Genomic DNA, 57,671 nt, shown 5'->3' with positions numbered 1-57,671 from the left:
TACCCGCAGACGATTGCTGACCCGCGGCGCCGCCTTCACCACAGTGCTGGCCGCGCCGAATATCGCCCGCGCTTCCGGCAGGAGGATGCGCTTTGCCCATGCCGCGAACGAGGTCCACCCCGGCCACATCATGGCCACCAGCTTTGCCGCCGCGCTCGAGGAACTGCGCCCGGGCGGCTTTGATGTGCGGATCTTCCCCAACCGCCAGCTTGGCGATGACAAGCAGCTGCTTGAAGGCGCGGTGGCAGGGACGATGGATGTCGTGAGCGTCTCGGGGGTGCTGGTGCCCCTGGTCACCGGGCGGCAGGCGATGAACGCCTGGCAGATGCCGTTCCTGATCCGCGACTACGATCATTTCGGCAAGCTCGCGCATGGCCCTGTCGGACAGCAGATCCTCGATGATTTGCGTCCCGCCGGCCTGGTCGGCCTCTCGATCGCCAATACCGGCCAGCGGCATTTCCTGTCGATCGACCGAAATGTCGCCAGTATCGAGGATTTCGCCGGGCTCAAGACGCGCATCGTGCCGGTGCCGCTGCACCAGCAGATCTGGAAAACGGTGGGCACCGCGCCTGCCGGTCTGCCCTATGGCGAGGTTTACGGCGCGCTTGAAACCGGCGTTATCGACGCCGTCGAAATCAACGTCTCGTCGATGCTGGGGGAGAACCTGTGGGAGGTGGGCAAGCATTTCACCCTTACCGGGCATTATCCCTGGCACATGACAACGCTGATGTCGGAGCGCTTCTTCGAAGGGCTGGATGAAGAAGAGCGGGACGTCGTCGTGGAAGCAGGGAAGATGTCCACCGCCGCGACGATTGAATACGCCAAACAGCAGGACCTCGAGGGCCGCGAAGAACTGGCCGCCAGGGACGTCGAGATCGCGGAGCTGACCGATCTGTCGGAGATGCGTGCCCGTGTCGAAGGCCTGACGGCCGACTGGTCGTCGAAGGACCCGCTCATCGCGGCGATGGTGGAAGCCGCGGCCAAATCCGCATGATTCAGACCTGAACACGCTGCGAGGGCCGAGCCCCGCGCGTGCCGGACATACCTAAGGACGAAAACATGCAGTACAGGAGCGGGCCGCTCGCCCGTCTCGTTGCGGGCTACTTGTGCCTTATTCGGGGCCTTGCAGGGCTGAGCATGGCGGCCATAGTTGCGATCATGCTGGCACAGGTGTTCTGGCGCTATGTGCTCGGCGGAAGCCTGATCTGGGCCGAGGAGCTGTGTCGCTACCTGCTGATCTGGCAAACCTTCCTCGTGCTGGGACTGGCCTTCAGCAAGGGCGAATTCGTGTCCCTGGACTTCGTGCCCTCGCTGCTGTCGGCACGCCTGAGATGGGGGCTGCGCGCCGTGATGGCGGTGCCGATCCTGGCCTTCCTCGCGGTGATGACCTGGTATGGCTGGGATTTCGCCGAACGCATGGGAACCCAGACGATCCCTGCCCTCGATTTCATATGGTCCGCAGTGACAGGCGAGGCTCTCGGGCTGTCAATCCGCTGGGTTTATATCAGCGTTTCGGTCGGGATGGTGCTGCTTGCCGGACACATCCTCACCGGGCTCGTCGTCGATTTCCATCGGCAGGTGATCCTGAACCTCGGCGAGGAAGACGCAGCTCTCGCCCAAACCTCCGAGATGACATGAGCAGCTTCTTTCTTCTTTTCGCAGCCTTTCTGGCAACCGGTGTGCCGATTGCCCTGACGCTCGGCATCGCGGGGACCGCATATCTTTACCTGTCGGGCAATGGTGCGATGGCGCTGATGCTTCCGCAACGGATGATCGCGGGCATCGACCAATTCGTGCTTCTGACCATCCCGCTGTTCCTGCTGGCCGGGGCACTTATGAACGTGGGCGGCGTGACCACACGCATCGTGACCTTCGCACGCGCCATGGTCGGGCACCGGCCCGGAGGCATGTCTTCGGTATCGATCCTGTCGTCAGGGTTTTTCGCCGGAATCTCGGGAAGCGCGACCGCCGAAGCGTCGGCATTGGGGTCGATCCTGATCCCCTCGATGTCGAAACAGGGGATGCCGCCCGCCTATGCGGCGGCGCTCATCGCGGTAAGCTCCGTGATGGGGCCGATCATCCCGCCGTCGATCACCATGATCATCTACGGCGTCCTGTCAGGAGCCTCCATCGGGCAGCTTTTCCTGGCGGGGATCATGCCCGGCATCCTGATCGCCACCGGGCTTCTGATCTATGCGACCTGGCGGGCCAGGCGCGATGGCTTTCCGGTGATCCCCAGGATGACCGCGCGCGAGCGCTTTGCATCCACCCGGCGCACCCTCCCGGCACTGATCCTGCCCTTGATCATCCTCGTGGGGATCAAGGCGGGCATCTTCACCCCGACCGAGGCCGCTGCAGTGGCTGTGGGCTATGCGCTGATCATCGGCTTCATTTACCGTGAGCTGACGCCGAGCCGTGTCTGGGAGGCGCTGATCGCCACCGCGCTGGTCTCGACATCCATCCTCTTCATTACCTCGATGGCCAGCATCGTTTCCTTCGTCTTCACGCTGGAACAGGTGCCGCAGCTCATTGCCGACGGAATGCTCTCGCTGACCGAGAACCCACTGCTGATCCTTTTGCTGCTCAACATCTTTCTGCTGGTCCTCGGCATGTTCCTCGAGCCGATCTCGATTCTCATCCTGACCATGCCGATCCTGTTGAAGTTCCAGGATCTCATCGGAATGGATTCCGTGCAGTTCGGGACTGTCGTGGTGCTCAATGTCGTGATCGGCATGGCCACGCCGCCGGTCGGCATCCTCCTGTTCATCGGCGCCGCGATATCCGGACAGCCGGTGACCCGCGTCATCCGCGAGGCGCTGCCACTGATCGCCATCTGCCTGCTGGTGCTGGCGATCATTGCACTGGTGCCGCAAGTCGCCCTTTTCATTCCCCGTTTCATGGTCTGACACATGACACATGTCCTGATCGCCATCGCTCATCCCGATCCGGCCTCGTTCAACCATGCGCTCGCCTTCGCCACCGCCGAGGCCCTGCGCGCCGCGGGTCACGAGGTCACCATCTCGGACCTTGCCGCCGAGGGTTTCCGCGCCGACCTTTCCCCGGCGGACATGACCGAGCGCGCCGATCCGGCCCGCTTTCACGTCCAGGCCGAACAGGCGAACGCCGCCCGGGCCGGAACCTATGCGCCTGACATTGCGCGCGAACAGGCACGGGTGGCGCAAGCGGACGCGGTCATTCTGCAATTTCCGATCTGGTGGGGAGGACCGCCCGCATTGCTGAAAGGCTGGATTGACCGCGTGCTGAGCTACGGTTTCGGCTACGTTGACGGTCGGCGGTTTGACACCGACATATTCAAGGGGCGGCGGGCGATGATTTCGGTCACCACCGGAGGCACGCCCGAGCGGTTCTCGGAGCAAGGCGTTTATGGCCCGATTGACCCGCTTCTGATGCCGATCCGCAAGCTCGCGCTGGAATACATGGGATTTGAGGTCGAGCCGCTTCAGGTTGCCTACGCTGTCTCGCGGATAAGCGAGCCCGAGCGGAAAAAGCACATCGACCGTCTCATCGCCGCCGCCTGCGCCATGTCCAGCCGCCCGAGCCATCGCAGCGACGCCTGGAAAACCGCCCTTGATGACGTCCCCGAAGGCGCCTGGGCCCGCAGGGGCTGACATGAGCGGTTCGGGCTGAAAACACCCGTCATCTTCAGCGCGTGACGCCCAGTTGCGCGCGGCGATCCTTCCGCCAGCTGATCAACGCAACGAAGGGCTCAGCTGGTCAGCCGCGCAAGGACCGCCTCGACGTCGTCGAGAAAGCCGCGCCAGTCCCCGTCCTCGTCGATCCCGTTCATGTGCATGAGGAAAAGCCCCTCGACCGCGAGGAAGGCGACCCGCGCCGCGCGGGCGTCGGCCGAACCGCCGCCGAGCCGGTGGAAGACCCCGCAATACCAGTCGCGTGTCTCCTGTCGGTTGGCCGGGTCTTCGAGGTAGGTGACCATGAGCCCCGCCATCTTGGCATCCATGGCCTGCTGCGAGGCCCGGGTCGCCGCGATGTAGCGTCGGACGAAGGCCAGCGGGTCGTCACCGGTCTCGCCTTCCATCATGGCGTCGAATTGGCTGGTCCATCGCTCGATGAGAGCCCGCACGAGGTCGTCCTTGCTGGCGAAGGAATACTGCACCCCGCCTTTGGAGACGCCCGCCGCCCGGGCCAGCGCGCCGATGGTCAGAGCCGCCCCGCCCCCCTTGCGCACTATCTCTTCGGCGACGTCGAGCAATCGGTCGCGGGTGATCGTCGGAGTTCTGCCCATGAGCCTCCTCGGTGCGGTCGTCGGAACGTTGAAATCCATACGTATGTATTTATATGCCGGATGCAACGCGATTTCAGGTGATGCATGCCCCTTCCCCGACCCGATCCGAACCGCTGGCTGGTGTTGCTGGCGGTGATGCTGGCCTTTCTGCCGGTGGTGCTGGACATGACGATCCTGCATGTGGCGGTGCCGACACTGACCCAGGCGCTGGGGGCGAGCAACACCGAGGTCTTGTGGATCATCGACATCTATCCGCTGCTGATGGCGGGGCTTCTGGTGCCGATGGGCACCCTGGCGGACCGTGTCGGCACCCGGCGCATCCTTCTGACCGGGCTGGCAGTCTTTGGCCTTGCCTCGGCCCTGGCGGCCTATGCGCCGAGCCCGGCCCTGCTGATCGCCGCGCGGATGCTGCTGGCGGTTGGCGGGGCGATGATCACGCCCTGCGTGCTGGGGGTCATCCGCCGCACCTTCGAAGACCCGGCCGAGCGCGGTCTCGCGCTGGGTCTCTGGGGCACGGTGGGCGCGGCCGGTGCGGCGGTGGGGCCGCTGATCGGCGGCGCGCTGCTGGGGCATTTCTGGTGGGGCTCGGTCTTCCTGATCAACCTGCCGGTGATGCTGTTCGTTCTGCCGGTCTGCTGGCTCTTGCTGCCGCGCCACGAGGAGCTCAGCCCCGGCCGTTGGGCCATCGGCCAGGCGCTGCTGCTGATCCTCGGAATGATCGCCACCGTCTATGCCATCAAGGCGGGGTTCGGCGCGAAACAGCCGGTCGCGGTCGTGCTGCCGGTTCTGGTCCTGGGCGTGGCTCTGCTGTCGGTCTTTGCCCGCCTGCAGCTGCTGAGCGCCGAGCCGATGCTGGATCTGTCGCTGTTTGCGCGCCCGGCGATCCTGGCGGGGATCATCATGGCCATCGTGGCCAGCGGCGCTCTGGCGGGGGTCGAACTGACGCTGGCGCAGGAGCTGCAATATGTCCTGGGCAAGACCCCGCTGCAGGCCGGGGTTTTCATGATCCCGATCATGGTGGCCGCGGGGCTTGGCGGACCCGTCGCGGGCTGGTTGTCCGAGCGCTTCGGTCTGCGGCCGGTGGCCTGCCTGTCGCTGGCGATCTCAGCGGGCGCGCTTGCAGGCCTTGCCGTCACGGATTTCCACCATCCCGGGCTGGTCGTGCCAGTGCTGCTGGTGCTCCTCGGGCTGGCGCTGAGCATCGGGCTTACCGCCTCGTCGATCGCGATCATGGGCGCGGCCGATGCGCGTGAGGCCGGGGCCGCGGGCTCGCTCGAGGCGACGGGATACGAGCTGGGAAGCGGTCTCGGGATCACGCTGTTCGGGGTCTTCATGTCGGTGGTGTTCGGACGCCATCTTGTCCTGCCCGAGGGCGTACCGGAGCCGCTGGCCGACCAGGCGGCACGCTCGATCGGCGATGTCTACATTGCCGCCCGGCAGCTTGACGCCGACCAGGGGGCGGCGGTGATCGCCGCCGGCAAGGCCGCGTTTTCCGCGACCCATTCGGTGCTGCTGACGACAGCGGCCCTGCTGATGGGCCTTCTGGCGGTCCTGGTGTTCTTCCTGCTGGCCCAGGGGCGTCGGGCCGTGGCCTTCCAGCACTGATCCCCGGCACGGATCAAGGCGCGCCCGGGGGTCACGCGCCGGCCAGAAGCCCGGCATAGACACCGCCTTTCGCCGCCAGCGCCGCGTGGATGCCGGTCTCGACCATCCGTCCGTGCTGCATGACCACGATCATGTCGGCATCGCGGACGGTCGAGAGCCGATGCGCGATGGTGATGGTCGTGCGGCCCTTCGCCAGCGCATCCAGGGCCTGCGACATCGCGCGTTCGGTGCGGGTATCGAGCGCGCTCGTCGCCTCGTCCAGCAGCAGGATCGGCGGGTCGCGCAGAATGGTGCGGGCCAGCGCCAGGCGCTGCTTCTCGCCGCCCGAGAACCGGAAGCCTCCCTCGCCGACCAGGGTGTCATAGCCCTCGGGCAAGGCCGCGATATGGTCATGGATCTGCGCCACCTTCGCGGCCGCGATCATCTGGGCCCCGGTCGCCTCGGGGCAGGCAAAGCGCAGGTTCTCGGCCACCGAGGCATTGAGCAGATAGGGCTCCTGCGACACGACCCCCAGCATCTGCGACAGCGTCGCAAAGCCGAGATCGCGCAGATCCACCCCGTCGAAGCGGATCGCGCCAGCTTCGACATCGTAAAGCCGCGCCAGAAGGTAGCCGAGCGTGGTCTTGCCCGAGCCCGTCGGCCCGACGATGGCGACATGGCTGCCCGCCGGGATGATCAGGGTCACATCATCGATCGCCCGGAGGGACTGCCCCCCATAGGCAAAGCTGACATGGTCCAGCTGCACCGCACCGCGCATGTCGGACCGGTGGATGGTCACCGGATCGGCGCGCTCGGTGATCTCGACCGGCTTGTCGAGATATTCGAAGACGCGGGCAAAGAGGGCACGGGTCTTGCGGGCATCGCGAGCGACCTCGAGCAATTGCTCGAAGGGCCACAGAAGCTGTTCCTGAAGCGCGATCATCGCGACGAGCGTGCCGATGCTGGCAGGCTTACCGGTCTGCATCAACAGCCCGCCCGCAAGCAGCGTCAGCGCGGGCAGCGTCGCCAGGGCAAGGCGATGTCGATGATCGCGCGCAGAAGGAACGGCCCGGCCAGACCGATGGCCGATGCAAGGATCATCAACGCCACCACGGCCCCGATCCGCGCCCGATAGGGGGCGAACAGCCGCAGGACGCGCCGTATCGACACATGCCGCGCGGCCAGGTCGTCGTAATGCCCGGGATCGTCAGTCATCGGTCTGTCCGGCAGGCAAGGCGCTTTTCGGCAGGCGGAGCTCCACGGTCAGCCCCGGAGGCGGCTGCGGGATGATCCGCGCCTCGCCGCCATGGGCGCGGGCGATGGCGCGCACGATGGGCAGGCCGAGGCCCGAGCCGCCCAGACTGCGCCCGCGCGAGGCATCGGCCCGCCAGAACCGGTCAAAGGCGCGCGCCCGATCTTCGGCGGAAAGCCCGGGCCCGGTATCCGAACAGCGAAAGACCACCTCGTCGCCATCGGCGCGGGTCTCGACATGGACATGGCTTTGAGGCGCATAGCGGCGGCAGTTTTCCAGCACCGCGACGCAGGCCTGGCGCAGCCGGGTCCGGTCCGCCTCGATCCGGGCCGGGGCAAGCGCGCGGGTCAGCGTGATGCCCGCCGCGGTCAGGTCCGCCTCCAGCCCGTTCAGCGCGGCGCCGACCTCCCCGGCCAGATCGAACCGGTCCCGGTTCAGCTCGAGCTGGCCCGCATTGCTCAAGGCCAGCGTGCGCAACTCCTCCACAAGGGCCGAGAGGTGATCCACATGCTCGATCAGGCGCGTATAGAGCTGCGGCGTCGGATCGAAGACGCCATCCGACATGCCCTGCAGGCGGCCGCGCAGGATCGTCAGCGGGGTGCGCAGCTCATGCGCGATGGCCGAGTTGGAATAGGCCAGCTCGGCCTCGGCGCGTTCGAGGCGCTCGGCCATGGCGTTGAAATCCGCAAGCAGGTCCGCGGCCTCGCGGAAACTGCCCGACGGCAGGTCGGCCCGTGCCGAGAAATCGCCGGTCGCGATCCGCCGCGCCGCCGCCGCCACCGATTTCAGCGGCTCGACGATGCGCCGCGCCAGCCGCCAGCCGATCCCCGAGGCGGTCAGCAACCCGAAGGCCAACAGCAGCAGAACCATGACGGTGTCGGCGGTCCGCCACCCCGCGAGGTCATCGCTGTCGGGATAGATCCAGTCGTAGATGAACAGGAAATAGGCCATCAGCCCCAGAGAGACGACGAGCGTCGCGATCAGCGTCAGCGCGACCATCGTCTTGGTGATCCGGGCGTTCAGGTTACCGGACATGGGGCATATCCAGACGGTAGCCGACCCCGCGCACGGCTTCGAGCATGCCATCCGCCTCCGTCGCCGCGAGCTTGCGGCGCAGGTTGCTGACATGGCTGTCGACGGTGCGATCCAGCGCGGCCCCTTCGGGCAGGCAGGCATCGACCAGTTCGGCCCGGCCGAAGGCCCGCCCCGGAAAGCGCGCCATATGGGCGAGGATGCGGAATTCGGTCGGGGTCAGCTCCAGCGGGAGCGGCCCGGCAGCCACATCGATGACGGCGCGGTAAGCTTGTGGGTCGACCGTCAGCGGCCCCAGCCGCAACAGGTGATCCGGCCCCCGTCCCATCGTGCGGCGCAGCACGGCACGGGCGCGGGCCACCACTTCAAGCGGGTTGAAGGGTTTGACCACGTAATCGTCGGCCCCGATCCGCAGCGCCTGCAACTTGTCGAGATCCTCGGCCAGGGCCGTCACCATGATGACCGGCGTCTCGCCCCGGCGCCGGATCGCGGCCAGCACCTCGTAGCCGTCCTGTCCGGGCAGCTTGATGTCCAGCACCACCAGATCGGGGCGCAGGCGCTGATGATGGGCCAGCCCGGTCGAGCCATCGCGGGCGCAGATCACGCGAAAGCCCTCGCGCGCGAAATAGGTCTCGAGGATCTCGGCGATCTCGGGCTCATCCTCGACGATCAGGATCAGGGCATCGGTCATGGCGCGGTCTTTCGCAGCTTCTCCCGGGCCAGTCCGCGAGTCAGGCGGCTGACAGTGACATAAAGCACCGGCACGAAGAAGACGGCCAGCATCGTGGCCGAGACCATGCCGCCGAAGACGCCGGTCCCGATCACATTCTGGATCTCGGATGCGGCGCCTTGTGCCAGCATCAGCGGCACGACGCCCAGGATGAAGGCCATCGAGGTCATGAGGATCGGCCGGAGACGCAGCCGCGCGGCCTGCAGGATCGCCCGGTTCAGCCCCCTGCCCCCGGCCCGCAGGTGGCGGGCATATTCGACCATCAGGATCGCGTTCTTGGCAGACAGGCCGATGATGGTGACGAGTCCCACCTTGAAGAACACGTCATTGTCCGCACCGCGCAGCAGAACCGCGGCCACCGCCCCCAGAAGCCCCAGGGGCACGACCAGCATCACCGCGAAGGGCACCGACCAGCTTTCGTAAAGCGCCGCCAGCACCAGGAACACCACCAGCATCGAGGCCGCCAGCAGCATCGGCGCCTGACTAGCCGATTGCCGTTCCTGCAGCGATTGTCCGCTCCATTCGACGGCAAAGCCCTGCGGCAGCGCCCCGGCCAGCCGCTCCATCTCGTCCATGGCCGCACCGCTGGACACGCCGCCGGCCGCCTCGCCAGAGATCTGCGCGGCCGGATAGCCGTTATAGCGGTCCAGTTGCAGCGCCGTGCTTTCCCAGACCGGGGTCGCCACCTCGGACAGGGGCACCATGCCGCCCTCGAGGTTGCGCATCTCCAGCCGCAGCACGTCCTCGACATGCATCCGGGCCGGGGCATCCGCCTGCACGATCACCTGTTGCATCCGCCCCTGATTGGGGAAGTCGTTCACATAGGTCGAGCCGATGGCGGTCCCGATCGTCTCGCTGATCGTGTCGAAGCGCAGCCCGAGGGCCTGGGCCTTTTCCCGGTCGATCTTCAGCGCGATGCTCATGCCGTCGGGCAGGCCCTCGCTCATCACCCCGCTCAGCAGCGGGCTGGCCTGCGCGAGGGCGATCAACCGGTCCTCTGCCGCCTTCAGCGCGGCGGGTCCGGCATTGGCCCGATCCTCCAGCCGCAACGAAAAGCCCGAGGTGGTGCCCAGGGATTCGATGGCCGGAGGCTTCATGATCATGGCCATCCCCTCGGGAATATCGGCCATGGCGGCCTCGGCGGCGGCGATTTCCTCGTCGACGCTGGTCTTGCGCGCGCTCCAGTCCTTCATGCTGGTGAAGGCCTGCGCCGCATTCGGCCCCGATCCCGAGAAGCCGAACCCGAGGATCACGGTATTCTCGGTGATGTCGGGACGGGTAGCGGTATGGGCCTCGTAGGCGGCGATCACGGCGCGGGTGCGCTCGGCGGTGGCGCCGGCGGGCAGTTCGAACATGGCCATGAAGCTGCCCTGGTCCTCGTCCGGAACGAAGGAGGTCGGGAGGCGCATGTAGCCCGCCGCCATGACGCCGATCAGCACGGCATAAAGCACCAGCATCCGCCCGCCGCGCCTCAGCGTCCAGCCGACCCAGCCGGTATAGCGCCGGGTCATCCTGTCGAAGCCGCGGTTGAACCGGCCGAAGAAACCGCGCGCCTCGCCATGCCCTGTCACCGGTCGCAGGAGCGTGGCGCAAAGCGCCGGTGTCAGCGTCAGCGCAAGAAAGGCCGAGAACAGGATCGACACCGCCATCGACAGCGTGAACTGGCGGTAGATTGCGCCGACCGATCCGCCCGCCAGGCCCATCGGAATGAAGACCGCGGACAGAACCAGCGTGATGCCGATGATGGCGCCCGAGATCTCGCGCATCGCCTGCTGGGTCGCGGCCCGGGGCGAGAGCCCCTGCCGCGCCATGATGCGCTCGACATTCTCGACCACGACGATGGCATCGTCGACGATGATGCCGATGGCCAGGACCATGCCGAACATCGTCAGCACGTTGATCGAATAGCCCGCAAGCGCCATCACCGCGAAGGTACCCAGAAGCGCGACAGGTGCGACGATGGTCGGGATCAGCGTATAGCGGACCTTCTGCAGGAACAGCAGGATCACGAGGAAGACCAGCACCATGGCCTCGATCAGCGTGTGGATCACCTTGGTGATCGAGACCTTCACGAATGGCGCGGTATTGTAGGAGATCGAGACCTCCATGTCCTCGGGCATGGCAAGGCGCAGCTCGGCCAGCCGCTTCTCGATCGCGGCAGAGGTGCTGACGGCATTGGCGCCGGGCGACATCTGGATGGCGGCGGCGGCGGCCCCTTTGCCGTTGCTGCTGACGCTGAAGGCCATGGTCTGCGCGCCAAGCTCCAGCCGGGCGACATCACCCAGCACGAGGCGCGCGCCGTCGGTATTGGCGCGCAGCGTGATCCCGGCAAAGGCCTCGGGCGTGGTCAGCTGGCCCCGGATGGTGAGCGGGGTCGAAACCCGGGTGCCCGGTACCGTGGGTTCATCGCCGACCCGGCCGGGCGTGGCCTGCGCGTTTTCGCGCGCGATCGCCCCGGTCACATCGGCCATGCTCAGGCCATATGCGGAGAGCTTCGCCGGATCGACCCAGACCCGCATCGCGCGTTCCGAGCCGAATTGCTGCACGCGCCCGACACCGGGGACCCGCTTGAGTTCCTCGGCCAGATTGCGGGACAGGTAATCGCCCAGGCTCAGCTCATCCGTCGCCCCGCTGAGCGACCTGAGCGTGATGACCATCAGGAAGCCCGACTCCGCCGCCTCGACCCCGAGACCTTCGCGCCGCACGGGGGCGGGCAGCAGGGCCTCGGCATTCTTCAGCCGGTTCTGCACCTCCACCTGCGCCATCTCGGGGTCGGTGCCGGGTTTGAACGTCACCGTGATGCTTGCGCCGCCGGTCGAGTCGATGCTGCTCTCGTAATAGAGCACGTTCTTGACGCTGGAGAGTTCCTTCTCGATCGGACGGACCACGCTGTTGCTGACCGTCTGCGCGTCGGCCCCGGCATAGGTCGTGAAGATGCTCACGCTGGGCGGCGCTATGTCGGGGAACCGCGCCACCGGCAGGCGCGGGATCGCGACGATCCCGGCAAGCATGATGAAGATCGCGATCACCCAGGCAAATACCGGGCGCAGGATGAAGAACTGGGACATTGCCTCTGCCTTTCGGGATCAGGTTTCGGCCGGGCGGGCCTCGACCGATACCGCGACCCCCTCGGGCACGCGGTTCTGCCCGCGGATCGCCACGACCTCACCGGGGGTCAGGCCCGAGGCGATGATGATGCGGTTGCCGATGCGCGCGCCCGGAACAACGTCGCGGCGCCGGGCCTTGCCCTCCGGCGAGACGACGACAAGCTGCGTCCCGCCGCCTGCGGTGTGCAGGACGGCGTCCTCCGGCACCAGCAGCGCATCGGGAACGGCGCCGCGAGGAAGCTTCGCGCGCACGAACATGCCCGGCAGCAGCGCAAGCTTCGGGTTCGCGGTCTCGATACGGACGCTGACATAGCCCGTGCCCGGATCGACGATGACATCCGAGGATTTCAGCACGCCGGTCAGGGGCGCCGCCCCGTCACGGTCCCTGACGATCCGGACCGGTCCCAGCCCCTCTTCGGCCGCCATCATGACCGCGTCCAGGTCGTCTGCCGGCAAACGCAGGTCGACATAGACCTTGTCCAGGTCCTGCACCACCGCCAGGGCCTTCTCGCCGCCGACCGTGACCAGCCCGCCGACATCGGCCAGCCCCGCCGCGACATAGCCGCCGATCGGAGAGCGCAGCGTCGCGAAATCTAGGTCGAGGCGTTTGTGTTCCACCGCGGCGCGCGCTTCCGCAATACCGGCCATCGCAAGCCGCAGATCGGTATGGGCAGTATCGTTGCTCTGCTGGCTGATGGCCTTCCTGGCAAGCAGGGCATCCGAGCGTTCGACGGTGCGACGGGCATGGGCCTCGGTGGCTTCGGCACGCATCAGCGCGGCTTCCGCGAGGGCCAGATCGGCTTTCAAGGGCGCCGGATCGATGCGGAACAGGACCTCGCCGGCCGAGATCCGCGTTCCTTCCTCGACGCGCCTTTCCAGGATCAGACCGCCGATCTGCGGCCGGATCTCGACCTGCCGAGCGGCCGAGACCCGGCCGGAATACTCGGTCGCAAGCACGATCGGCTCGGGCCGGATCGTCTCGACGGTCACCTGGACTGCCATCTCGGTTCCGCTCTCTTCTGCCGGGGCCGCATCGGGGCGATCGGCAAGCTGGAACAGCGCAAGCGTCCCGGCCATCAGGCCGAGGAACGATAGGATCAGGATATTTCGGCGTGCCATGTTGCGTCCCGTCGGTTTCACACTGCAACCAACTGGCATCGGCCGGTGGACTAACCGCCGAGGTTTCGTGGAGATATCGTGGAGATATTCCCTCTGCCGGTCCGTCGGGCCACTGCGCGACGGACCGGAGGCGCGGGACGCCAGTGCGGCAGTCGCCAGCCAACCGGAAAAGGTGGACCGCCCACTTAAAAGCACGACGCTTTCCGCCGACACGGCGGATTATGGACGACGGTACGCGGCAGGGGCCTTGCCGCGCCTGAGTGGACTGCCCTGATAGGCTTTCGAGCCAAGACATGAGTGTTGTATTGAAAGCAAGAAACGCCGTCATCTCCCCGCTGCGTTCAAGCGCGAGGTGGTGGATCGGGACCACAACAGTGGCCTGACGATCATCGAAGTGGCCGACGGACACCGGCTGCGTGAAACAGTTCTGCGGCGCTGAATGTGCCGGTTCGCGCCGCTGGAAACGGACCGTGCGCGGCGCTCCATTCCGCGAGCGCAGGGTCCGTCTGGCCGCGATCCCTCGTCGCGTTCGCACAACGGACAGCCGCAACGATTACTCACCCCTCGTGAAAACGTTTCCCCGGACCATTTTGTGATCCTCATGGGTGCCGAACAGGCTGCGTGGAAGCTTCACGACAACCGCGCCTGCCCCCGTCTGGCTGGCCGATCCGACCTGCATTCGGACCGGAGAAGACTGGCTTTTCCTTGCCGCGTCTATCAATATGCATACGCGCAAGGTCGTTGGCCGGAGCATGCGCGAGACCTTGCATGCCCCGATCGCGCGCGAAGCGCTCCACATGGCCCTCAGACGTCCGCGCCCGGCATCCGGTTCGATCCAATACGCGGTTCGCGGGGGCCGATACGCATCGGACGAGGATCGCCAATCCTATGCCGCAGCGAAGATAACGTCCTCGATGAGACGAAAGGGGAATTGCCTCTAGTTCAAGCCGGTCCGCTAAAGCGGATCGGAAGATCCAGGGGATCGGCCGAAGACGCAGAACGCGCCGATGGAGAGCTTCTTTCACATGTACAAAATCGAGCGCGTCCACCACCGCGTCTACGCCATCAGGGATGAAGCGTACCGCGATCTTCTTGCCTACATCGAGGGCTTCTGCCATTCACGGCGACTGCATTCCGCAACAGGTTACGGATAACCGGCCGAGATGGAGCGCATGGCGGCATGACCCCGTCCACGTCTTCGGGGCAGGATCATTATTCCCTGAGAGGCCTGTAACTCCAAGTCCGGGATCCGGGAGCAACTCCATCGCACCTCAGGGCGCGCCCCAAGACCCGCGGCGGCGCAGGATCGCGCCTCCGTCGCCCGCCGCGAGGATCGCGGGGCCGGTGGCGCTGACGGCCCTCAGCCCGCCGTCGAACCCGGTCGGCTCGCTCCGCCAGGCCTTGCCGTCATGGCGCAGCGCCGCGCCCGCCGTGCCCACGGCGACGGCCTCGGCCCCTTTGCCCGAGATCGCCAGAAGGTCGTTTCGCATCCGCGTCGGCGCCGCCTGCCAGCCCTGTCCGTCGAAGTGACGGATCGTGCCGGAAAGGCCGGTGACGAAGATGTTGTCGAGCCCCGTGCCCCAGACACCGAAGAGGAAGGCCTCGCTGCCGCAGGTGAATTCCTGCCAGTTCCGGCCGTTCCAACGCAGCACCAACCCGGAATCGCCCACCGCCAGAAGATGCTCGGGATCGGGCCCCCAGAGCGCGTAGAGCGCCGATTGGGTACCGCTGACCATCCGGGTCCAGCTCTCGCCCGTCCAGCGCAGGACCAACCCCTCGTCGCCCGCGGCGATCATCGTCCCGGCCCCGTCGCTCCAGAGCGCCAGGATCGTCACGTCGAGCTTCAGATCGAAATGCCTGCGCCAGCGTGTTCCGTCGAAATGATGGATCTCGCCCATCTGCCCGGCGGCTAGAACACCGCCATCCTCGCTTGCAGCCAGCGCATGCAGGCCGAGCGTACCGACCGGCGGCAGGGCCTCCCAGCCATCGCCCTCCCGCCGAAGCACGAGACCCTCCTCGCCGCAGGCATAGGCGGTGCCCGTTTCGGGATGCTGCCAGACGGCCCAGATCTGCCGATCCGTCCCGGTCGTCATCCGGTCCCAGCAGGGCGCGGGCCGCGTCCGGACGACGGGAGCAGGCGCCGTGGCGCCGTCGCCCGCCAGCAGCGTGCCGAAATCGCCCGCCGCGACGGCCGCGCCCGAAGCGGTGACCGCCAGGCCCAGCAGGTCGTGCGACGTGCCGTCGGCCAGGCGCGTGACGCGCTCGCCCGCGATGCGAAAGCTCTGCCCGCGATCGCCCACCGCCAGCGCCCCGCCCGAAAGCGCGGCCAGCGCGCGCAGACGTGTCACTCCCGGGCCGGGATCGAGCTTGCGAAAACCCTTTCCATCCCAGCGCAGCAGATCGCCGCGGAACCCGCCCGCATCCAGGAAATAGCGCCCGCCCGCCAGCAGCACGTCGTCCGGAGCCAGCGCCAGCGCCGAGTGGATCGTCGTGGCGACGGGGCAATCCCCGGCCGACCACGCGCCGTCATGGCCCCGGATCAGCACCGTGCCATTCGCGCCGGCCGCCAGCACCCGTCCATCGCCCAGCATCGTGACGGCGCGCAGGTGAAACCGTGTGCCCGAGGCCTCAGCATGCCAGCCTTCGCCGTCGAAATGCAGGATCGTGCCCTCGTCGCCCACCGCCCAGAACCGCCCCTCGCCGTCGGCGGCGAGACCGAAAAGCGGCGTATTCTCTGCGCAAGCAGCATATTTGCCATCCGCGCCGACCTCGCAGCCGCGCTCGAGCCGCCAGTCCGTGCCGTCGAACCGCCAGACCGCGCCCATCCAGCCCACGGCCAGCAGCCCCGTTTCGGGATCGCCCGCGATGGCATGGACCGGAACGCGGGCCGAAAGCCGGCTCCGCCTCCAGAGGGCCCCGTCGAATTGCAGGATCGTGCCCTCGTCGCCGCCGACGAAAAGCGTCTCGCCACAGGCATGCACCGCCCAGAGCACATCGCCCGGCACCGTCGGCGCCCCGGCCATGTCCTGCCAACCGGCGACGGCCGGACCCCCGTCCAGCTTGCCGCGCAGCAGGTTGCGTCGGCTGAGGGCGGCCTCTGCGGGGACCGCGCCGCTCATGCCTTGCCCCCCGGGACCGAGGCCGCGCCGTGAAAGCGACCGCTCTCCTCCGTCAGGGCCTCGGCCAGCGCGCGGCCTATCTGTTCACGCTCGGCCTCGGGCAACGCGGCCAGCGCGCGCGCCAGATCCTCGTCCTCGAGGTTCTCTGCGAAAGCGGCGTCGAGGCTGCGCAGCGCCGCATCCTGGAACCCGGCGCTGCCGAGTGCGGCGCAGGCCCCGACGATCGCGGCCAGCGCCTCGGCGACGGGCGGTGCCGCATCCGGGTCAAGCGCGACGGGGCGCCCGTCATCCGAGCCCGCGGCGATGGCCGGGTCGAGCGGCAGCCGCGCGAGCCGCCGGATCCCGAGCGCCGTCAGCTTTTCGCCCAGCCCCGCCTCGGGAAAGAGGTGGAAGGCACCGGCGCAATGCGGGCAGACCACGCCGGCCATGTTCTCGACGCAGCCGATGACCGGCAGCCCGCGTTCGAGGCAGAACCGCGCCGCCTTCAGGCTGTCCATCTGGGCGACCGCCTGCGGCGTGGTGACGAGCAGCGCGCCGACATCGCAGCCTTCGAGCAGGTCGGTGAGCGTGATCAGCTCGTTGCCGGTACCAGGCGGCATGTCGACGATCAGGAAGTCGAGCGCGCCCCAGTCGAACGAGCCCATCAGGTGATGGACGAAATCGTGCTTGTAGGCGTCGCGCCAGACCACCGGCGCATCATCGTCCTGCAGCATGAAGGCAAGCGAGCCGACCTTGAGCCCGTGCCGCAGCGCCGGGTCCGTGAAATGCTTGGGGGCAAGGCCGCGCGCATCCACCCGGATATGTTCGCCCGCAAAGCCGAAATAGCGGCTCTGGTTCGGGCCGTGGATATCGGCATCGGCCATGCCGACGCGAAAGCCGCGCGCTGCCAGCCCGGCCGCGAGATTGGCCGAGACGGTGCTTTTGCCGACGCCGCCCTTGTTGCCCAGCACCAGCACGATCTGGCCGATCTCGCCCAGCCGCGCCTCGACCAGCGTCTTGTTATGGGCGCGCTTGTCGAGTGTGCAGGTCTGTTCCTGCGGGCAGAAGCCGCAGGCATGGCCCCGCCCGCATTCTTCTCCGCTGCCATCGGGGATCTTCAGGTTCGGATGTGCCATTGTCTCAGTTCCCCGGCGCGGGCGCGGCATCGGGTGTCATCCGCGCGAATATCCAGTTCAGCGAGACGAGCTTCAGCCCGTCGCGCTGCGCGTCGGCCCCCTGCCAGAGCGCGAAGGCCACCGGGATCGTGTCGCGCTCGAAGCTGACCTGATGATCGCCCTCGCTGGCAAGCGGCCGCGACATGACCACGATCCACTGACTGTCGTCGGGACCGTGCCCGGCGCGATATTCGCTTGCCCCGGTCACCGGCTGCCGGTCCAGCCGGGTCAGGCTGCCCGGGCTGCCGGCCGCAAGCGATTCCACGCGATCGCCGTCGGGGTGCCAATACCAGATATTCACCGGGCTCTCGGCATCCGTCCCCATCATGTAGGACACGCTGTCATCGGACTCCGAGAATTCGATGGCCGCGCCATCGCGGAACCTGTCCCGCAGGGTCGACATGTCCCGGGTCGGATCGACCCAGCGGAGGCGCACGTAAAAGCGCTCCGAGGTCCGCGCGAGCTGTACCACCAGATCCTGTTCCGGATACTCGTCGCGATAGCGCAGCCCGACCGAAGGATGGACCGGCGGCGCCATCACCATCTCGACCCGAAACTCGGGCACCCGCGCCCAGATGATGTCATCGGGGTCGTTGGGCGTGCGCAGATAGATGCCGTCGGGGATCTTTATGACAGGCACTGTCTCTCCGGGTTCGATCAGCCGGATATTCCCCGCATTCAGGCTATCGGCAGAAAGCGGCAGCGCCGGGGAGGTCGCCAGAAATGCCGCCGTCGCGGCAAGGAAGAACCGAAATCCGGGCATGCTCACCTCCTATCCCCAGAGATTTTGATGTGCGGCCGCATCGGGCGCGGCATCGGACCGCGCCTCGGCCGAGCGGTAAGGTCCCACCTGCGCGGCGAGCTCGGCGATCCGGCTTTCGGCAAAGCCGTGCAGATCCCGGGTCAGCCGGACCAGCGTCGCATCGAGCGGCGGCTCGGACGGTCTTCGGAGCGCTGTCGCGATGAGTGCCAGCATCGGCTCGACATAGCGCACCAGGAAATCGCGCGCGGCGCGGCGGACCGGGCCCGGGTCCCTGCCGCCGGTGATCGCGGCGGCCTCGAGATGGGACAGGACCGCCATGAATTCGAGCAGACAGGCAAGATGGTCGGGCTCGTCCACGCGGCCCTCGTCGGCCGTCGCCTGCCTCAGTCCGAAATGGCGATAGAAGGCGGCGACGTTCAACATGAAGGCGGGGCGGGCCTGCCCGGCCAGCAAGTCCTTGTGCTCGCCGGCCAGAAGCGAGGCCAGCCGCTTGCCGCCCCGGCCATGCTCGAAGGCGGCGATATAGCCCGCCTCGAGATCGGCAAAGCGCGGCGGGGGCGCCTCGCGCGGCCAGGGCCGGCCGGTCAGCGCCGACCAGGCGGCATCGACGGCCTCGTGGAAGCTGCCGTCGAGCAGCGCCCGGTGGAATTCCTCGACCGGATGGCCGAAGGCCAGCGCGCCGAGGCGCCAGAGGCTTTCCCCGGCGCGGGCGCGCGCCAGGGCATCGTCATGGGTCGGGGGGCGGCGGGTCTGTGCGGTCATGATGGGCCCGTCAGCTCAGCTTGAACATTTCGGGGTGGCGATAGCCGATGAGCGTGTCCATCAGCTCGCTTTCGGCGCCCGACTGCTTCTTGGCGCGCTCGGTCTTCAGCGTCGCAAGCGCGGGCACGACCGCCTCGCCGAACAGCTCCTTGAGATAGGCGAGAGGCACCCGCGTCTCCTCGGTCGGTTCGCCGTCATCGCCGATCCGGGGCGGCGCCAGCGGCGGCACGTAGAAGACACTGGGTTTGGTGCCCCATTCGGGATGCAGCGGGATCGCCACCTTGTAGCGCTCGACCAGCAGGTGCACGGGCCCCGCCTCGTCGTCGAGATAGCCGATGAAGCGGATGCGGCCGACGCATTGCTTGGCGCAGGCGGTGGGCAGGCCCTTCTCGATCCGCGGATAGCAGAAGATGCATTTCTCCGCCTTCGAGATCTGCTCGTTGAAATAGACCTTCTTGTAGGGGCAGGCGGTGATGCAGTAGCGATAGCCGCGGCAGCGCTCCTGGTCGACCAGAACGATGCCGTCCTCCTGCCGCTTGTAGATGGCGTTGCGCGCGCAGGCCGCCAGACAGCCCGGATTGGCGCAGTGGTTGCAGATCCGGGGCAGGTAGAAATAGTAGGAATTGGGGTATTCACCCCGGCCCTCGTCCTCGTTCCAGTTGGCGCCCCAGGTGGGCTTGACGTTCGGGCGCAGCCAGGGATCGGTCCCGGTCATCAGCGCCTCTTCGTAATTGTATTCCCAGGGGATGCCGTAATCCTCGGCCGAGGGCGTGATGCCGATCTTCAGCGCGCCCTCCTCGTCGAAGCCGCCGCCCGAATGTTCGTAGTTGCGCGGATAGCCGGGCCCCGGATGGGTCTCGACATTGTTCCAGTACATGTATTCGCGGCCGTTTCGGTTGGTCCATTGCAGCTTGCAGGCCGAAGTGCAGGTCTGGCAGCCGATGCACTTGTTGAGGTCGAGGACCATGCTGATTTGACGTTTTACCATATCGGTTCACTCAGTCCCGTAGGTTGCGCGCGCCTGGATCAGGCGGGTTCGATGTCGACGCTGCTTTCATGGGCAAGCTGGTTGGCGTTCCAGTGCCAGAGCGAGAAGTTCAGGTGTCCCCAGCCCCCCACCAGCTCCAGCGGCTGCAACAGCGTCGCCATGCAGACATTCATCGGGCGCCAGTTCGGAAACTGGTGCGGCTCCCAGCCATGCTCCATCATGATCGTATCGGGCGGCAGGCTGGGGTAGAACTTGGCCTGCGCGAAGAAGAAGCTCAGCTCGTTGAAGACGCGGACCTGTGCGCCGTCGGCGATGCCCTTGGCCGCGGCAAGCTGCGGGCTGATATAGATGTTCGGCTCCCCCCGCTGCAGGCGCAGCATGAACTTGTTGCTCCGCCAGTTCGAATGGATGCCCCAGCGGGTATGCGGGGAGAAGAAGTTCAGCGGATAGTTCGAGGCGTCGCGTCCGGCGTGATGGCGGGCCGTCGGCACCGTCGCGCCGAGCCTCACGAAGCGGGGATGATCGACGAAGAAGGTGATCCGCCCCGTCATCGTCTTGTAGGGCTCCTTGCCCTCGGTCTGCTGCAGGAAGGCGTGATAGGGCTCGCTTGGGCGCAGCTTCTGCGTCGGGCCCGCATCCTCGCCCATCACGAAGAACCCGCGCTCGACCCCTTCCTCCAGCGTCGCGCCGGCGAATTCGGGGCCGTTCTCGACCAGCCAGCTGACGACGTCATGGTCGGTCATCAGCGTGCCGTCCATCGTGTAATCGTCGTGGATGGTGGCAAAGTCGCGGGTGACATCGCCATCCTCGTATCCGGTGATGCCGCGGGCGATGGCGCGCTCCTGGATCTTCCGGGTCAGGATCTCCATGATCTCCCAGTCCGACTTCGCCTCGCCGATCGGCGGCACCGGCCGGGAAAAGACGTTGACGAAGCGGTGGAAGGCGATCGAGCGCAGATCCCAGGCCTCGTAATGCGCGGCGGCGGGCAGCAGGTAATCGGCCCATTGCGCGGTCGAATCCATCCGCACATTGATATCGACGAACAATTCCTCGACCTCTTCGAGGATGCGCTCGCGATAGGCCTCGGCATTCTTGTTGCGGCGGAACTTGTTGTCGGCGATCGAGATCAGCCCCTTCATGTCGCCGTAATAGGGCATCCAGCCGGCATCGATCGACTCGTCGATCATCTCCTGCAACTCGTCGAGATCGAAGCCGGTGCGCGCCTTGAGCTTGTCGTTGTCGTAGTGCTGGCGCGAATGCTCCATCATGCCGCCGCGCACGAATTCGCCCAGCCCCCCGGCCTCCAGCCGCGGCAGCTTCTTGAAGTCGAAAAACGCAAGCTCAAGCAAGGCGGGCTGGTTCCATGCGATCCAGGAGGTGTCCAGCCCGCCGGTCCGGCCGCCATGGCCGGTCAGCGCCAGCATCAGCGTCAGCGCCCAGCTCGTATAGATGCCGTTCGAATAGCGCCCGATATTGAAGCCGGTCATCAGCAGCGCCTTCTTGGCCCGGGCAAAGGTCTCGGCCTCGGCGCGCACCACCCCGGGACCGATCCCGGTGATCGCAGCGGTCTCTTCGGGCGGGTATTTGGCGGCCTCGGCCCGGACCTTCTCGAACACCGTCGTGACCGGGATTCCGCCCACCTCGAAGCTGCCCTCGAGCGCCGGATCGACATCGCCCAGAACGAGGGTCTTTTCCTCCGAACCCATCGAGCCCTTGACCTTGACCGCCGCGCCGGTCCGGCTGTCCCAGTGATAGAACACCTGGTCCGAGCCGCCTTCCTCCAGATCGGCCTCGCGCAGGAGCATCCCGTTATCGCTGCGCACCAGGATCGGCAGGTCGGTCTGCTCCTTCATGAAGGCTTCGTTGTAGAGCTTGCCCTCGATGATGACATTGACCATCGACATCGCCAGGAACGGGTCGGCGCCCTGCTTGATCGGCATCCACAGATCGGAATGGATCGAGGACGGGTTGTAGTCGGGCGCGACCGACACGACGCGGGCGCCGTTCCACTTCGCCTCCCACAGGAAATGGGCGTCCGGGATCCGGGTGGCGACCGGATTGAACAGCAGGAACATGATATAGTCGGCGCCGAACCAGGCATCCGAGGTAAAGCTTTCGAGCGCGTTGCCATAGGCCAGATGCGCGCCCGTGTTGAGGTCGCCCACATCGGTGAAGATGTCGAGCTGCACGCCCCCGACCAGTGAGGCAAAGCGGTAGGGCGCGGCCATGCGCATCATCGACATGTTGCCCGAGCCGGTATGGGTCATCAGCTTGCCGGGGCCGTATTTCTCGTAGATGTCGATGATCTTGTCGGCGATCTCCTCGGTCGCCTGGTCCCAGCTGATGCGCTGCCACTTGCCCTCGCCGCGCGCGCCGACCCGCTTCATCGGATAGCGCAGCCGGTCGGCCTCGTACATCGAGGTGGAATGGATCGCGCCCTTCTGGCAGCCGCGCGGGTTGGCGTCGGGAATGTCCGGGCTGATCTGGGGATATTTGGCAAGCTGCTCTTCGCGGATGACGATGCCGTCCTTGACGTAGATGTCGAAGGCGCAATTGCCGAGGCAGTTGATGCAATGGGCCGCCTTGCCGACGTAATCCCAGGTGAACTCGTTGCGGTAGAGATCCTCCCAGTCGCGGTAGGGATATTCCTCGGCCAGCGTGTCGTCGATGGGTTCAAGCCGGTTCAGCGCCCAGCCGCGGCCTGCCGCGAAAAGCCCGGCGCCCACAAGGGACGCTCCCTGCATCAAGGTGCGGCGCGTGGTACGAAGCATCGATCCCCTCCCTTGCTGCTCCGCGCCGGTCCGGCCTCAGGGCCGGTTTCTTGTTCATGGCGCGGGGCTTATGTCGTTTCGGCTTCGCATCGAGCCTAGAGCGGGGACGGGGCCGCGGTGTTTGAGGAGATGTAGAAATTCGTGGGTGACTTGTAACAGTTTTCGATTGCGTGCTTGCCGCATCGCCAGACCTCGGCCTATCCTCGACGCGGGAGGAGAACGGGGCCGCGTTCCGAGGAGGGAAAGTGCCGCAATCGGCCCCGGATGGTGCCATGCCGCGGGAAATCGGACCGACGCCGCGCACGGATCAATTGTGTGCGGATTTTGCGCAGATCAGCGAGAGCCTTGTCGATGCCGCGATCAGGCGGGCCAGGGCGAAAGGCTATGCGCGCTTCACCACGACCATCCGCGCCGCCTGGGAGGAGGCCGTGGCCGCGGTAAGCGAGAGCCTCGGCGCCTACCTGCCCGAGGGCCAGGCCGCCTCGGACGGTCCGCATGCCCGGATCGACTATGCGGCTGATCCCCGCTTCGCACGGCTGCGCGAGGTGGCGATCCGGCATCGCGCCCACGGCGTGTCGCTGCAGCATTACCTGGGGTTCCTCAAGCATTTCCGCGAGATCTATCTGGAGGTTCTGGGCGCGGACGCGAATACGGCCGGGGCGGCCGAACTCGCCGACCGGGTGCGCGGCTTCTTCGATCTGGCGGAACTCGGCATCGCGGCGCATTGGGCGGATTGCGGGGACGACACGCGGCTGCGCGACATGCAATCCCGCAACCGCGCCGTCACGCTTGAAAAGGACCGCTACTTCGCGGTGTTCGAAAGCCTGCGCGATCCGGCCTTCCTGCTCGACCGGGAACGGCGGCTGATCACTGGCAACCAGGCGGCGGCCGAGCTTTTCGTGGGCGAGGCCGGCGCGGGCGAGATCGTCTATCTCAGCACCATGCGGGCGCGAAAGGCGCCGCTGGAACGGGCGCTGCGCGACCTCGATCTCTGGAACTGCGAAAACCCCGAAGGCTGCGACGCGCTCTGGATCGACACGCGCATGGGGCGGCTCTGCTTCGACGTGCGGGTGCGTCAGATCCACGACGCGGTGCAGAACCTGCGGCTCGGCTATGTCGCGATCCTGCACGACGTGACCGAACACCGCCGCGCGACCGACGAGTCGATGCGGGCGCAGCGTGCCATGTCGCAATTCCTCGCCACGATGAGCCACGAGATCCGCACACCGCTGCATGGCGTTCTGGGCGCGGCCGAGCTGTTGCGCGATTCCGATCCCGAACGGATCGGGATCTATCGCGATGCGATCCAGGTCACCGGCCGGCATCTGTTGCAGACCCTGAACAAGGTGCTGGATTATTCGCGCCTCGAAGCCCGGCCGCCCGCGCCCAAGCCGCGTGTCGTCGACCTGCGCGCCGTGCTTGACGATTATGCCCGCTTCGCGACGACGCTGGCGCGCAATGCCGGCGTCGACTTCCGCATCGAGACCACGACCCGCCTGCCTGCCTGGATCGACATCGACTGGGAGATGGCACAGCAGGTCCTGACCAACCTCATCTCGAACGCCGTCCGCCACACCCGCACCGACATCACCCTTGCCATAAGGTGCCGCGCCGCCACGGGGCGAAGGCCGGGGCTGCGGTTCGAGGTGCGCGATGGCGGCGCCGGTATCGCGCCCGACGTGGCCCAGACCCTGTTCGAGCCGTTCGGCGCGACCACGCCCGGCCAGGGCGAGACCTCGGGCTCGGGCCTCGGGCTTGCGATCTGCCGGCGGCTGGTCACCGCGATGGAGGGCGAGATCGGGTTCTGCAACCGCCGGACCGGCGCGACCTTCTGGTTCGAGATCCCGCTGGTCGCGGCCCGGCGCCCGTCCGTGCCCGCGGCCCTCGCCTCCGACGACCCGGCCGACGCGATCACGGGCCTGCGCTGTCTGATCGTGGATGACGATGCCATCAGCCGCTTCGTCACGGTCGAGCATCTGCGCCGCCTCGGCGCCGAGCCCGCCGAGGCGGCCTCGATCCGGACGGCGCTGGATCGCGTCGCCGATCGGGAGTTCGACGTCTTCCTCATCGACTACCACCTGCCCGACGGCGACGGCATCGACCTTCTGGCCAAGCTCGCGCAGCGCGGCAGGATGGGGGCCGGTCGCCGGGCGGTCGCGCTGACCGCCAATGCCGAGCTGATTTCCGGGGGCCGCAGCGCCTTCGACGCGGTGGTGGCGAAACCCGCCACATCCGATGCGCTGCGCAAGGCGCTGACCGGCGCGGGACAGGACAGCGGCCCCCCAAGGCAGGCGGCGCATGATCTCGACGGCGTCTCTCCGGGCATCCTGCGGACCATGGTAAGCGCCTTCGAAACCCAATGGGGCAGCGACCGCGCGGCGCTCCTGCGCGCCTTCGACACCGCCAACGGCCAGGAGGCGGCCGAGATCGCGCACCGCATGGCCAGCAGCTGCACGACGCTCGGCTTCGTCGACCTGGCCGAAGAGCTGGCGGCCTGCGAGACACGCTGCCGCCGCCATCCCCCGGCCGCCGATCTGGGCCTGTGGCGCCGCCGTCTCATGCCGCTGCTCGACACGGCACCGGCGCGCGCCTCCGGACTGGCGAAGGCGCACCCATGCTGATGACGCCCGCGCGCAGCCGGATCCTGATCGTCGACGACGATGCCGTCACGCGCGCCATGCTGCGCGGGATCCTGGGCGAGGCCGGCCACCATGTCGGCGAGGCACGGACCTCGGACGAGGCGCGGGCCGCGATCCGCAACGCGGCCTGGGATCTGGTGCTTCTGGACCGGCGCCTGCCGGACGGCGACGGTCTGCTGCTGATCCGGCGGGTCCAGGAAAGCTGCCGCTGCCCGATCATCGTGCTCTCGGTGATGCGCGACGAGCAGGACCGCATGCTGGGGATCGGCCTCGGCGCCGTCGACTACATCTCGAAACCCTTCAACGCCAACGAGATCCGGTTGCGCATCCGCAACCTCCTCGCCTCGGGACGGCGCTCGCTCGACGTGGCGATGGACGGCCCGATCACGCGCGGCCCGTTCCGCCTGCATCCGGCGACGCGCACGCTGTCGCTCGGCAACCGGACCTTGCGCCTGAGCCCGTCCGAGACGCGCCTGCTCGCCATATTCCTGACCCATGCCGGCGAAGTCCTGGAGCGCGAGCGCCTGACGCCACGCATCTGCGGCCGCGACTGGAGCTATGAAGATCGCGCCATAGACGTGCTGGTCGCGCGGCTGAGAAAGCGCATCGAGGACGACCCGAAGAACCCGCGCTGGATCGTCACTGTGCATGGCGACGGTTATTGCTTCTGCGATGCGGACGAGGAAACCGGCGGCCAGACGGCCTCGACACGGTCGTCCTGAGCGCGCCCGCCCCCGAAGCCAGGGACGGCGCGCCCCCTCCGCGTGCGGTTGCAATCAGGTGAAAATATCCTCCGGCCTGCCACGCGGATATGCCGCTGTGAGGCACTGACGGAAGCGGCCTGAGAGAGCGAAGGCCTCGGATATCGCAGTCATGGGGGCCGGTAGTCCAAGGCCGAATGCGGGCGTTCGGTGTTGTAGTCCGTTGCCCAGGCGGCGATCACAACCCGCGCATGTGCCACTTGGTTTCGTTGAAACACTCGTCGCGCATCCGCCCATTGAGACTCTCGACGGTGAGCGTCGCAGCGCCGTCAGTTCACGCGACCCCCGGCGCCCCGAGATCGAGGATCGACCCATGCGGTCGACGGATCGCTACGAAGCATTCACGAGTGACGTCGTCGACCACGTTGAGCACTCCGAAGCGCTGACCGTTGACGAACTGGTCATGGACAAAATCCAGCGACCGGCGCGCGTTCGCACGCGCCTTGACCAGGATTGGCGCCGGTGTCCCGACGGCCTTGCGCTGCACCTTTCTCTTGCGCACCGTCAGGCCTTCCTCGCGGTAGAGCCGGTGGATTCGATTGATGCCAGAAGGCGCGCCCTCGCGGCGCAGCAGCACGAACAGACGCCGCTAGCCGAATCGCAGACGTTCATTGGCCGACTCACGAATACGATATCGCAGCTCCGTGTCCGGAGCACGTTGCGCCTGATAGCGGAGCATCTTGCGATCCGCGCCAACGATCCGACAGGCCCGCTGCTCCGACAGAACGTGACTGGCCCGAAGGTATGCGACCGCTTCGCGCTTCACGGCGGACTCTATCACTTTTTTGCAACCAGGTCCTTCATCGCAGCCAGATCCAGCATCTGCTTCAGCTTCGCGTTCTCATCCTCGAGCACCTTCAGCCGCTTGGCCTCCGATACCGTCATGCTGCCGAACTTGGCCTTCCAGTTGTAGTAAGGTGCCCTCCGACATGCTGTTCGACGCTACAAACGGTCCTCCGGACGGTTTGCTCGACGCTTGAACTGCGGCACAGGTCGGTACACTTCGCGCCTGCCTCGTGCTCGGCCAGGATGCCGATGACCTGCTCGTCCGTGAATCTCGTTCGCTTCATTGTCCGTCCTCAAGTTGAGCCAGTCTCTAATCGACGATGGAGGAAAAATCCCGTGGCAGGTCAATCGGACCAATGGCGCGACATGGCTCATTCATGAACCGCTTCTCGGCCCTCGGAAGGGCCGAGATTGAGGCTATCACCTGAAGCGCCACGCGAAAGCGGACCCTTAGCCCGTACGCTGATTTGCGCAACAACGCCCTGTCGGGTTCAGTTTTGCACGATCATTTTCGCTACGAGCTCGGCTGCATTCTGCACGCCCAGCTTTTTCATCACCGAGCCGCGATGCACTTCGACCGTCCGTGGCGAGATGCCCATGGCAAGGCCTGTTTCCTTGCTGGTGTAGCCATTCACGATGTAGCGCGCGACCTCGCGTTCGCGGGGGGTCAGCGTGGCCGAATTCGGCGGACGGTTCTCGAGATGTTCGAAGGTCCAGACCATGAGCCGAAAGGGATCCCCCGGGGTCAGGGTCCGCCCGGACGCCCGCGTCCAGATGATCTCTCCGCTGCGGCACTGCATGAAGCGCTCGTCGGTATAGCGTGGACGCTCGTCAAGCCAGCGCCGCCAGCGTGAGCCGGTCTTCTCGTAATCCACGCTCGAGGGGTAGAGCGCCCGGATCGACCGGCCCTCCAGCTCGTCGCGGGTCCAGCCGAAGATCCGTTCGATCTCGGTATTGATTCGCTGGATCACCCGGTTCGACAACACCATCAGACCGATGGGCGCATCCATGAAGCCGGTAAGGTTGAGATCTGCGTCGGATATCTGGTCGTAAGCCATCGGTCGCCCCCTTCGCTGCATCTGCATCTACGTAAGTGATACGTATATTTCTACGTAGTTTCACCAATATCTGCCATGCGTTTTTCACATCACTGTCGGGGCTGGAGGACGACACATGACGCAGGACATCTTTATCACCGGCTCCGGCCACACCCGTTTCGGACGGCTCGAAGACACGCTTGAGGGTATGATCGTAGAGGCGGCGCGCGAGGCGCTGGAAGAGGCTCGGATCCCGCCGGCGGACATCGATGCCGTCTTCCTCGGCCATTTCAATTCCGGGTTGGTGCCGGACGGCTTTGCCTCCTCGCTGATCTTGCAGGCGCATCCCGAGCTGCGGTTCAAACCGGCGACGCGCTGCGAGAACGCCTGCGCCTCTGGTGCCGCCGCGCTTCATGCCGGGCTGAATGCCATTACCGCCGGACGCGCCCGCAACGTCCTCGTCGTCGGCGCCGAGAAGATGACCCATCGCCCGACCGCCGATGTCACCGCCGCGCTGGCCGGAGCCGGGTATCAGAACGACGCAGCGGAAGCGGCGCTGAGCTTTCCGCAGGTCTTCGCCATCGCCGCCGGGCAATATGCCGACCGCTACGGCGATCCGATGGACGCCATGGCGCGGATCGCGGCGAAGAACCATGAAAACGCGATGAAGAACCCTCTGGCGCATATGCACAAGCCGCTGAGCCACGAGTTCTGTCGCGAGGTGAGCGACAAGAACCCGCTGATCGCGCCCCCCTTGCGGCTGAGCGATTGCTCGCTGGTGACGGATGGTGCCGCCGCCATCGTCCTGAGTGCGGCGGACGCCCATGCCCGGGACGCCACCGCCCGCGTGCGGATCGCCGCCGCCGAACATGTTTCCGATTACCTGCCCATGAGCCGCCGGGATTTCGTCGCTTTCGAGGGGCCGGAACGCGCCATTCGCCGCGCCTATGAAACCGCGGGCATCACTGTCGACGATCTCGATTTCGCGGAGGTCCATGACTGCTTCACCCCGGCGGAACTGCTCATCTACGAGGCCATGGGGCTTGCACCGAAAGGCCAGGGCGCGCGCGCTCTCGATGACGGCAGGGTCCATGCCGATGGCCGTACCCCCGTGAACCTCTCTGGCGGGCTCAAGGCCAAGGGGCACCCGGTGGGCGCGACCGGCGTGTCGATGAATGCCCTGGCGTTCCGGCAACTGACCGGACGCGCCGGCGACATGCAGCGCAAGGGCGCGGAATGGGGGCTGACCTTCAACATGGGCGGTGCCGCCGTCGCCAATTACGCCACGATCCTGCAGGCCGACCGCGCCTGACACCAGACGTTCCAAGGATTTCGAAGACGATGAACATCGCGAACTGGCTATATCAGACAGCCTTGTCATGGCCTTCCCGCCCGGCGCTCTATGAGGGCGACAGCCTGCGCCAGACCTATCACGCATTGCTGCAGGCGACCTGCGACCGGGCCGCCTGGATGCAGGCGGTGCACGGGATCGAAAAGGGCGACCGGGTTGCGATCTTTGCCAAGAACACCCCGGAATATATCGAACTGCTGCATGCCTGCTGGTGGCTCGGAGCCGTCGTCGTGCCGGTCAATTGCAAACTGCATCCGCGCGAGGCCGAGTGGATTATTCGCGATTCCGGCGCGGCCCTGACCCTGACCGAAAGCGGCAGGGTCTTCGCCGATCGACAGGACATCCGCGAGGTCGCGCTCGGCAGCCACGTCGCCGGCACAAAGGAGATCGTGCCGCCCGCCAGGGTCGGAGATCGCGACCTGGCCTGGCTGTTCTACACCTCGGGCACGACGGGCACCCCCAAGGGCGTCATGCTCAGCCATGACAATCTGCGGCACATGACCCTGTGCTATGCGCTCGATGTCGATACCGCCCGGCCCGAGGATCACATGCTTTACGCCGCTCCGATGTCTCACGGCGCGGGGCTCTACATGTTCGCGCAAATCCGTGCCGGAGGCGCACATCTCGTGCCCGCCTCCCATGGCTTCGACAGCGACGAGATCATCGCGCTTGCCAAGACCCGCGGCAATCTCGTGTTCTTTGCCGCTCCGACCATGGTCAAGCGCCTGATCGCCACGGCGAAACAGCAGGGCCATGACGGCACCGGCTTCCGCACGATCATCTATGGCGGCGGGCCGATGTATGCCCATGACATCGACGAGGCGCTTGCCTGTTTCGGACCGCGTTTCGTGCAGATCTACGGCCAGGGCGAGACGCCGATGACAATCTCCGTGCTGCCGCGTGATCTGGTGGCCGATCAGTCCCACCCGCGCTGGCGTGCGCGGCGCGCCTCGGTCGGCATTGCGCAGGGGGCGGTGACACTTGCCGTTCTTGGCCCCGACGGAACCGCCTTGCCCCCCGGTCATACCGGAGAAATCTGTGTGCAGGGGCCGACGGTGATGACGGGCTATTGGCGCAACGAAGCGGCCAGCGCACAGGCGCTGCAGGATGGCTGGCTTCGCACCGGCGATCTCGGCCATCTCGACGAGGACGGCTTTCTTTACCTGACCGACCGCTCCAAGGACGTGATCATCTCCGGCGGCACCAATATCTACCCGCGTGAGGTCGAGGAGGCGCTGCTGGCCCATCCGGCAGTGTTCGAAATTGCCGTGATCGGCGAGCCGGAGCCCGACTGGGGAGAGCAGGTCGTGGCCTATATCGTCTTCGAACCCGGCAAGAGCGCCAGCGTGCCCGAGCTTGACAGCTGGTGCCGCCAGCAGATCGCGGCCTTCAAGCGGCCGAAGCGCTACCTGTTCGTCGAGGAACTTCCGAAGAACAGCTACGGCAAGGTTCTGAAATCCGATCTGAGGTCCGGCAAAGGCGCCGCGACCGCCACGGCATAGGCCGAGAAACGATACCGGGCAGGAGGAGCCCGGCCCAAAGGGAGGAGACACCCATGAAAAGACGTGACTTTCTGAAATCGACGGGGGCTTTCGCAGGGGCGGGGCTGATCTCGGGCCTGCCCGGGCTTGCCAATGCCGCGACCTCGCTGAAATTCGACAGCTATGTCAGCGAGACGGCCGGCCCGTCCTGGGTCGACCGCTGGTTCCTCGAGGAACTCGCCAAGCGCAGCGATGGCGACATCGGCATCAAGTATTACTGGGCCGGCAGCCTCAACAGGGTCGGCGAGCATCTGGGCGCGGTGCGCGACGGCACCAGCGAAATGACACTGATCGCGCCGGGCTATTACCAGGCCGAGCTGCCGGTCACGCGCGGCCTCGAGTGGTATTTCCGCATGGACCGCGCCGATGAGCTGCAACTCGTCTGCCGCGATGTCTACGAGAATTTCGCGCCGCTGCGGCAGGAATGGGAAGAGCGCCACCGCAGCAAGGTGCTTTACTGGACCAACTGGAATTACGCGCCCCTGGTGATGCGCGATCCGATCAGCTCCATCGCCGATATCAAGGGCAAGAAGATCCGCGGCTACGGCGTCGCCACGGATGTGATCGAAAGCCTCGGCGGCATTGCCGTGCCGATGGCGGCGGGCGAGGTCTATCAGGCGCTCGAACGCGGGGTTCTGGACGGGGTCTACGGCTTCGATTTCGTCACCGCCGTCGCCTACAAGCTGCATGAGATCGCGCCGAATTTCTACGATATCGGCGACGGCCCGCACGCCCCCGCCGTCACCATCATGAACCGCCGCGTCTGGGAGGGCCTGCCCGCCGAACAGCAACAGATCTGCACCGATCTGGCCGATGAGCTGTATGGCGGGAAATTTGCCGAAATCTACAACAAGGTGCTGGCCGATTACGTTCGCAAGGCGGTTGCCGAAGGCGTGGTGTTCGCCTCCCTGTCGGACGAGGAAAAGGCGCAGACCAAGGCGCTTGTCCAGCCCGCACAGGTCGACAAGTGGATCGAGACCGTGGCCAGGCCCAACGGGATCGACGGTGCGGCCATGCAGGCGGTGGTCGAAGAGGCGATCGCCCGTCACGCCGGCACCGGAACGATGAAGCGCCCGATCGAAATCGCGGCAGACCTGTAAGTCGATGCTGGCACGCCTGAACCGCCTGTTCGACGGACTTGCCCGGATCACATCATGGGTGGCGCTGGGGTTCCTCGCCTTCATGATGGTGGCCATCACAGTGGATGTGGTGGCCCGCGCCACCTTCGGCCGTGCCGTGCCGGGGCTTTTCGAGATGACGGAAATGTCCATGGTGATGGTGGTCTTCATGGGGCTGGGGGCGACCCTGCTCGATGACGGTCACATCCGGGTCACCATGATGACCGATGCCCTGCCCGGGCCGTTTTCGCGCGGATGCACGGCACTGGCCTGGCTGTTTGCCGCCCTGACCTTCCTGATGCTGGCCTGGCCCGCAACACAGGAGGCGGCTTACTCCTTCTCGATCAGGGAGTTCCGCTGGGGGTATTTCCAGGTGCCGATCTGGTGGGCAAAGATCGCGGTGGCCGGGGGGCTCTGGTTTGCGGCGCTGCAAGCTGCCCTTCACAGCCTGCGCATCGCGCTGAAGCAGATCGAGCTGCCGCATATCGACAGCTTGCGCTCCGGCCCGGGAGACAAGCCCCTGCAATGAGCAGGACGCGGCCCGAGAGATCCCGGAGGCATGTCACCGGGATCGCGACCCAGCATTTCACAGGACATCGACAATGGATGTGACGCTCATCACCCTGCTCGCCGTCGGGCTGATCTTCTTCCTCATGGCCCTGGGCGCTCCGGTCTTCGCCGCATTGGCGCTCTCGGGGGCCTTCGGCATCGTCATGGTGGAAAACCTGGGCTTCCTGCTTGCGCGGCTGAAATCCTTCTCCTTCAGCCATACCGCCAACTACGCGCTCACGGTCATCCCGCTTTTCATCCTCATGGGGGCCTTCGCGCATCATGCGCAGGTCGGCAAACGCCTGTTCCATGTCGCCAATAAATGGGTCGGGCATCTGAGCGGCGGGCTGGCAATGGCGAGCATCCTGACCTCTGCCGGTTTTGCCGCGACCTCGGGCTCGTCGGTGGCGACGGCGGCCACGGTGGGGGCGGTCGCCATCCCCGAAATGAAGGAAAAGGGCTACGATCCGCGCCTTTCGGCCGGGGCGGTGGCGGCTGGTGGCGTGCTGGGCGTCCTGATCCCGCCCTCTGTCCTGTTGATCTTCTACGCCGCCCTGACCGAAGTCTCTGCCGGCAAGATGCTGATCGCCGGGTTCATCCCCGGCCTCATCACCACGGCCGCCTTCATGATCGGCGTCGCCCTGATCGGCCGCCGGGTGCAGCACCATTCCACCCGCGCGCCCAAGGCCTCCTGGGGGGAGAGGCTGTCATCGACGACGCAGGCCTGGCAGGTGGTCGTCCTGTTCGCGATCGTGCTGGGCGGGATTTACCTTGGCCTCGTCACCCCGACCGAAGCCGGTGCCATAGGTGCGCTGGCCGCCCTGTTCATGCTGGTCTTCGCGAAATCGGCGCGCGGGCATCTCGGTCACTACCTGTCCGAGAGCTTCCGCTCGACGGCCACCACCACGGTGATGATCCTCTTCACCATGATCGGCGCGGGTATCTTCAGCTTTTTCCTGACCCTCGTTCAGGTGCCGCAGATGATCGCCGAGACCATCACCGAAAGCGGCATCCCGCCCCATCTGATCGTCGCCGTGCTGTTGTTGCTCTATATCCCGCTCGGAATGTTCCTCGATGCCTTCTCGATGATGGTCATAACCCTGCCCATCGTGTTTCCAACGGTCTCGGGGCTTGGCTTCGATCCGATCTGGTTCGGCATTCTCTGCGTGAAAATGTGCGAGATCGGGCTGATCACGCCGCCTGTCGGCCTCAATTGTTTCGTGATCGCGGGCATCGACCGCGAAACGCCCCTGCCGGATGTGTTCCGGGGCGCACTCTGGTTCGTTGCGATCGAGATGGTGACCATCGTCCTGCTGTTCGCCTTCCCCGCGCTCATCACCTGGCTGCCCGACACGATGATGGCCCGATAAGACAGGAGATCCCCATGACACAGCGCACAGATTACGGCACCGCCTTCATCACCGGCGGCGGCTCCGGCATCGGGCGTGCCAGCGCCCTGCGGCTGGCGGCCCTCGGGGCCCGCGTGGCCGTGGCCGACCTGAGGTTCGAGGCGGCCGAAGAGGTCGCGCAGGCGATCCGGTCGCAAGGGGGGGAGGCAATCGCGCTTGCCCATGATGTCGCGGATGCCGGCGTTCTGCCAGGCGTCGTTGCACAGGCCGAAGAGCAGCTTGGTCCCATCGACATTCTGGTGAACAGCGCCGGGCTCATCCTGGTCGAGCCGCTTCTGGATTTCGCCCCCGAGAGCTGGAACAGGATCATGGATGTCAATGTCACCGGCACCTTTCGGGTGAGCCAGCATATCGCCCGCGGCATGGCAGAGCGCGGTTATGGCCGGATCATAAACATCGCCTCCATCTCCGGTCTGCGCGCCGGTGTCGGACGGACCGCCTATGGGACGTCGAAGGCCGCGATCATCGGTCTCACACGGCAATTTGCCTTGGAACTGGGCTCCAGAAGCATCACGGCAAATGCCATCGCGCCGGGAATTATCGAAACCCCGATGACGCTGGCGGCCTATAGCGAAGATACCTGGAAGCGCGTTCTGGAGATGATCCCGGCGCGCCGTCGTGGCCAGCCAGAGGATATCGCCGAAGCGGTCGCTTTTCTTGCAAGCCCCGCAGCGTCATATGTAAACGGCGAAGTCCTAACCGTCGATGGCGGCTATGTTGCATCTGGCATGACGCAGACCGGTAACCTAGAAACTTGAATGGCGCAGTTTCGATAGCGCGTTGCCGTGGCTGGGGCATCGTCGGCTTTGTCGCCGAGCTGCACCAGACGGCGTTCACACTGCCTGTCGCACAGAAGTCTCGCCACTCCCCAATCGATGGCAGAACCAGCCGGCACCCAGACTATGCGAAATCTGAGAGGCGCCGGAAGAAGTTCGAGGACCCCTTCGGCTTGGCCGAAGCCATCGGCGGCATGGCGCAGACCATGTATCGCGGCATCGAGCGCGTACGGGACCGATTCACGCTTTCGATGACGACCTGCAATCTCGCGAGGATTGCCGAAACTGCTCGCTGCCTGAAGCCGAAAAGAGAGCATTCGGGCCGAACCCGAGACCCCAATTCGCAAACAAATCGACAATTCCGTGGAAAGTGTTTCTCTAACGGATCCTTTTCAACGACCTGCTAGGCAGAATGTTAATCGCAAGGTAATTACACGACCCTATCTCTAAGAGACCGAGTGATTCTTTTGGGAAGGTCGTGATGCGCGTCGTCGCAATGATATGTTTGATCCTGGGGCCCTTGGTCGCGGCGCCCGTATTGGCGTTAACTGGTCGTCCCATTCAAACAGCGACCACACTTCTTGTTGTCGGCCCCATGAACGGCTTGCCTGACATCCTGCGGCGTGCGGGCGGACGCCCCATCGGCCCGACGCGCGCGCCGTTCGCCCTGCTCGCCGTTGCAGACGACCATCCAGAGGACTTTCCCGAGCGTCTGAAAACCGAAGGTGCATGGTTGGTCCTCGACGGCGCGATCGCAGCGCAACTTTGTGGAGTTTAAAATGGCCGATTCCACCTCTTCCCTGGAAATTGCGCAGGCAAAAGGTCTACGCCTGATTGGCTATCTCAACGTTCTGCTAACGCCCGTTCCGGCGATCGGTGCTTGGTTGGCGGGCTTGTCTCCGTGGCCGTTTCTGGCGATGTCTCTCGCGATTGCCGCGGTGACCATCGGCCTTCAGCGCCGTGGCGGGAGTATGGCGCGGATCGCAGTGTCGCTTGGTGCGATGGGTCAATTGCCTCTGCTGACTGCGGCACTGGCCGGAAACCCTTGGCAACTTGACTCCCACCTGATCTATTTTGCCGTGCTGGCGGTACTGGTTATCCTGCAGGACCAGCGGGCGCTTCTCTCCGCTTCAGGAATCGTCATTGTTCATCACGCACTGCTGACGTTTTTTCTGCCGACGCTGATTTATCCGAGTAGCGGCTTGCTGGTTGATTTGGGGCGCCTGGCGCTACACGGCACCGTGTGGGTAGCCGAAACCGGAGGTCTGCTTTACCTTTTGCGCATGCAGCTCAGTCAGCGTGACCAGATCGAGCAAGAGGCAGCAAGGCTATCCGATGCGTTGGCAAGCTCTCAAGAGCTGCAACTGAATTTGACCCAAAAGGAAGCCGAGCAGCTCAATGTCATGGAGCGGTTCAGCGCGGCTTTGACCAAATTGGCCAAAGGGGACCTTGCGACACGCATAGAGACGATCTTTCCGGATCAGTTCGAACCGCTGCGGAACGAATTCAACAGCGCTGTCAACTCGTTGTCGGCCGCCATGTTCAGCGTCCAGGAAAACGCGGATTCAATCAAGTCGGATACAAGAAACATTGCCTCGGCATCCGAGAAACTTGCCAAACGGACAGAGGATCAGGCGCACGCTCTGGGAAGTGTGACCTCGCGTATTGATGCAATCAGTGAGGTCATGTCCTCCGCATCAGAAGACGCCCGGCAGGTCGCGATGACGACGGCCGAGATGAGAGCCGATGCGGAAAACGGCATGAAAGTAGTCGACGGTGCGTTGGACGCAATGGGTCAAATCAGGAGCAGCTCAGGCCAGATCCTGTCAGTTGTCGATTTGATTGAAGACGTAGCGTTTCAGACCAACCTCCTTGCGCTCAATGCCGGGGTCGAGGCCGCGCGTGCGGGGTCGGCCGGTCAAGGCTTCGCTGTTGTCGCATCGGAAGTTCGTGCGCTTGCTGGCCGTTCTTCGGATGCGGCCCGCGAAATCAGTGCTCTCATAAACGATAGCGCCCGGCAGGTTCAAAACGGTGTGGAACTCGTCGACAACGCCGGCACCGTCCTTCGTGGTGTTCTAGAAGCGGTGCGCAAGGCATCTGACTCCATGCAGAACATTGCATCGACGGTCGGGACCCACTCACAAGGAATCGCCGATTTGAAACATACCATGGGTGAGCTTGATCAGCTTACACAGCAGAATGCAGCAATGTTTGAAGAAACGTCTGCTGCAACGACAGCTTTGACCGCCGCAACAAATTTGCTTAGCGAGATTGTGGCGGAATTTCAAAATGCCGCCGAGAATGAGAATTCAGCGCCACTTCTCTGCCAGATCTCCTAACAGGCTGCTGAAAAACTCCGGCCTCGACGCCCTTCGTGGAACATGGTTCATCGCCACCACGGCAGGGTCGGAGACGGCGATGCACGGATCGGACAAGGTGACGGGATCGCTATTCAGTTACGTCGATCTCGAGGAGCACAATACCGCAAGGCATCTGCTGCGCAAGATCAGGTCCGTCGTCAACGATGCGCTGCGCTCGTTGGATGCTGAGTTCGACCGGCTGTACGCCGGCGAGGAGCGCCTCGACGGACTAGTAAAGGACCGCGCACATCTTCACGCGGGAGACCTCCTCCAACACCGTGCGCCCGAACTGTCTACTTAGCCTTCTTTCCATGCTATCTTGGGAAAGGAGTACCCCGCCATGCCGCGCTGACAGCAGCCCTCGACAGCCTGCCTCCGCTCGCGGGGGTGAACGACCTTATAACATACCAAACCTTGGGGATCAGGGACATCGTTGCCCACCGGGCGGCGGCCATCGCCCGAGATGAAAAACGCGGCGCCCGGGCGGGCGCCGCGCTGCAAGGCGAAACCAGCGCGCGGACCGGACCACCCGGCCTGCGCGCAGGCGTTCAGAACGTCACCCGGAGGCCGAGGCCCAATTCGCGCGGCTGGGCGATTTCCGCCGCGTCGTTCGTGCTGACCGACAGCGCGGCGCGGTTGTCGAAAACGTTATTCACATAGGCGAAATACTCGACCCCGTCGCGCGGGCGGTAGCTCAGGCGCATATTGGCAAGCGCATAGCCATCGACCTCGGCAGCGGGCTCATTGGTGTCGTCGCTGTAATAGCCGTCGACATAGCGCATGTCGCCCTGAAGCGTCACATCCGGCGTGATGTCCCAGGCCGCGCCAAGTCCGACAGAATAGCCCGGAGAGCGCGCGAACTCGTTGCCTTCGTATTTGGTGCCGTCATGATCGCTGAACTCGGTCACCTCGGTCTGCAACGCCCCGATATCGCCCGACAGGCGCAAGGTCGAACTCGCCTGATAATCGGCGCTCAACTCGAAGCCATAGGCATGGGCGCGCTCGCCGTTCACGATCATCGAGCCCTGCGTCACGCTGCAATCGGCGTTCAGGCAGTTGATCACCGACCGCTGGATATCCCTGTATTTGGTGTAAAACAGGTTGGCTGAGACATCGAGCGCCCCGTCAAGCGCGCTCCCCCGGAGGAAGATCTCGGAATTCAAAGCCGTCTCGGGGTCGAACTCGTAATACTCCTTGCCATGGAAATTGGTGCCCGAGCCGCCGGGCAGATAGCCCTTGCTGACCGTGGCGCCCAGCGTCCAGTCGGAATTGAGGTCATGCGAAAGCGTCAGCGCCGGCAGGATTTCGGTAAAGGTCTCGTCATAATCGAGCCTCTCGTCCACGACATAGCTGGTCTTGCCCTCGATTTCGATCCTGTCCTGTTGCAGGCGCAGCCCGCCGGTCAGCGCCCAGTCGGAGGCAAAGCGCCAGGTCGCCTCGCCGAACAGCGCGAGGCTGCGGGTCCGGTAGGACAGATCGGCGCTGCCCAACGGGACCCCCTCATAGCTGTTGGCGAAATCCGCATCGGCATCCTCATCGGAGAAATAGACCCCCAGAACACCGCTCCAGATATCCTCGCCCTGGCCCAGGGTCAGCTTCAGCTCGTTGCTGAGCGTTGCGGAATCGCGCGCGGCGGTGCCGGAATAGGGGGCGGCAAAGGTAAAATCATAGTCGGCTTCGGAATACTGAAGCTGGTTCGACAGCCGTATCCCGTTGTCGAAGTCGTACTGGGTATCCAGCACCACCCCGTCCGCGATCACATCCATGTAGTCCTGGTAATCACTCGCATTATCGAGGTCGCGATAGGGCTTGGTCACCTGCTCGTTGCTGGGACGGTGCAGATCGGTATGCGAATAGGTCAGCTTGACCCGCAGCCCCGGCATATCCGCCGGTTCCCACAAAAGCTTCAGGCGGCCGTTCAGCGAGGCGAAATCATAGTCGAAATCCGGCTCGGTGAAATCCGGGTGGGTGTAATCGACGAAGGTGTCGCGACCGGTGTAATCCAGCGCAAGCCGCGCCGCGAAATCCTGGCTGAGCGGGCCGGAGGCCGCGAAGGACAGCCTGCGCTTGTTCCGGCTGCCATAGACCGCCTGAGCGGAATATTCCGGCTCGAAGGTCGGATCCTTGGTGGTCACCACCACCGCGCCCGCGATCGCGTTGGCCCCCTGCGAGGTTGTCTGCGGCCCGCGGAACACCTCGATCGACTCGACATCCCAGGTCGTGCCGCCGCCGGCGCCAAGCTCCACCGAAGAGACATAGCGCCCGTCGATACTCATCGTCGCGCGTGGCAGCGGCTTGGCCAGATAGGCGTTGCCGCCGATCAGCGGGCCGTCGGTGTCGACCCCCCGGATGATGGGCGCGCTGGTAGAGCCGGGAATGAGCACGTTCGGCGTGTCGGCGATGACCTCGTTGACCGTCCCCGATGCGGACTTTTCCTCGATCTCCTCATCCCCCAGAACGCTGACCGAACTGGAGGTATCCTTCAGGGACCGCTCCGCGATATTGCCGCGGATGATGATATCCCCCAGGTAATAGCCCGTGTCGGGGCCCTGCTGGGCAAGGGCTGTCCCCGGCGCAATGCAGACCGGGGCAACAAGCGCGCTGGCCATGAGCGCCGCGCGGCTGGAAAGACGTATTTGCATCATGTTCGTCCCGAATATTGACTGTTTCTTGGGATGTCGTGTCTCTCCGGGACAAACAGAGCCAACCGGCGCGCGGCCGGATCTGCCGCGCGATGCCTGCCGCCACATCACGATGGCGGTCACGACCGGCGAAACCCGCTCCGGGGTCGCGCGGCATCTTCCGATATTCGCTGGATTTCCGGCCTGTCGAGAATCCCGTTCACACCCTGTGGCAACCAGAAGCTGGCTATCGGAAGCTGGCTATCGGACGAAGGGAGGCTTCAACGCATCGGTGGCGGGCGGCGCCCATGGCTCTCGGAATTGCAGTCTGGCACGTAACCTTCGTCGACCTGACGGCATGGATGCACTGGGGCACCGATCCATACGCGTCAGATGCTCCGTAGATGCCGTCTGAAATCCTACCTGTCAATTAGTTTATTAAGATAAACTAAATTGGAGGGCCGAGCCGGTCGCAGCTCTCATTCCGGCGGAGACAGGCGCCACCGACACGCCCCTTCCGGCCGGGCTCACCCGTCATCCCCGCTCAGCGCGATCGCTCCGGCAATCAGCGCCTTCAGGCCGAACTCGTGCAACGGTTCGATCTTCTCCCCGTCCGGTGCCTCCGAGGGCGCCTCCGACCGGGACGTATCGGCGATGGCGCAGCAATGATAGGCAACGGTAAAGACCAGCCGACTGGACTGCGCCGCTGTCAGCCCGAAGCACTCGGCCACCCGCGCCTGGTGTTCTTGCGTGTGGCACAGCATCGCATCGGTGATCCAGTCGCGGCGCAGAAGGTAGGGCGCAATCCCCGCATGCCGGTGCACCAGACGCCAGAGGCTGAGGCTGAAACGGTGCAGATAGGCCTCGAGATCCGCATCCTCTTCAGGGTCCGGCAGGGGCCAGCGCAGGAAGGCCTCCTCGGCGACCAGGCTGCGCAGCTCTTCGAGGCCGCCGACACGCTTGTAAAGCGCCATCTGCGTGACCCCCAAAGCGGCCGCGACGCCCACGACGGACAACTGCGCCAGACCCAGGGCGATGCCGGCATCGGCAACCCGCTCGCGGGTGATGGTCCGCGGGCGGCCTCGGCCGGGTCTGGGCTTGGGATCGGTCATCGCGGCATCTCCATTGCGCGGCAAAGCGTGATCACACGAAGGTAACGCCTGCGCCACAGTCTGACAAACAGCCCGCCTTTCATATCCGAGTGTTTCTCTGGGTCTTTCTTGCATGTTTAGTTTATGGACCCTATAGAAAATCCACCCCCCCGGGCGGCGCGCCCATCGACTGAATGCCTGGTGACATGACAACACAGCCCAATGGCCCCGCCGGGCCCTCCACCCCGCCGATCACCCGCCTCCTGGCGCCGATTCGCATGCAGCTGCGCCTGGCCGCCGCACTTGCCGGCGCCGGGCAGATCCTGACCCTTGTGCCGCTGGCCGGGATCGCCCTGATCGGGCGTCAGGCGCTTGGCCTGCCCGAGGCCGCGGCGACGGTGCCGGTGCTGACCGTCGCGACGATCTGTATCGCGGCGCTCGTCGTCGGATTGTCCCTGCTGACGCTGGCGGAATACCTGGCCCACCTCGCCGACAATTCCCTGACCGACACCTTGCGCAACCGCCTGACCGAGCGTCTCACGCAGGTTCCGCTGGGCTGGTTCACCTCGCGCAGCTCGGGCAGCGTCAAGCGGGCGCTGCAGGACGACATGAACACGCTGCACGAGCTCTCGGCGCATTATTTCACCACGCGGGCGCGCTGCTTCGGCGCCATCGCCGCCGCCGCAGCGTTCCTCGCCCTTGTCGACTGGCGCATGGCGATCGTCAGCCTCGCGCCCTTCCCGCTCTATTACCTCATTTTCGGCGCCACCCGCAGATCCATCGGCCCGGACCGCATGGCAAGCTATGTCTCGGCCCAGACCGCGATCGGCGATGCGGTGGGAGAGTTCGGCAGGGCGATGCCGGTCCTGCGCACCTTCGGCAAGACCGGCGAGGCGCATGAGGCCTATTCGGGGGCGGTGCATCGGTTCCTGGACGCGTTCCTGCGCTTCACGAAGCCGCTGGTCGCCCCGCTGGCGACGGCCAACGCGCTGATCACCCCCGTCACCGTGGTCAGCATCGTGCTCGCCTCGGGTGCGCTGTTCATCGGAGCCGGATGGATGGCCCCGGCCGATCTTCTTCCGTTCCTTCTGATCGCGCCGGGGGTCTCGGCGCCGCTTCTGCTTCTGGGCTTCATGGCGCATGGGCTGGCACATTCCACCGCCGCAGCCGACCGGATCGACGCGGTGCTGAACACCCCGACCCTGCCCGTGCCGCCCCCCGGCGAGGGCGTGACGCCCGACGGAAACCGGCTGTGCTTCGAGGCGGTCAGCTATGCCTATGAGGACGGAACCGAGACCCTTTCGGACATCGACCTGACGCTGGAGCCCGGCACCATGACCGCCATTGTCGGCGCCTCGGGGGCGGGAAAATCCACCATCGCGCGGCTGGCGCTGCGGTTCTTCGATCCCACCGAGGGGCGGATCACGCTGGGCGGGACCGATCTGCGCGACATCGTGCCTGCCGAGCTGTACCGGCGCATGGGCTTCGTGCTGCAGGACGTGCAGCTGATCCATGCCAGCCTGCATGACAACATCGCCCTGGGCCGTCCCGATGCGACCCGCGAAGAGGTGACGGCCGCGGCCAGGGCCGCCCAGATCCATGACCGCATCCTGGCCCTGCCGCAGGGCTATGACAGCATCCTGGGGCGCGACGCCATGCTCTCGGGCGGCGAGGCGCAGCGCGTCAGCATCGCCCGCGCGCTGCTGCTCAACCCGCCGCTGCTCGTGCTCGACGAGGTGACCTCGGCGATGGATGCCGAAGGCGAGCTGGCGCTTCAGAAGGCGCTGTCCGAACTGGCGCGGGGCCGCACGCTGCTGGTCATCGCGCACCGGCTGGAAACCGTTACCGGGGCCGACCGCATCGTGGTGCTGCAGGATGGCCGCATCGCGGAAACCGGCACCCATGAGGCGCTTCTGGCGCGAAACGGGCGCTATGCCACGCTCTGGGCGCAGAGCGGATCGCAGCTGCCCGCCCCGACCCAAGACCCGGAGATCGCCCGATGATGCGCATGTTCCTGAAATTGCTGGGCGACGATGTGAAGATCTTCCGCCACTACGCCGCAATGGCGCTGGCCTCGGGCGCGCTGAACACGATTACCATCGCGCTGACCGTCCCCGTTCTGCTGCGCCTGCTGCAGGGCGATGCGGCGGCCGCGCTGCCCTGGCTGGCCGCCCTGCTGACGGGCGCGCTGGCCTGCCTGATCCTGCGCAGACAGGTCGAACAGGCCGGCATCAAGGTGGGAATCGCGGTTCTCGAAGGGGTCCGCCTGCGGCTTGGCAATCATGTCGCGCGCCTGCCCATCGGCTGGTTCGACAGCGCCGCGACCGGCCGCCTGAACCATGCGCTGACCCAGGGGGTGATGGAGGTGGCGCAGCTGCCCGCCCATGTCTTCACCCCGGTCCTGACCGGGCTGGTGGTGCCCCCCGGCCTTGCGCTGGTGCTGTTCTGGCTGGAGCCGCGGATCGGCCTGATCGCACTGGCGGCGCTTCCCCTCATGGTCGCCGTCTTCGCGCTTGCCGCGCGGCTGGGGCGCGACGCGGATCGCGGCTATCACGCGGCGGCGGCCCGGACCGGCGAGCGCGCGGTGGAGTTCGCCCGCACCCAGGCCGTGCTGCGCGCCTTCAGCGGCGACGGGGCCAGCGCGCGGTTTCTCATGGATGCCTTTGCCGGACAGCGCCAGGCCGTGCGTCGGCTGATCCGCCTGTCGACCGCCTCGGTCGTGCTGAACGGCTGGGCGCTTCAGGCGGTCTTCGCGGCCATGCTCCTTGTCGCGCTCCGCTTGCTCGACGCCGATCTGACGCCCGCGCAAGGGCTGTCGCTGGTCGTTGCGCTGGTGCTGGCGCAGCGCTTCATCGAGCCGATGACCGAGCTGGCAGGATATGGCGAGGCGCTGCGCGGCGCGCGCAACCACCTTGCCGCACTGACGGAGATCGCCGAGGCCCGCCCCCTGCCCCGCGCCGAGCATCCCCAGCCCCCCCGCGACAGCTCGGTCGCGCTGGAGGATGTGACCTTTCGCTATTCACCCGACACGGCGCCCGTGCTGGAGGGCCTGTCGCTCCGGGTCGCGCCGGGCAGCATGACCGCGCTCGTCGGCGCCTCGGGATCGGGCAAAAGCACCGTGGTGCGGCTGGTTGCACGGTTCTTCGACGTCGAGCGCGGCCGCGTCTCGATCGGCGGCGTGGATGTGCGCGACATGTCCGAAGAGGTCCTCTCGGCGCAGATCAGCCAGATCTTCCAGGACACCTATCTGCTCGAGGGCACGATTGCCGAGAACATCCGCATGGGCCGCCCCGATGCCGACGCGGAAGAGATCGCCGAGGCGGCCCGGCTCGCCGGGGTCGACGAGATCGTCCGACGCCTGCCGCAAGGGCTCGACAGCCCGACCGGCGAGGGCGGCGTCCGGCTCTCGGGCGGAGAACGCCAGCGCATCGCCATCGCGCGGGCCCTGCTCAAGGACGCCCCGATCCTGCTGGTCGACGAGGCGACCGCAGCACTCGATGCGGCGAACCGCGCGCTCGTCACCGAGACGCTCGCCCGGCTGCGCGGCAAGCGGACGCTGATCGTGATCGCGCATCAGCTTTCCACGATCCGCATGGCCGACCGGGTCGCCGTGCTGGAGGCCGGGCGGATCGTCGAACAGGGCCCGCCCGAGGCGCTGGCGCAACGCGGCGGGCCCTATGCCTGGCTTCTGCGACTGCGTGAGGCCGCGCAAGCCTGGCGCATGGACAGCCCCGAATAGCGCCCGCCCGATGCCTCTTTCCCCTGCCCCACCGTCACTGGCCCGGCGCGCAGCCCTGCCGGCCGCCTTTGCAGCGCTGAGCCTTGCCTCGCTTCTGATAGGGGCGAAGGATATCGGGATCGGCTGGATTTTCGATCCGTCGCCCGAGGCGCTGCTGGTCCTGACCGCCAGCCGCCTGCCCCGGCTGATCGCGCTGGTGCTGACCGGCATGGGGCTGGCGATCAGCGGCGTGATCCTGCAGCAGATCCTGCGCAACCGCTTTGCCGAGCCCGCCACCACCGGCGGCATGGAGGCGGCCAAGCTCGGCATCCTGGTGGCGCTGACGCTGTTTCCGGCCGCAGCACCGCTGCTGCGGATGGGCGTTGCGATGCTGTTCTGCCTCGCCGCCAACCTGATCTTTGTCGCGATCCTGCAGCGCATCCGCTTTCGCGATGCCGTGCTGGTGCCGGTGATCGGGCTGATGTTCGGCGCCGTGCTGGGCGCGCTGGCCGAGTTCTACGCCTTCAGCCGCAATATGCTGCAAAGCATGCAGGGCTGGATGCTGGGGGATTTCTCGCGCATCGTGCAGGGCCATTACGAGATGATCTACCTTGTCCTGCCGGTGGTCGCGCTGACCTATGTCTTTGCCCGCCGCTTCACCGTGCTGGCGATGGGGCAGGACATGGCCGAGAGCCTCGGGCTGGGCTATCGCGGCATGGTCGCGCTGGGCCTGACGCTGGTTTCCGCCACCGTCGCGGCCACCGTGATCACCGCCGGCGCCGTGCCCTTCGTCGGGCTGGTCGTGCCCAATCTGGTGACGCTCTGGCGCGGCGACAATCTGCGGCATACGCTGCCCACGGTCGCGCTGAGCGGCGGCTGCCTGCTGCTCTTCTGCGATATCCTGGGCCGGATCGTGATCTACCCCTACGAGGTGCCGCTGGGGCTGACCGTGGGCGCTGTCGGCGGCGCCATCTTCCTGCTGTTGATCCTGCGCCGGCCGGCATGAGGCACGGCCTTGTCCTCGCGGCGCTGGCCGCCCTGGCGCTGCTCTATCTCGGCTGGGGCACGGGCTTTGCGCCGGGCTTCTTGCTCAGCCGACGCCTGATCCGGCTGGGCGCGATGGCGGTCGGCGGCACCGGCATCGCGATGGCCTCGATCCTGTTCCAGACCGTCGCCCGCAACCGCATCCTGACGCCCGCCATCATGGGCTACGAGGCGGCCTATCTGCTGCTTCAGGCACTTCTGGTCCTGGCGCTGGGCACGGCCAGCCTGCGGCTGCTGGGCGATCTCGGCAATATGGCCCTGTCGCTGGCGCTGATGCTGGGCTGGTCTCTGGCGCTGCATGGCCTGCTGTTCCGGGACGAGCGCAACAGCATGCACCGGATGCTTCTGATCGGCCTGGTGCTCACGCTCACGCTGACCAGCATCACCCAGTTCGTCCAGTTGCAAATAAGCCCCGGCGAATTCGCGGTGCTGCAAAGCTTCGCGTTGATCTCCCTCGACGGGATTTCGCCGAACCGGCTTGCCATCTCGGCCGTCGCGGTCCTCGCGGCCGGGGCCATCGCCCTGCGCCGCGCCGCGATCTGGGATGTCATGGCGCTGGGGCGGGATCAGGCGCTGTCGCTCGGCCTCGATCACCCGCGCGAGGTGCGGCTCTGCCTGACGCTGATCGCCGTGTTCGCCGCCGCGACCACAAGCCTGATCGGCCCGTCCGCCTTCATGGGCATCTTCATCGCCAATATCGCCTATGCGCTGACAGGCGGCTTTCGCCACCGCCGGACCCTGCCCGCGGGCAGCCTCGTCGCGGTCGCCATGCTGCTGATCGCCGAGCTGATGGTGCAGCATCTGTTCCGCTTCGGCACCACGGTCGGCATCCTGATCAACCTGATCTGCGGTGGATATTTCCTGTTCCTCATCCTGCGCCGCGCCGGGAGACCCGCATGATCACCGTCACCGAGCTATCGAAGACCTATGGCGACAAGCCCGTCCTGAGCGGCGTCACCGCCGGGATCCCGCGCGGTCGGCTGACCTCGCTGATCGGGCCCAACGCCGCCGGCAAGAGCACGCTGCTGATGCTGATGGCCCGGCTTCTGCGCCCCAGCGGCGGACAGGTCAGGCTTGCCGGAACGCCGGTCGGCGACATCGCCCCCGACAGATACGCCCGTCAGGTCGCGACACTGCGCCAGGCGCCCGGTCTCGACCTCAGGCTCAGCGTCGAGGATCTGGTGGCCTTCGGACGGTTTCCCTACAGCCGCGGCAGGCTGAGCCGGGAGGATCGCGCGGCCATCGACCGGGCCCTGGCCTTCCTGTCGCTGGACGAGCTGCGGCACAGGAATATCGACGAGCTCAGCGGCGGACAGCGGCAACTGGCCTATCTCGCAATGACCGTCGCGCAGGAAACCGAATGCCTGCTGCTCGACGAGCCCCTGAACAATCTCGACATGCATCACGCGGTCGAGATCATGCGCGCCCTGCGCCAGCTTTGCGACGACCTGGGCCGCACCGTCGTGCTGGTCATTCACGACATCAATTTCGCCGCCAACTATTCGGACCATATCCTGGCGCTGAAGGATGGCAGGCTGGCCTGCAGCGGCCCGGTCGCCGAGATCGTGACCGAGGACCGCCTGCGCGCGCTTTACGACCTCGACTTTCAGGTGCTGCGCAACGGCGACAGCGTGCTGTGCAACTACTTCACCCCCCGTCACAGGAGATGATCATGCCCGTCCCGTCGCTTGCCACCAGGCTCGGCCTGCCCTCGGCCCTTGCCGCGCTGATCTTCGGAGCCGCCGCCCCGGCAGAGGCCGACACGGCCGCCTCCACCCCCTTCGCACCGATGACGCTTGCGCATGATCTGGGCGAGACCGTGCTCGAACACCGGCCCGAGCGCGTGGCGGCGCTGGGCATGAACGATCTCGATTTCCTCGACAGTCTTGGCGTGCCGGTCGCGGGGATCCCGAAGGATTTCGTGCCGCATTTCCTGTCCGCCTATGCCGACGACCCGCAAATCCGCGATCTCGGTTTCATCGTGAAGCCCAACATCGAACAGATCTACGCGCTGCAGCCCGATCTGGTGCTGATGTCGCCGCTGCAGGCCGAACATTACCGGGAGATCTCGAGCTTCGCCCCCGTGCTCTATTTCGACGTGGATTACCGCAACAGCGCCACCGGGCATCTCGATGCGGTGAAGGACCATTTCCTGACGCTGGGCAAGATCTTCGGCAAGGAAGAAGCCGCCCGAGAAGGCGTCGCCGCGCTGGACCGCCAGGTCGCCCGACTGCGCGACGAGATCGCCGACCGCCCCGAGAAAGCGCTGATCCTGCTCTACAATAACGGGGCCTTCAGGTCCTTCGGCCAGCGCTCGCGCTACGGCTTCGTCTTCTCCGATCTCGGCGTGACCCCGGCCGGGGAGGCTTCGGAAACCGAACTGCACGGCCGGCCCGTCACGAGCGAATTCATCGAGGCGGCCGATCCCGACATCCTGTTCATCATCGACCGCACGGCCGTGATGGAACACCGGCCGGTGCTGACCCGCGACCAGATCGCCAACCCGCTGCTCGAAAGCACCGCCGCCTGGGCAAATGACCGGGTGATCTTCGCCGATCCGGAAGCCTGGTATGTCACCGCCGCCGGTCCGACCTCGCTCTCGATCATCATCGACGAGTTGCGGGAGGGGTATCGGCGCCGCTAGGCCGTTTTGAGGGCCCGCCGTCTGACGCCTGAACCGGAGCAAGGCAGCGAGGCGCCCCGCCATCATGGACCACAGGGACATGTTGCCGGAGCCCCGGCGATGGCGCGCCTCCCTTGTTCTCGACCGACCCGGTCATCGTCCTCGTCGCCCAGGGGATCAGGTCTCGCAATCCGCGCCTACCCTCAGAAGGGCGGCGACCGCCGGCGGCATCGACGGCCCCGCGCGGCTAGGACACTGTCTGGCCACGCCATCTGCTGAGGATCAAGGGCGAAGCGGGATCGTTTCCCTTGAGATGGCGCCCTGCGGACAGACAGCCGCGTTTTCCAACAGCCTCCGCAGGAAACCATCCTTGCTCCCGGAAACAGAGGTCAGCGCCCGGCACAGCATCCGACGGTTCCGGACAGACAGCGGTCCGGACAGCACGCGCCACGTAATATGGCGCGTGCTTTCAGTTCAGCGGGACCGGATATGCGTTTCCCAGTGCTTGTGGAGCCTTTCGACATTGCCGCTTGTCAATATCGGCATCGCGACCCGCAGCTGGTCGTCGGACCACTCCCACCACCGCAGGTCGAGCAACAGCGCGATGCGGTCGTCCTCGAACCTCTTGCGGATGATCCGGGCCGGGTTGCCACCGACGATGGCATAGGGCTCGACATCGCGCGTCACCACGGCGCGGGTGCCGATCACCGCCCCGTCGCCGATCGTCACCCCGGGCATGATGATCGCCTCGGCCCCGATCCAGACGTCATTGCCGATGACCGTATCGCCCGCAGGCCTGTACCCGTTCTCGGCCCCTTCGAATGCCGGAACCTCCGACATCCAGTAGAAGGGAAAGGTGCTGATCCAGTCGTTCCTGTGGCCCTGATTGCCCGCCATGACGAAGGCCGCGCCCGATCCGATGGAACAGAAGCTGCCGATCACGAGGCGATCGACACCCTCGTCGGGCAGAAGGTAGCGGGCACAGTCATCGAAGCTGTGGCCATGATAGTAGCCCGAATAGTAGCTGTAGCGGCCGACCAGGATGTTCGGGTTGCCGACCTGTTTGTCGAGCGTCACCCCGCGAAAGGGGCTTTCGAAGAAGTTTTGCATGTTCAGTTCTCTGAAGGGATGTGAAGCTTGCGCAGATGCACGGAACCTGCGCAGTCGCGACAGGCGCTGCGCTGAAGTCCCGAGACCTCGGGACCTTATTCAGATGGTTCGGTCGGCAGACTTCACGTGGTTCCCCTTTCAGGATACCGCTTCCGCTGTCCTGTATCCGGACCCCGGCGCGCGTGCAAACAGACGATTGGCCGATAGCGGCCCGGCCGCCGCGCTCATCGCGACAAGGCGGGCCATTGCACGACAACCGCGCCGATCAGCACCAGCACCGTTCCGACGAGGCGCGAGGCGTCGATGGGCCGCGAGGCCAGTCCGACACCGCCGATCCAGTCGATCAGCAAAGCCGCGACGACCTGACCGGCGATCACCGCGATCATGAAACTCGCGGCCCCCAGCTTCGGCATCAAGAGGATCGCGGAGGTCACGTAGACCGCCCCGGCAATGCCGCCGATCCAGATCCATTTCGGCTGCCCGGCCAGCCCGCCAAGGCTCGGCAGCGGCACGCGCAAGGCCATCAGGATCGGGGCGATACAAAGAACGCTGACCGCAAGCGAGGCCAGTGTCGCCCAGAGCGGATGGCCGAGCGCGCGCCCGAGGGCAGCATTGGCGCCGCCCTGAAAGGGAACGGCGGCACCGGCGAACACGGCAAAGACGATGAGAAGGACGAGCGGCATGGGGGGACCTTTCCGATTTTTCCTTCATCTGCCGCATCATGGGAAGAATTTGAAATTCGACCTGAATGCTGTGATATGCAGTCCATGCATAATTTGCGCAACGTGGATCTGAACCTTCTTGTCGTGCTCGACGCGCTCCTGGCCGAGCGCCACCTGTCGCGCGCGGCAGAACGCCTGAACATGAGCCAGCCCGCCGTCAGCCATGCGCTCGCCCGGCTGCGGATCCTGCTTGATGATCCCCTGTTCCATCGGCGCAGGCGCGAGATGGAGCCCACGCTTCGCGCTCTCGAGCTGTCGGAGCCGCTGGCAGAAGCGCTGGCGCAGATCCGGACCGTGCTTGCGCCGGAGGGGTTCGACCCGACCGGGCGTCATGTCTTTCGCCTGGCAATGTCCGATTTCGGGGCGGCGCTGGTGCTTCCCGTCCTGATGGCATCCCTGCGCCGGGACGCGCCGGGCATCGATCTGGTCGTCACCCAGCAAAGCCGCGAGAGCATGATCGGTGCGGTGGCGGATGGCCAGATCGACATGGCCTTCGGGGTCTTCCCCGAGCTGTCATCGCGCTGCGCCGCCGATATCCTGTTCGAGGATGAGTATGCCTGCCTGCTCGATCCTTCCGCCCAGCCTCAGCCCTATCGCGGCCTGACGGAAAGCCGGTACTTGTCCGCGCCCCATGTCCTTGTGGCGGTCCATGGCGAGGCGGCGACCGAGATCGATCTTCACCTGCGTTCGCATCGCAAGGCCCGGCGTATCGCGCTGGTTCTTCCGCATTGGAGCGTGGCACCGCAGGTCATTCGCGGCACCGACCTGATCCTCACTGTCGCGCGCCGATGTCTGTCGGAGGTTGCGCCCGGCCTCGAGGTGACCGCGACGCCGGTCGATCTGCCCACCATCCCCTTCGCCGCGATCTATGCCAAGCGCCGCCGCTCCGATCCGGCGCTACGCTGGCTCATGGGCAGAACGAAGCAGCTCCTGTCCCCACAGGACGGGTCCTTTCCCATATAACCGGCGCAGAACGCCCGTCATCTCCGCGCTCCGGCATGTCCAATGGCCCTTCAGGAGGATCCGCTTCTCCGATGGAGACAACGCGCCCGGAAGGCCATGGTCGAGCCGACCCGGGACCTACGCTGCGGGCCACATAGGCGCCCGGTTCGGGGCGACCCCGGCTCTGAACCGCAAGCCACCCGACCGACGGTCTCGGGCCGGGCCCACCCCGATGCCGCACCGGATGCGACCGCCTCCTATGGGCTGGCCTCGCTCTGACGCAGCGCCATGGCATCGGCCGCCGGCCCGCAGTCGAGGACGAAAGGCCGAAGCGGAAATTAAAGACCTGCCCGATCGGCTGTTTTCACATCGACATCACGGAAATTCGTTCGGGAGAAGGGCAATCCCACCTGTTCGTCGCAATTGCCAAAGCTCGAAAGACGCTTTCGTCGGGCGTCACCGGAAGGCCGAAAATCTGGCGACCGCGCAATGCCTCGGAAATCCCATCGCGGCGCTGCCATATTGCTCTCATCGATCAAGAAATTGGAATGCCATTTGTCCGGATGACAATGGCGAAGGGCGTGCAACTCACCAATCGCCCGCAGGATCGCCGCGCAATGGCGCAGTTTCCCGGCAGTGGCCGCGAAGAGACCCGCGTCAAGCACCAGCCCCACATACAACCAATTGCCTTTGCGGCGAAAACCCAAGACTTTTCCCAAGCGCCAGTCAGATCGAGGGGCTGAACCTCTCGGTCGAGGACGCTGAGGTCGGGAGGCCCCATCACGCCACGAAGGCAGCCCCGCAATGCCCCTCGGCGCTGCCATGCTCGCCTGTCGCGACGCCTGACGACGCTGAAGGGCCTGAGGCGATTCGAATTCATCTGCCCAACCCGTACAAAAGAGCCAGGACGGTGCAATTCAGATCTGCCGCATCGCGGCTGGAAGGGAACAGCTGAGATTACATATCCCCAGTCTGCAAGAGGTTCGCACAGCATAGCAGGCATCTACATTCCCACATTTCCTTTTTCTGAATAATTGATCCGTTCCCGCCGACCGATAACAGGGCGTCGGCAGATACCCGCCAGATTGCCACTCCCGCAAAAATACAATCTTGAAGAGAATGCGCATCTGTGCGCCAATTGCTCCGTTGGAATAGTCATATGCTATCCCCAAAAGACTCGGCCCATCCCAATACCTCCTTTTAGCGGACCAGAGCCGAATGATCAGCCGACAAACTTCCGGATCTGAAATCCTAGCCGTCTCCGAAACCTGCGTGACCGGCTATTCGGCGATCCTGCCCGGCGCCGATGGGCTCGACGCGGTCTGGCAGGTGCTGAGCGAAGGCCGCTGCACGATTTCGGACATGCCCGAGGATCGCTGGAGCGCGGCGCGCTGGCTCTCGCCCGAGCCGGGGCTGGCCGGGCACAGCTATACCCGCCGCGCCGGGATCGTCGCCGGCGCCTTCGACTTCGACGCGGGCTGCTTCGGCATCACGCCCCGCGAGGCCGAACAGATGGACCCGCAGCAGCGGCTACTGATCGAGGTGACGGCGCGGGCCTTCGACCATGCCGGGATAGATCCTGCGGCCGTCGAGCCCGACCGCGTGGGTGTCTTCATCGGCGCGGCCTCGCTCGACCATTCGACGACCATGCTGCAGGACCCGCAGATGGCCGGGCCGCAATACATGCTGGGCAATACCGGCTCGATCATGGCCAACCGTATTTCGCATCAGTGGAACCTGCAGGGGCCGAGCTACATCGTCGACACCGCCTGTTCCTCGGGGCTGTTCGCGCTGGATCACGCCCGCCGCGCCATCGGCTCGGGCCAGATCGACATGGCCATCGTCGGGGCCGTCAACCTGCTGATGTCACCGATGCCCTTCGTCGGCTTCTCGCAGGCGGGAATGCTGTCGCCGCAGGGGCTCTGCCGGGCCTTTGCAAAGGGGGCCGACGGCTATGTCCGCAGCGAAGGCGCGGTGGCTTTCGTGCTCGAGCGGCTGGACAGCGCGCGGGCGGCCGGGCGCCGGGTGCGCTCGGTCCTGGTCGCGACTTCCGTCAATGCCGCCGGGCGCACCCCCGGCATCGCGCTGCCCTCGGCCGACCGGCAGGCGGCGCTGATCGAGGCGGCGCTGACCGAGGGCGGCTACGACCCGGAGGCGCTGGCCTTCGTCGAGGCGCATGGTACCGGCACCGCGGTCGGCGACCCGCGTGAGGCCGACGCCATCGGCCGGGTCTATGGCCGCCGCCGCGCCCTGCCGTTGCCGATCGGCTCGGCCAAAAGCAATTTCGGCCATCTCGAACCCGCCTCCGGACTTGTCGGACTGCTGAAGGCGCAGCTGGCGCTCGAACGGCAGACGATCCCGGCAACGCTGCATTGCGACGAGCCGAACCCGGACATCGACTTCGCCGGGCTCAATCTCGATGTGGCGCGCTCGGCCCGGGCGCTGCCCGCCGCCGACAGGCCCTGGCTTGCGGCGGTCAACTCCTTCGGCTTCGGCGGCGCCAATGCCCATGCGGTGATCCGCCAGCCCCGGCCCGACGAGAATGTCCCCGTCGCCGCCGCGGGCGAGCTCCCGCCCGCGCTGCTGCTCTCGGCGGCCAACGAGACCACGCTGGCGAACCTCGCCCGGTCCTGGCTGACGCTGGCCGAGACGGCTCCGGCCGATCTGGGCGCGCGCATCGCCACCGCGAACTGGCGCCGCGCGCGCCATCGCCACCGGCTTTGCCTCGCAGCGGGGCGTGCGGACGCGCTGGCGCAAGGGCTTGCCGACTGGCTTGAGGACCCCCGGCAGGCCGCACCCGGGGCGGCGGCCGAGACCGCCTTGCGCGATGCCCCCGTGGCCTTCGTCTATGCCGGAAACGGCGCCATGTGGGCCGGGGCCGCCCGGACCCTGATCGAGCGGGACCCCACCTTCCGTACCGCCTTCAACGACATCGCCGACGCCTTCGCCGGCGAGGGGATCGCGGGGCTGGCCGAGGCGCTGGCCGATCCCGATCTCGAGGCGCGGCTCGGCGAGGCCGAACTGGCGCAGCCGCTGACCTTCGCGATCCAGGTCGCCCTGACCGAGGCTCTGGCCGAGGCCGGGCTCCGGCCCGACGCCGTGCTGGGCCATTCGATGGGCGAGGTCGCAGCGGCGATCGCGGCTGGACGGATCGCGCGCGAAGACGGAATCCGCATCATCGCGCAGCGTTCCCGCGCCTTCGAGCCCTTGCGCGGCAAGGGGGGCATGGCCGCTTTCGCCGCCTCCCGCGCCCAGATCGAGGCGCTGATCGAGACCGAACGGATCGCCGCCGAGATCTCGGCCGAAAACGCCCCCGACAGCGTCACCGTCAGCGGCAGCGACGACGCTTTGAAGGCGCTGACGCGCATCGCCCGCGCGCATCGCATCGCCGGCCGCATCCTGCCGATCCCCTATCCCTATCATTCCGCCGCGGTCGAGACGCTGCGGCCCGCGCTGACCCGCGGTCTGGCCCGGATCGCGCCCCGGGATGGCAGCGTGCCGTTCTATTCGGGCTGGGACGGCTCCCGCTATGACGCCCCGCTCGACGGGGTCTACTGGTGGCGCAATGCCCGCCTGCCGGTCGCCTTCCGCGCGGGCGTGCAGGCGATGGCAGAGGACGGCATCCGCGTGTTCGTGGAAATCTCGCCGCGCACGGTGCTGCGCAGCTATCTGCGCGACACGCTGGCCGAGCTCGATTGCGAGACCCGGGTGCTGGAAAGCCTCGACAGCGCCCGCGCCGAAGCCCGCGATGCGGGCACAATCGCCCGCGCGGCGCTGGCGGCAGGCGGCGCGACCGATCGCGCCCGCATCCTCGGCCCCGAGCAGCCGGTGGCCGACGGCCTGCCCGACTACCCCTTCGACCGCCAGACCTACCGGCTCGACAGCCCGGTCGCGACCGACATCTTCCACCGCCGCCCGCAGCACCCGTTTCTGGGCACAAGGCTTCGGCCCGACAGCGCCGAATGGCAGGGTGAAATCGCGCTGGCACGCACCCCCTGGCTGGGCGATCACCGGGTCGGCGGACGGGTGCTGCTGCCCGCCACCGCGATGGTCGAGATGTTCGCCCATGCCGGTTGCGAAATCCTGAAGACCGAGGAGATCGAGCTTCGCGACGTCGAGTTCCTGCGTCCGCTCGAGCTGCCCGAGAAGGGCATCGTAGAGGTCCGGCTGGTGCATGAACCCACGGCCCGCCGGATGCGGATCGAGGCGGGCGGGCCGCGCGGCTGGACGCCGGTGGCCGTTGCCCGCCTGTTCAGCGCGACCGCCGCCCGGCCCGCGCCGGTGACCGCGCCCGAGGCGATGGGCGAGGCCGAGCCGCTTTATGCCGGGCTGCGGGCGGCGGGGCTCGATTACGGCCCCGATTTCGCGCGGGTGACGGTGCTCGACCGCGACGGCACGGCAGTGCGGACGACGCTGGCCCCGCGCGACGGGACCGAGGGCTTCCGCTTCGACCCCGCTGTGGCCGATGCCGGGCTGCATGGCGCCGTGCTTCTTTTCGGCGGCCGGGACGGCGACGATCGTCTGAGGGTGCCCGCCCGGATCGCCAAGGTGCGGCTCTGCGGCCGCGGCCGGATCGTCTGTGCCCGGCTGACCGCGGCGGGCGGCTGGGACGAAAGCCTCGCCTTCGACACCGTGCTGGCCGATGCGACCGGCACCGCGCTTCTGTCCTTCGAGGGCATGCGGCTGCGGCCGCTGCCGGCCGGAACCGCGACCGCGCACGACTTCTGGGACGAACGGCTGGTCCCGCTGACGGGCGACGGGGCCGCGACCGCCCTGCGGGCCGCCAAGGCGCTCTGCGGCACGACCGAGACCGCCAGCGATGCCGACGTGCTGCGCGCCGCGCTGGGCAGCCGCCTGGCCTGGGATCTTCTGGCCGAGGGTGCCGCTCCCTCCGACCCGCGCCAGGAGGCCGCGCGCCGCTGGATGGTCGCGGCCGGACATGACCGGAGCCGCGATGTCCGCGCGCCGGACCTGCCCTCCGACTGTCCTTGGCCCACGGCCGACGCCCTGCTGACGATGTTGCCCGAAGTGGCGCCCGGCGCCTCGGCCGAGCTGAAATCGGCGCTCGCCGCTGCGGCCGGAGAGGACCGCCCGGCCGACCCGCTGCCGCAGGCCGCGCGGACGCTGGAAACCCTGCTGGACAGCGCGACACCGCTCGGCCGGATCGCGCTTGCGGGCCTGCCGGATCTCGGCCTCGTGGCCGCGGCGCTGCGGGCGGCCGGTCACGTCACCGTCCTGGCCGAGGACAAGGACGCGCTCGACCGGCTGCGGGCAAGGCTCGATACCGGGTTGCCGCTGCGCTTTCTGGCACTGACCGAAGCCGGGACTGCCGATGCCGTCGACCTGGTGCTGGGCTGCTGCCTCTCGCAGGGCTTCGCCCAGCGCGAAAGCGCCGGACGGCTCGCGGCCCTGGTGGCGCCGGGCGGCGCGCTGATCGCGGCCGAGGAAGCGCCCGACCTTTTCGCGCTGATGACGCGGCGCCACCGCGATGCCGACGCGCTCGACCGGCTCGAACATGCGCTGCATGCCGCCGGGCTCGATACCGTCGGCGCTCCGACCAGCGGCTCCGAGGCGCTGAGGCTGATCCGCGCCACCCGCCCGGCACGCCGCGCCGCGCCCCGGCCCGAACTCCGGATCACCGGCAGCGGCCCGCTGGCCGAGGCGCTGCGCGCGCTGCCGCAGGGCAGCGAGGCGGCCGTCGCCCTTCACTGCGCGGTGCCCGAGGAGGGCGATCCTCTGGCCGCGGCGCGGATCTTTCGCGCCCTTCCCGACACCGACGGAACGCTCTGGATCGCGGTCGCGGAGACCGGGCGCTGGGAAGAGCTGACCGGCTGGCGCCGGGTGGTGGCGAACGAGACCGGCCGCGACATCCGCCTGATCTGCGCTGCCCCGGGCGTGGAGGCCGAACGGATCGCGGCCCTGGCCGCCACCTCGCCCGAGACCGAGATCCGGCTTACGGCGACCGGCGCCGCGACGCCCCGGGTGGTGCCGGTGCGCCCGCTCTCTGCCGAGACCGGGCCCCGCCGCCTGGTGGCAGACCGCCGCGGCGTGGCGCTTGACGGGCTGGTCTGGCAGACGCCGCCCGCCCGCGCCCTGCAACCGAGCGAGATCGAGATCGAGGCGGTGGCCTCGGGGCTCAATTTCCGCGACGTGATGTGGGCCCAGGGCCTGCTGCCGCCCGAGGCGCTCGAGGCCGGTTTCTCCGGCCCCTGCCTCGGCATGGAATGCGCGGGCACGGTTCTGCGCGCGGGGGTCCAGGCCGGGTTGAAGCCCGGCGACCGGGTGATCGCGATGGCGCCGCATGCCATGGCCAGCCGGGTCATCACCCGGGCCGAGGCGGCGATGCCCCTGCCCGATACGGTCGATCCCGAAGCCGCGGCCGGGCTGCCGGTGGTCTTCGTCACCGCCGATTACGCGCTGACCGAAGTGGCGCGGCTCGCGCCCGGCGAAACGGTTCTGGTGCATGGCGGCGCGGGCGGCGTCGGACTTGCCGCGCTGCAGGTCGCCCGGCGGCTGGGCGCGCGGGTCTTCGCCACGGCGGGCAGCCCGGCCAAGCGGCGGCTGGTCGCGGCAATGGGCGCCGAGGCGGTGTTCGACAGCCGCAGCCTCGGCTTCGAGGACGAGGTGATGGCCGCGACCGGCGGGCGCGGGGTCGATGTGGTTCTGAACTCGCTGGCCGGCGAGGCGATGGAGCGCTCGCTGGCCTGCCTGGCGCCCTTCGGCCGCTTCGTCGAACTGGGCAAGCGCGATCTCTACGAGAACAACACGATCGCGCTGCACGCCATGCGCAACAATATCGGCTTTCACGCCGTCGATGCCGACCAGCTG

At 66.5% G+C, this 57,671-nt stretch carries 42 protein-coding genes and 4 pseudogenes (2 of these 46 running past the window's edge); 26 read left to right on the top strand and 20 right to left on the bottom strand.

Annotated features, from left to right (window positions below; all coding sequences use genetic code 11):
- From A6W98_RS07260 to A6W98_RS07245, 4 genes are all read left to right on the top strand, one after another.
- A protein-coding gene (locus tag A6W98_RS07260) for a TRAP transporter substrate-binding protein (protein WP_081251836.1) crosses the window boundary here: on the top strand, positions 1 to 994 show its 3' portion. The gene continues 8 nt to the left of window position 1, outside the view; only the last 994 of its 1,002 coding nucleotides appear in the window; its start codon lies beyond the left edge, outside the window; its stop codon occupies positions 992 to 994.
- Positions 995 to 1,059: 65 nt separating this feature from the next.
- Complete coding sequence (locus A6W98_RS07255) at positions 1,060 to 1,638, top strand: TRAP transporter small permease (protein WP_081251834.1); 579 nt, start codon at positions 1,060 to 1,062, stop codon at positions 1,636 to 1,638.
- Positions 1,635 to 2,906: a TRAP transporter large permease gene (locus tag A6W98_RS07250; protein ID WP_042459698.1), complete on the top strand. Its 1,272-nt coding sequence runs from the start codon at positions 1,635 to 1,637 to the stop codon at positions 2,904 to 2,906. The genes A6W98_RS07255 and A6W98_RS07250 overlap by 4 nt, the downstream gene beginning before the upstream one ends.
- A 3-nt stretch (positions 2,907 to 2,909) precedes the next feature.
- Positions 2,910 to 3,629 carry an NAD(P)H-dependent oxidoreductase gene (locus A6W98_RS07245; protein WP_052677970.1) on the top strand — a complete coding sequence of 240 codons (720 nt, stop codon included), beginning with the start codon at positions 2,910 to 2,912 and terminating at the stop codon, positions 3,627 to 3,629.
- A 98-nt stretch (positions 3,630 to 3,727) separates the two neighbouring features.
- Here the strand turns inward: A6W98_RS07245 and A6W98_RS07240 are convergent, their stop codons facing one another.
- Positions 3,728 to 4,264 (bottom strand): TetR/AcrR family transcriptional regulator, encoded by a 537-nt coding sequence (locus tag A6W98_RS07240; protein ID WP_042459695.1) that lies wholly within the window; start codon positions 4,262 to 4,264, stop codon positions 3,728 to 3,730.
- Between the two features lie 84 nt (positions 4,265 to 4,348).
- Between A6W98_RS07240 and A6W98_RS07235 the strand changes: the two genes are divergently transcribed.
- Positions 4,349 to 5,869 (top strand): MFS transporter, encoded by a 1,521-nt coding sequence (locus A6W98_RS07235; RefSeq protein WP_042459691.1) that lies wholly within the window; start codon positions 4,349 to 4,351, stop codon positions 5,867 to 5,869.
- A 31-nt stretch (positions 5,870 to 5,900) separates the two neighbouring features.
- Here the strand turns inward: A6W98_RS07235 and A6W98_RS07230 are convergent, their stop codons facing one another.
- From A6W98_RS07230 to A6W98_RS07210, 6 genes are read right to left on the bottom strand one after another with little or no spacing between them, the layout of a single operon-like run.
- A complete protein-coding gene (locus A6W98_RS07230) occupies positions 5,901 to 6,833 on the bottom strand; it encodes an ABC transporter ATP-binding protein (protein ID WP_231098388.1) in 933 nt (310 codons plus the stop codon).
- Positions 6,834 to 6,856: 23 nt separating this feature from the next.
- Positions 6,857 to 7,063: a hypothetical protein gene (locus tag A6W98_RS21890; protein WP_042459688.1), complete on the bottom strand. Its 207-nt coding sequence runs from the start codon at positions 7,061 to 7,063 to the stop codon at positions 6,857 to 6,859.
- Entirely contained in the window at positions 7,056 to 8,135 is a 1,080-nt protein-coding gene (locus tag A6W98_RS07225) for a sensor histidine kinase (RefSeq protein ID WP_042459685.1), read from the bottom strand. The genes A6W98_RS21890 and A6W98_RS07225 overlap by 8 nt, the downstream gene beginning before the upstream one ends.
- Positions 8,125 to 8,823 carry a response regulator gene (locus A6W98_RS07220; RefSeq protein WP_042459683.1) on the bottom strand — a complete coding sequence of 233 codons (699 nt, stop codon included), beginning with the start codon at positions 8,821 to 8,823 and terminating at the stop codon, positions 8,125 to 8,127. The genes A6W98_RS07225 and A6W98_RS07220 overlap by 11 nt, the downstream gene beginning before the upstream one ends.
- On the bottom strand, positions 8,820 to 11,930 hold the full coding sequence (locus tag A6W98_RS07215) for a multidrug efflux RND transporter permease subunit (RefSeq protein ID WP_042459678.1): 3,111 nt from the start codon (positions 11,928 to 11,930) through the stop codon (positions 8,820 to 8,822). Before A6W98_RS07215 ends, A6W98_RS07220 begins: the two co-directional genes overlap by 4 nt.
- Positions 11,931 to 11,948: 18 nt before the next feature.
- Positions 11,949 to 13,088 (bottom strand): efflux RND transporter periplasmic adaptor subunit, encoded by a 1,140-nt coding sequence (locus tag A6W98_RS07210; protein ID WP_052677969.1) that lies wholly within the window; start codon positions 13,086 to 13,088, stop codon positions 11,949 to 11,951.
- 998 nt (positions 13,089 to 14,086) lie between these two features.
- On the opposite strand from A6W98_RS07210, the pseudogene A6W98_RS22315 reads away from it, so the two are divergent.
- A pseudogene (locus A6W98_RS22315) lies at positions 14,087 to 14,242 on the top strand (IS3 family transposase); the annotation flags it as partial.
- 117 nt (positions 14,243 to 14,359) lie between these two features.
- Here A6W98_RS22315 and A6W98_RS07205 read toward each other — a convergent pair.
- From A6W98_RS07205 to A6W98_RS07180, 6 genes are read right to left on the bottom strand one after another with little or no spacing between them, the layout of a single operon-like run.
- A complete protein-coding gene (locus A6W98_RS07205) occupies positions 14,360 to 16,207 on the bottom strand; it encodes a beta propeller repeat protein (protein ID WP_042459675.1) in 1,848 nt (615 codons plus the stop codon).
- Positions 16,204 to 17,322 (bottom strand): P-loop NTPase, encoded by a 1,119-nt coding sequence (locus A6W98_RS07200; protein ID WP_042459674.1) that lies wholly within the window; start codon positions 17,320 to 17,322, stop codon positions 16,204 to 16,206. The genes A6W98_RS07205 and A6W98_RS07200 overlap by 4 nt, the downstream gene beginning before the upstream one ends.
- A gap of 4 nt (positions 17,323 to 17,326) precedes the next feature.
- Complete coding sequence (locus A6W98_RS07195; RefSeq protein WP_042459673.1) at positions 17,327 to 18,124, bottom strand: DOMON domain-containing protein; 798 nt, start codon at positions 18,122 to 18,124, stop codon at positions 17,327 to 17,329.
- Between the two features lie 9 nt (positions 18,125 to 18,133).
- Positions 18,134 to 18,886 (bottom strand): molecular chaperone TorD family protein, encoded by a 753-nt coding sequence (locus tag A6W98_RS07190; protein WP_042459670.1) that lies wholly within the window; start codon positions 18,884 to 18,886, stop codon positions 18,134 to 18,136.
- Positions 18,887 to 18,896: 10 nt separating this feature from the next.
- Positions 18,897 to 19,874 (bottom strand): selenate reductase subunit beta, encoded by a 978-nt coding sequence (locus A6W98_RS07185; RefSeq protein WP_042459667.1) that lies wholly within the window; start codon positions 19,872 to 19,874, stop codon positions 18,897 to 18,899.
- 38 nt (positions 19,875 to 19,912) lie between these two features.
- Positions 19,913 to 22,645, bottom strand: coding sequence for a molybdopterin-dependent oxidoreductase (locus A6W98_RS07180; RefSeq protein WP_052677968.1), 2,733 nt, complete (start codon positions 22,643 to 22,645; stop codon positions 19,913 to 19,915).
- 311 nt (positions 22,646 to 22,956) lie between these two features.
- Here A6W98_RS07180 and A6W98_RS07175 point away from each other — a divergent pair, with 311 nt between their 5' ends.
- Entirely contained in the window at positions 22,957 to 25,266 is a 2,310-nt protein-coding gene (locus A6W98_RS07175; protein ID WP_168161821.1) for an ATP-binding protein, read from the top strand.
- Positions 25,260 to 26,006, top strand: a complete 747-nt coding sequence (locus A6W98_RS07170) for a response regulator transcription factor (protein ID WP_052677966.1) — start codon at positions 25,260 to 25,262, stop codon at positions 26,004 to 26,006. The genes A6W98_RS07175 and A6W98_RS07170 overlap by 7 nt, the downstream gene beginning before the upstream one ends.
- Before the next feature lie 149 nt (positions 26,007 to 26,155).
- On the opposite strand, the pseudogene A6W98_RS20960 reads toward A6W98_RS07170, so the two are convergent.
- A pseudogene (locus tag A6W98_RS20960) lies at positions 26,156 to 27,115 on the bottom strand (integrase core domain-containing protein).
- Between the two features lie 207 nt (positions 27,116 to 27,322).
- A complete protein-coding gene (locus A6W98_RS07160) occupies positions 27,323 to 27,889 on the bottom strand; it encodes a LuxR family transcriptional regulator (RefSeq protein ID WP_052677964.1) in 567 nt (188 codons plus the stop codon).
- Positions 27,890 to 28,004: 115 nt separating this feature from the next.
- Between A6W98_RS07160 and A6W98_RS07155 the strand changes: the two genes are divergently transcribed.
- The 10 genes and pseudogenes from A6W98_RS07155 to A6W98_RS20950 form a co-directional block, all read left to right on the top strand.
- Positions 28,005 to 29,180: a thiolase domain-containing protein gene (locus A6W98_RS07155; protein WP_042459661.1), complete on the top strand. Its 1,176-nt coding sequence runs from the start codon at positions 28,005 to 28,007 to the stop codon at positions 29,178 to 29,180.
- A 29-nt stretch (positions 29,181 to 29,209) separates the two neighbouring features.
- Complete coding sequence (locus A6W98_RS07150) at positions 29,210 to 30,721, top strand: class I adenylate-forming enzyme family protein (RefSeq protein ID WP_042459658.1); 1,512 nt, start codon at positions 29,210 to 29,212, stop codon at positions 30,719 to 30,721.
- 53 nt (positions 30,722 to 30,774) lie between these two features.
- The gene (locus A6W98_RS07145) at positions 30,775 to 31,860 is read left to right on the top strand and encodes a C4-dicarboxylate TRAP transporter substrate-binding protein (RefSeq protein WP_042459654.1); all 1,086 of its coding nucleotides are present in this window, start codon (positions 30,775 to 30,777) and stop codon (positions 31,858 to 31,860) included.
- Between the two features lie 4 nt (positions 31,861 to 31,864).
- Positions 31,865 to 32,407, top strand: coding sequence for a TRAP transporter small permease (locus A6W98_RS07140; RefSeq protein WP_042459653.1), 543 nt, complete (start codon positions 31,865 to 31,867; stop codon positions 32,405 to 32,407).
- Between the two features lie 73 nt (positions 32,408 to 32,480).
- A complete protein-coding gene (locus tag A6W98_RS07135) occupies positions 32,481 to 33,797 on the top strand; it encodes a TRAP transporter large permease (protein ID WP_042459650.1) in 1,317 nt (438 codons plus the stop codon).
- A gap of 14 nt (positions 33,798 to 33,811) precedes the next feature.
- Positions 33,812 to 34,594 (top strand): SDR family NAD(P)-dependent oxidoreductase, encoded by a 783-nt coding sequence (locus A6W98_RS07130; protein WP_042459648.1) that lies wholly within the window; start codon positions 33,812 to 33,814, stop codon positions 34,592 to 34,594.
- A 44-nt stretch (positions 34,595 to 34,638) separates the two neighbouring features.
- Positions 34,639 to 34,912: pseudogene (locus A6W98_RS21880) on the top strand (IS5/IS1182 family transposase); the annotation flags it as partial.
- A 181-nt stretch (positions 34,913 to 35,093) separates the two neighbouring features.
- Positions 35,094 to 35,390 carry a hypothetical protein gene (locus tag A6W98_RS20955; protein WP_052677963.1) on the top strand — a complete coding sequence of 99 codons (297 nt, stop codon included), beginning with the start codon at positions 35,094 to 35,096 and terminating at the stop codon, positions 35,388 to 35,390.
- 1 nt (position 35,391) lies between these two features.
- Entirely contained in the window at positions 35,392 to 36,951 is a 1,560-nt protein-coding gene (locus A6W98_RS07125) for a methyl-accepting chemotaxis protein (protein WP_042459645.1), read from the top strand.
- A gap of 79 nt (positions 36,952 to 37,030) precedes the next feature.
- A pseudogene (locus tag A6W98_RS20950) lies at positions 37,031 to 37,192 on the top strand (IS5/IS1182 family transposase); the annotation flags it as partial.
- A 328-nt stretch (positions 37,193 to 37,520) separates the two neighbouring features.
- On the opposite strand, the gene A6W98_RS07115 reads toward A6W98_RS20950, so the two are convergent.
- Complete coding sequence (locus A6W98_RS07115; RefSeq protein ID WP_063490978.1) at positions 37,521 to 39,614, bottom strand: TonB-dependent receptor; 2,094 nt, start codon at positions 39,612 to 39,614, stop codon at positions 37,521 to 37,523.
- Positions 39,615 to 40,120: 506 nt separating this feature from the next.
- Positions 40,121 to 40,705, bottom strand: coding sequence for a TetR/AcrR family transcriptional regulator (locus A6W98_RS07110; protein ID WP_042459642.1), 585 nt, complete (start codon positions 40,703 to 40,705; stop codon positions 40,121 to 40,123).
- 257 nt (positions 40,706 to 40,962) lie between these two features.
- Here A6W98_RS07110 and A6W98_RS07105 point away from each other — a divergent pair, with 257 nt between their 5' ends.
- The 6 genes from A6W98_RS07105 to A6W98_RS07080 are packed head-to-tail and all read left to right on the top strand — an operon-like array spanning position 40,963 to position 48,090.
- Positions 40,963 to 42,687: an ABC transporter ATP-binding protein gene (locus tag A6W98_RS07105; protein ID WP_196760254.1), complete on the top strand. Its 1,725-nt coding sequence runs from the start codon at positions 40,963 to 40,965 to the stop codon at positions 42,685 to 42,687.
- On the top strand, positions 42,684 to 44,423 hold the full coding sequence (locus A6W98_RS07100; RefSeq protein ID WP_042459636.1) for an ABC transporter ATP-binding protein: 1,740 nt from the start codon (positions 42,684 to 42,686) through the stop codon (positions 44,421 to 44,423). Before A6W98_RS07105 ends, A6W98_RS07100 begins: the two co-directional genes overlap by 4 nt.
- A 10-nt stretch (positions 44,424 to 44,433) precedes the next feature.
- Positions 44,434 to 45,408 (top strand): ABC transporter permease, encoded by a 975-nt coding sequence (locus tag A6W98_RS07095; RefSeq protein ID WP_081251828.1) that lies wholly within the window; start codon positions 44,434 to 44,436, stop codon positions 45,406 to 45,408.
- The gene (locus tag A6W98_RS07090) at positions 45,405 to 46,346 is read left to right on the top strand and encodes an iron chelate uptake ABC transporter family permease subunit (protein WP_042459633.1); all 942 of its coding nucleotides are present in this window, start codon (positions 45,405 to 45,407) and stop codon (positions 46,344 to 46,346) included. Before A6W98_RS07095 ends, A6W98_RS07090 begins: the two co-directional genes overlap by 4 nt.
- Entirely contained in the window at positions 46,343 to 47,116 is a 774-nt protein-coding gene (locus A6W98_RS07085; protein ID WP_042459630.1) for an iron ABC transporter ATP-binding protein, read from the top strand. Before A6W98_RS07090 ends, A6W98_RS07085 begins: the two co-directional genes overlap by 4 nt.
- A 2-nt stretch (positions 47,117 to 47,118) precedes the next feature.
- The gene (locus A6W98_RS07080) at positions 47,119 to 48,090 is read left to right on the top strand and encodes a siderophore ABC transporter substrate-binding protein (protein ID WP_196760252.1); all 972 of its coding nucleotides are present in this window, start codon (positions 47,119 to 47,121) and stop codon (positions 48,088 to 48,090) included.
- Positions 48,091 to 48,543: 453 nt separating this feature from the next.
- On the opposite strand, the gene catB is transcribed toward A6W98_RS07080, so the two are convergent.
- Both catB and A6W98_RS07070 read right to left on the bottom strand, forming a co-directional pair.
- Entirely contained in the window at positions 48,544 to 49,179 is a 636-nt protein-coding gene (gene catB / locus A6W98_RS07075; RefSeq protein ID WP_042459626.1) for a type B chloramphenicol O-acetyltransferase, read from the bottom strand.
- A 224-nt stretch (positions 49,180 to 49,403) separates the two neighbouring features.
- Positions 49,404 to 49,862, bottom strand: coding sequence for a DMT family transporter (locus A6W98_RS07070; RefSeq protein WP_042459624.1), 459 nt, complete (start codon positions 49,860 to 49,862; stop codon positions 49,404 to 49,406).
- Positions 49,863 to 49,946: 84 nt separating this feature from the next.
- Here A6W98_RS07070 and A6W98_RS07065 point away from each other — a divergent pair, with 84 nt between their 5' ends.
- Positions 49,947 to 50,864, top strand: coding sequence for a LysR substrate-binding domain-containing protein (locus A6W98_RS07065; RefSeq protein WP_042464710.1), 918 nt, complete (start codon positions 49,947 to 49,949; stop codon positions 50,862 to 50,864).
- A 317-nt stretch (positions 50,865 to 51,181) separates the two neighbouring features.
- Here A6W98_RS07065 and A6W98_RS20945 read toward each other — a convergent pair whose 3' ends face one another.
- Entirely contained in the window at positions 51,182 to 51,562 is a 381-nt protein-coding gene (locus A6W98_RS20945) for a hypothetical protein (RefSeq protein WP_155734742.1), read from the bottom strand.
- 553 nt (positions 51,563 to 52,115) lie between these two features.
- Between A6W98_RS20945 and A6W98_RS07060 the strand changes: the two genes are divergently transcribed.
- On the top strand, positions 52,116 to 57,671 hold the 5' portion of the coding sequence (locus tag A6W98_RS07060) for a type I polyketide synthase (RefSeq protein ID WP_042459622.1). 1,383 nt of this gene lie beyond the right edge of the window; only the first 5,556 of its 6,939 coding nucleotides appear in the window; its start codon is at positions 52,116 to 52,118; its stop codon lies off the right edge, out of view.

This window comes from Rhodovulum sulfidophilum DSM 1374, assembly GCF_001633165.1.
GTDB classification, from domain to species: Bacteria; Pseudomonadota; Alphaproteobacteria; order Rhodobacterales; family Rhodobacteraceae; genus Rhodovulum; species Rhodovulum sulfidophilum.
This window is presented reverse-complemented; position numbering and strand designations above follow the sequence as displayed.

What these genes read in the sequence shown, in the direction of transcription:
- A6W98_RS07255 (WP_081251834.1), top strand. Translation starts at nt 1,060, where the DNA reads ATGCAGTACAGGAGCGGGCCGCTCGCCCGTCTCGTTGCGGGCTACTTG.
- A6W98_RS07195 (WP_042459673.1), bottom strand. Translation starts at nt 18,124, where the DNA reads ATGCCCGGATTTCGGTTCTTCCTTGCCGCGACGGCGGCATTTCTGGCG.
- A6W98_RS07180 (WP_052677968.1), bottom strand. Translation starts at nt 22,645, where the DNA reads ATGCTTCGTACCACGCGCCGCACCTTGATGCAGGGAGCGTCCCTTGTG.
- A6W98_RS07185 (WP_042459667.1), bottom strand. Translation starts at nt 19,874, where the DNA reads ATGGTAAAACGTCAAATCAGCATGGTCCTCGACCTCAACAAGTGCATC.
- A6W98_RS20955 (WP_052677963.1), top strand. Translation starts at nt 35,094, where the DNA reads ATGCGCGTCGTCGCAATGATATGTTTGATCCTGGGGCCCTTGGTCGCG.
- A6W98_RS07140 (WP_042459653.1), top strand. Translation starts at nt 31,865, where the DNA reads ATGCTGGCACGCCTGAACCGCCTGTTCGACGGACTTGCCCGGATCACA.
- A6W98_RS07225 (WP_042459685.1), bottom strand. Translation starts at nt 8,135, where the DNA reads ATGTCCGGTAACCTGAACGCCCGGATCACCAAGACGATGGTCGCGCTG.
- A6W98_RS07190 (WP_042459670.1), bottom strand. Translation starts at nt 18,886, where the DNA reads ATGACCGCACAGACCCGCCGCCCCCCGACCCATGACGATGCCCTGGCG.
- A6W98_RS07150 (WP_042459658.1), top strand. Translation starts at nt 29,210, where the DNA reads ATGAACATCGCGAACTGGCTATATCAGACAGCCTTGTCATGGCCTTCC.
- A6W98_RS07245 (WP_052677970.1), top strand. Translation starts at nt 2,910, where the DNA reads ATGACACATGTCCTGATCGCCATCGCTCATCCCGATCCGGCCTCGTTC.
- A6W98_RS07100 (WP_042459636.1), top strand. Translation starts at nt 42,684, where the DNA reads ATGATGCGCATGTTCCTGAAATTGCTGGGCGACGATGTGAAGATCTTC.
- A6W98_RS07070 (WP_042459624.1), bottom strand. Translation starts at nt 49,862, where the DNA reads ATGCCGCTCGTCCTTCTCATCGTCTTTGCCGTGTTCGCCGGTGCCGCC.
- A6W98_RS07200 (WP_042459674.1), bottom strand. Translation starts at nt 17,322, where the DNA reads ATGGCACATCCGAACCTGAAGATCCCCGATGGCAGCGGAGAAGAATGC.
- A6W98_RS21890 (WP_042459688.1), bottom strand. Translation starts at nt 7,063, where the DNA reads ATGACTGACGATCCCGGGCATTACGACGACCTGGCCGCGCGGCATGTG.
- A6W98_RS07095 (WP_081251828.1), top strand. Translation starts at nt 44,434, where the DNA reads ATGCCTCTTTCCCCTGCCCCACCGTCACTGGCCCGGCGCGCAGCCCTG.
- A6W98_RS07115 (WP_063490978.1), bottom strand. Translation starts at nt 39,614, where the DNA reads ATGCAAATACGTCTTTCCAGCCGCGCGGCGCTCATGGCCAGCGCGCTT.
- A6W98_RS07145 (WP_042459654.1), top strand. Translation starts at nt 30,775, where the DNA reads ATGAAAAGACGTGACTTTCTGAAATCGACGGGGGCTTTCGCAGGGGCG.
- A6W98_RS07080 (WP_196760252.1), top strand. Translation starts at nt 47,119, where the DNA reads ATGCCCGTCCCGTCGCTTGCCACCAGGCTCGGCCTGCCCTCGGCCCTT.
- A6W98_RS07240 (WP_042459695.1), bottom strand. Translation starts at nt 4,264, where the DNA reads ATGGGCAGAACTCCGACGATCACCCGCGACCGATTGCTCGACGTCGCC.
- A6W98_RS07170 (WP_052677966.1), top strand. Translation starts at nt 25,260, where the DNA reads ATGCTGATGACGCCCGCGCGCAGCCGGATCCTGATCGTCGACGACGAT.
- A6W98_RS07085 (WP_042459630.1), top strand. Translation starts at nt 46,343, where the DNA reads ATGATCACCGTCACCGAGCTATCGAAGACCTATGGCGACAAGCCCGTC.
- A6W98_RS07235 (WP_042459691.1), top strand. Translation starts at nt 4,349, where the DNA reads ATGCCCCTTCCCCGACCCGATCCGAACCGCTGGCTGGTGTTGCTGGCG.
- A6W98_RS07205 (WP_042459675.1), bottom strand. Translation starts at nt 16,207, where the DNA reads ATGAGCGGCGCGGTCCCCGCAGAGGCCGCCCTCAGCCGACGCAACCTG.
- A6W98_RS07135 (WP_042459650.1), top strand. Translation starts at nt 32,481, where the DNA reads ATGGATGTGACGCTCATCACCCTGCTCGCCGTCGGGCTGATCTTCTTC.
- A6W98_RS07230 (WP_231098388.1), bottom strand. Translation starts at nt 6,833, where the DNA reads ATGCAGACCGGTAAGCCTGCCAGCATCGGCACGCTCGTCGCGATGATC.
- A6W98_RS07065 (WP_042464710.1), top strand. Translation starts at nt 49,947, where the DNA reads ATGCATAATTTGCGCAACGTGGATCTGAACCTTCTTGTCGTGCTCGAC.
- A6W98_RS07105 (WP_196760254.1), top strand. Translation starts at nt 40,963, where the DNA reads ATGCAGCTGCGCCTGGCCGCCGCACTTGCCGGCGCCGGGCAGATCCTG.
- A6W98_RS07250 (WP_042459698.1), top strand. Translation starts at nt 1,635, where the DNA reads ATGAGCAGCTTCTTTCTTCTTTTCGCAGCCTTTCTGGCAACCGGTGTG.
- A6W98_RS07155 (WP_042459661.1), top strand. Translation starts at nt 28,005, where the DNA reads ATGACGCAGGACATCTTTATCACCGGCTCCGGCCACACCCGTTTCGGA.
- A6W98_RS07210 (WP_052677969.1), bottom strand. Translation starts at nt 13,088, where the DNA reads ATGGCACGCCGAAATATCCTGATCCTATCGTTCCTCGGCCTGATGGCC.
- A6W98_RS07160 (WP_052677964.1), bottom strand. Translation starts at nt 27,889, where the DNA reads ATGGCTTACGACCAGATATCCGACGCAGATCTCAACCTTACCGGCTTC.
- A6W98_RS07215 (WP_042459678.1), bottom strand. Translation starts at nt 11,930, where the DNA reads ATGTCCCAGTTCTTCATCCTGCGCCCGGTATTTGCCTGGGTGATCGCG.
- A6W98_RS07110 (WP_042459642.1), bottom strand. Translation starts at nt 40,705, where the DNA reads ATGACCGATCCCAAGCCCAGACCCGGCCGAGGCCGCCCGCGGACCATC.
- A6W98_RS07125 (WP_042459645.1), top strand. Translation starts at nt 35,392, where the DNA reads ATGGCCGATTCCACCTCTTCCCTGGAAATTGCGCAGGCAAAAGGTCTA.
- A6W98_RS07220 (WP_042459683.1), bottom strand. Translation starts at nt 8,823, where the DNA reads ATGACCGATGCCCTGATCCTGATCGTCGAGGATGAGCCCGAGATCGCC.
- catB (WP_042459626.1), bottom strand. Translation starts at nt 49,179, where the DNA reads ATGCAAAACTTCTTCGAAAGCCCCTTTCGCGGGGTGACGCTCGACAAA.
- A6W98_RS07130 (WP_042459648.1), top strand. Translation starts at nt 33,812, where the DNA reads ATGACACAGCGCACAGATTACGGCACCGCCTTCATCACCGGCGGCGGC.
- A6W98_RS07090 (WP_042459633.1), top strand. Translation starts at nt 45,405, where the DNA reads ATGAGGCACGGCCTTGTCCTCGCGGCGCTGGCCGCCCTGGCGCTGCTC.